This is a genomic window from Streptococcus sp. Z556 (assembly GCF_053010225.1).
The window spans coordinates 1-57,671 of sequence record NZ_JBRKNU010000006.1; the positions used below are offsets into that span (position 1 = coordinate 1).

The following is a 57,671-nucleotide window of genomic DNA, read 5'->3' on the forward strand; positions in this document are numbered from 1 at the left end:
TTGGTAGTAGCGCATGACTGTTAATCATGATGTCGTAGGTTCGAGTCCTACTGGCGGAGTCAGATAAAAAGAACACCTGGTGGTGTTCTTTTTTCTTATGTTACTATTAGTCCGTCTCACCTAACGGAGTGAGATAAATAAACTACCTGCTATGAGAGAGTGTGTTGTTTGTTATGCCAAGAAAAATCCAAATGCTATACAATAAAGGTCTTCAAGCTAATTGTATAGTAAAAGGAGAAACCATGGTACAAAAGGCTCATAATTATCAAAAACAAAGTGGCACTGTAAGTATCACATTGTGTTTAGCTCTAAGTATTTACAAAAAGCTATCTATAATCCATATCGAAGTAGTCTAGGAGTAGTATTTCATGGTTTGTGAAATTATAAGAATATTGAGATTATTTAGGGTCACCTGATCCTTGATTATGTAGAGATTATTTCTTCAAGGATAGCGATAAGTAAAGAGCAATGAGGCTAAAACAACGTGAAAGTCATCGTCTGTAGGTACTGGCTGATAATTTGATCTTATATTCCCTAGCGCAAACTACTCCTTAGACGAGGGGTTATGATTTTATAAATGAAGTAAACTTCTCAAAATTTAAAACTTAATTTTTGCATCTATAAATGTCTTTATATTTTGTTTTTAGTTCGTTTGGCTTTAAATTCTATCTTTATAGGATTTGAAGCTTTTTTAGTTCTTATTTTTGTTAGACTAGTGTTAATAATAAGAAAGGGATTTTTTATATGCTTCAAAATTTTTATGATCGAGCATTTGTTTTTTTGAAATTAGTTGAACAAGAATATGCTTCTTTAGGGCAGAGTCGTGCTGAGTGGGAATCACTTCATCTTCGTTTTTTACTTTATTACTTGATAAGATTTAGAATTACAAGCGTTAAAGACTTTAATTTATATCATTTTCAGACGGCATATCGCTTGTATCTTGATAAATTTCTTCAAGAAGGTGCCGTCCTAAACTAGTAAGGTTCATATATTTCATTTATCACGAACAATAATGAGCATTTAATTTGTAAATTTAAGGATTTTATTTAAAATTTAAGGATTTGATTTTTATAATTTACAGAAATTCCAAATCTTTTCTAGTGTTTCTTCTTGATAAAATAGTGTTTTTTTCTTATAATAAATTGTAAGATATAATTGCGGGTGAAATTCCTGCCATGTATATGAGAAAGGACGAGCTCCTAGTAGCTCAGACGAATTTTATTATGACTTCAGTTGTTGTTGTAGGTACCCAGTGGGGTGATGAAGGTAAAGGGAAAATTACAGATTTTCTTTCAGCTAATGCAGAAGTGATTGCTCGTTATCAAGGTGGTGATAATGCTGGTCACACAATTGTGATTGATGGCAAGAAATTTAAGTTGCACTTGATTCCATCTGGAATTTTCTTCCCTGAAAAAATCTCTGTTATTGGGAATGGGATGGTCGTGAATCCAAAATCCCTTGTGAAAGAGTTAACTTATCTTCATGAAGAAGGTGTGACAACAGATAATTTGCGCATTTCGGACCGTGCGCATGTCATTTTGCCATATCATATTGAATTAGACCGTCTACAAGAAGAAGCTAAGGGCGACAATAAAATCGGGACTACTATCAAGGGTATTGGTCCAGCCTATATGGATAAAGCTGCTCGTGTTGGAATTCGTATTGCAGATCTTTTGGATAAGGATATTTTCCGTGAACGCTTGGAACGCAATCTTGCGGAAAAGAATCGTCTGTTTGAAAAATTGTATGACAGTACTCCTATTTCAATTGATGATATTTTTGAAGAGTATTATGAGTATGGCCAACAAATCAAGCAGTATGTGACAGATACGTCCGTAATCTTGAACGATGCCCTTGATAATGGAAAACGTGTGCTTTTTGAAGGTGCGCAAGGTGTTATGTTAGATATTGACCAAGGTACTTATCCATTTGTTACTTCGTCAAACCCTGTCGCTGGTGGTGTGACAATCGGTTCTGGTGTTGGTCCAAGTAAGATTGACAAGGTTGTCGGTGTATGTAAGGCTTATACAAGTCGTGTAGGGGACGGACCTTTCCCAACTGAATTGTTCGATGAAGTGGGAGATCGCATTCGTGAAGTAGGTCATGAATACGGTACAACAACTGGCCGTCCACGTCGTGTGGGTTGGTTTGACTCAGTTGTGATGCGCCATAGCCGTCGCGTATCTGGTATTACCAATCTTTCATTGAACTCTATTGATGTTTTGAGTGGTTTGGATACAGTGAAAATCTGTGTGGCCTATGATCTTGATGGACAACGTATCGACTACTATCCAGCTAGCCTTGAACAGTTGAAACGTTGCAAGCCTATCTATGAGGAATTGCCAGGTTGGTCAGAAGACATCACTGGAGTCCGTAATTTAGAAGACCTTCCTGAAAATGCGCGTAACTATGTTCGTCGTGTAAGTGAGTTGGTTGGTGTTCGCATCTCAACATTCTCAGTAGGTCCTGGTCGTGAACAAACTAATATTTTAGAAAGTGTTTGGTCATAAGAGATTTTTAAGATTAGTTTAAGACAGGTTGGGTATACTATAGACAGTTACAAGAAGACCTCCTAACTTGTTGTAACAAATATCCTAAACTTTTCTTTTTCATAATAATCTCCCTATTAAGTCACCGCATTCGGTGACTTTTTTTGTGTTGAGAATCATGATATAATAATAAAATCGACAAGTAGGAAAAGGAAGAATTGATGAATTATACAGTTGAAGAAAAAGAAAGATTCATGAGAGAGGCCTTGAAGGAGGCAGAAATTGCTCTAGAACACGATGAAATTCCAATTGGCTGTGTGATTGTCAAGGATAGAGAAATCATTGGCCGTGGGCATAATGCGCGCGAGGAGTTGCAACGGGCGGTTATGCATGCAGAAATCATGGCTATAGAGAATGCGAATGCGAGTGAAGAGAGTTGGCGTCTGCTCGATTGTACGCTTTTTGTGACCATTGAGCCCTGTGTTATGTGTAGTGGGGCAATTGGGCTAGCTCGCATACCAAAGGTGGTCTATGGGGCTAAGAATCAGAAATTTGGTGCAGCTGGAAGTTTGTACGATATTTTGACAGATGAACGTCTCAATCATCGTGTAGAGGTTGAAACGGGAGTTTTGGAGAGTGAGTGTGCAGCGATTATGCAGGACTTTTTCCGAAATCGACGGAAAAAATAATTTCTCTTTAAAAATAGAGGGGAATGTGGTATAATAAACAGTGGAGCAACAGTTCTGCGTGAAGCGGGTCAGGGGAGGAATCCAGCAGCCCTAAGCGATGTGAATTGTGTGCTCTTTTTTCGTGCTTTTTTCGAATAAATAAGATAAAATAGCCTAGAATAAATGATTATAGAAAAGAGAAAAATATGAAAATTCGTGGTTTTGAATTGGTTTCGAGTTTTACAGACGAAAATTTATTGCCGAAACGAGAGACAGCTCATGCGGCTGGCTATGACTTAAAGGTTGCCGTGCGTACGGTGATCGCGCCAGGAGAGATTGTCTTAGTTCCGACAGGGGTTAAGGCTTATATGCAACCAACTGAGGTCCTCTACCTTTATGATCGCTCTTCAAACCCTCGCAAGAAGGGTTTAGTCTTAATCAACTCGGTTGGTGTTATTGATGGGGATTATTATGGCAATCCCGGGAATGAGGGACATATCTTTGCTCAGATGAAAAATATTACGGACCAGGAAGTGGTTCTTGAAGTTGGGGAACGTGTGGTTCAGGCTGTCTTTGCACCATTTTTAATCGCAGATGGAGATGAGGCAGACGGTGTTCGGACAGGTGGATTTGGATCAACAGGGCACTAAGATGAAAATTATATTTGTACGTCATGGAGAGCCAGACTACCGTGAGCTAGAGGAACGTTCTTATACAGGTTTTGGGATGGATTTAGCACCTTTATCTAAGGAAGGACGGCAACAAGTTCAGAAACTTTGTCAAAATCCTTTGCTTGGCTCAGCTGATATACTGGTGTCTTCTGCAGTGACGCGAGCATTAGAAACGGCTTCTTATCTTACTTGTGCTACGGGCCTTCCTTTAAGAGTAGAGCCTTTATTGCATGAATGGCAGGTTTACGAAAGTGGTATAGAGAATTTTGAAAAAGCACGTACTCTGTTTTTAGAAAACAAGGGGGAGTTGCTTCCTAATAGTCCTATTCAGTATGAGCCAGCTGAAGAGATGAAGGCGCGTTTTTTGGAAACTATGATAAAGTACCGAGACTACCAGACAGTGCTAGTGGTAGCTCATCGAATGCTCATGCACCAATTTGTACCAGACGAGAAGATTGATTTTTGCCAAGTGATTGAATGTGAGATAGAAATTTAGAAAGAGGTTTATCATCGCAAAGAAAAAAGCGACATTTGTGTGTCAAAATTGTGAATATAATTCACCTAAGTATCTAGGACGCTGTCCAAACTGTGGAGCTTGGTCTTCTTTTATAGAAGAGATCGAGGTTGTCGAGGTTAAAAATGCGCGTGTGTCTTTGACAGGTGAAAAAACCAAGCCTATGAAACTGGCTGAAGTAACGTCTATCAATGTCAATAGAACCAAGACCGAGATGGAGGAATTTAACCGTGTACTTGGAGGCGGAGTGGTACCAGGGAGTCTCGTACTTATTGGGGGAGATCCTGGAATCGGGAAATCAACGCTTCTTTTACAAGTTTCAACCCAGTTGTCTCAAGTGGGTACGGTTCTCTACGTCAGTGGTGAGGAGTCTGCCCAGCAGATTAAGCTACGAGCAGAGCGATTGGGGGATATTGATAGTGAGTTTTATCTCTACGCCGAGACCAATATGCAGAGTGTTCGAGCTGAGGTAGAGCGCATCCAACCAGATTTTCTCATCATTGACTCTATACAAACTATTATGTCTCCTGAGATTTCAGGTGTGCAAGGGTCTGTGTCTCAGGTGCGAGAGGTGACAGCTGAGCTCATGCAGCTGGCCAAGACTAATAACATTGCCATCTTTATCGTAGGGCATGTGACCAAGGAAGGTACTCTGGCTGGTCCGCGTATGTTGGAGCATATGGTAGATACAGTACTTTACTTTGAAGGGGAACGCCACCATACCTTCCGTATCTTGAGAGCAGTCAAAAATCGTTTTGGGTCCACTAATGAGATTGGCATCTTTGAGATGCAATCAGGTGGCTTGGTTGAGGTGCTCAATCCGAGTCAAGTTTTCCTAGAAGAGCGTTTGGATGGGGCCACTGGTTCATCCATCGTGGTGACTATGGAAGGGACACGTCCGATTTTGGCGGAGGTTCAAGCCTTGGTGACACCGACCATGTTTGGAAATGCCAAGCGTACGACGACAGGGCTTGATTTCAATCGTGCGAGTCTGATTATGGCTGTTTTGGAAAAACGAGCAGGGCTTCTCCTGCAAAATCAGGATGCCTATCTCAAATCAGCTGGTGGTGTCAAATTGGATGAACCTGCCATTGACTTAGCCGTTGCAGTCGCCATTGCTTCGAGCTACAAGGACAAACCAACCAATCCTCAAGAATGCTTTGTAGGAGAGTTAGGTTTGACTGGAGAGATTCGGCGTGTGAATCGTATCGAGCAACGCATCAATGAAGCTGCGAAGCTTGGGTTTACAAAAATTTATGTACCCAAAAATTCCTTGATAGGCATTAAACCACCTCAAGAAATTCAGGCGATAGGAGTGACGACTATCCAGGAAGTTTTGAAAATGGTCTTTGCTTAATCTGTGACAAATCCTCTCAAAAATGATAAGATAGGAGAAATATTTGATTATCAAATTTTTGAGGAGGGAATCGTGTCGTATTTTGAACAGTTTATGCAAGCCAATCAGGCTTATGTTGCTCTACATGGGCAGTTAAATCTGCCACTTAAACCCAAAACCAGAGTAGCGATCGTGACCTGTATGGACTCACGTCTGCACGTTGCGCAAGCTCTAGGTTTGGCCCTTGGGGATGCTCATATCTTGCGGAATGCGGGTGGTCGAGTAACTGAGGACATGATTCGTTCACTGGTGATTTCCCAGCAACAAATGGGGACAAGAGAGATTGTGGTGCTTCACCATACAGATTGTGGAGCTCAAACCTTTCAAAATGAAAGTTTTCATGAACATTTGAAACACGAGCTCGGAGTCGATGTGTCTGATCAAGACTTTTTACCATTTCAGGATGTGGAAGAGAGTGTGAGAGAGGATATGCAATTGCTTCGAGAATCTCCACTGATTCCTGATGATGTGGTTATTTCAGGTGCTGTCTATGATGTGGATACAGGAAGTATGAGAGAAGTATACTAACTTTGTCTCGAAAAAATTTCATCCTAGCATAAAATCGATTGTTAAAATGTAGGATTTTTAGGTTTAATATAGCTAATATAAAATAGTATAAAACAAGGGTATAAATGTTTACTCTTGTTTTATTTTTGATTGAAAAATAAAGGAAAAAGCGCTACAATGGTAGATGGAAAATGTTGTGTAAAAACAAGTGATACATAAATACCGGAGGAAATCATGTCTTTTTCTGATTTAAAGCTGTTTGCCCTTTCTTCAAATAGAGAATTGGCAGAGCGTGTGGCGCAAGAGATTGGGATAGAGTTGGGGAAATCGACTGTTCGCCAATTTTCAGATGGGGAGATTCAGGTCAACATCGAAGAATCAATCCGTGGAAAACACGTCTTTATCCTACAATCAACGAGCTCACCTGTAAATGACAATCTGCTCGAAATTTTGATTATGGTAGATGCCTTGAAGCGGGCTAGTGCAGAATCTGTCAATGTTGTTATGCCTTACTATGGCTATGCACGTCAGGATAGAAAAGCGAGAGCGCGTGAGCCAATCACTGCAAAACTTGTGGCAAATATGCTAGAAGTGGCTGGTGTGGATCGTTTGTTGACGATTGATTTGCACGCTGCACAGATTCAGGGATTTTTTGATATTCCTGTAGATCACTTGATGGGTGCTCCATTGATTGCGGACTATTTTGAACGTCGTGGCATGGTTGGCTCGGACTACGTGGTTGTCAGCCCAGACCATGGTGGGGTAACTCGTGCTCGTAAATTGGCAGAGTTTTTGAAAACTCCGATTGCAATTATTGACAAACGCCGTAGTGTAGACAAGATGAATACCAGTGAAGTGATGAATATCATTGGTAAGGTAGAAGGCAAGACTTGTATCTTGATTGACGATATGATCGATACAGCTGGAACTATTTGTCATGCGGCAGATGCTCTTGCTGAAGCAGGCGCAGTTGCGGTCTATGCAAGCTGTACACACCCAGTTCTTTCGGGACCAGCTATGGACAATATCCAAAAATCAGCTATTAAGAAATTGGTTGTTTTGGATACTATCTACCTACCAGAAGATCGTTTGATTGATAAGATTGAACAAATTTCGATTGCTCATCTTCTGGGCGATGCTATTATCCGTATCCACGAAAAACGTCCTCTTTCTCCATTATTTAGTATCGAGAAAAAAATCTAAACTTTCACTTGAATAAACGAATTTCCTGGCAAGCTTTTTCTCTTGCTAGGAATTTTTTTGTAGTCAAAATCTGCAAGCCTTTTCAAAATATGCTATACTGAGAAAAAAGGAGGATTTCTATGAGCCAAGAATTTATCAATCCAAGTGATGGTGTGGTACGTCAGTATCTTGCAACCAGTAAAACGTTAGCAGTAGTAGGCTTGTCCGATCGTGAAGAAACAACTAGCAACCGAGTGACTAAGGAAATGCAGGCTCGGGGCTATAAAATCATTCCAGTCAATCCCAAGGCTGCAGGTGGCGAAATCTTGGGAGAAAAGGCCTATGCAAGCCTAGCTGAGATTCCTTTTCCTGTCGATATTGTCAATGTTTACCGACGGAGCGAGTTTTTACCAGATGTGGCGCGAGATTTTCTCAAGGCTGATGCCAAGATTTTTTGGGCACAACTGGGACTTGAAAGCCTAGAAGCGGAAGAAATCTTGCGTGCTGGAGGATGCGACGACATCGTGATGAATCGCTGTATCAAGAGAGAACACACACGCTTAATTCTTGAACAATAAAAGGTAGCCATGGGCTACCTTTTGTCTTAGAAAATACCAATCAATGCCTGCATGCCTAGACTGGTAAGGATGATGGCAATCCAGCAAAGGCCTCCAAGAAGAATGGACTTGCCGCTGGATTTGATCAATCCAATGAGATTGGTTTTGAGACCGATAGCGCTCATGGCCATGACGATAAGGAATTTGGAGAGTTGCTTAAGAGGGGTAAAGATACTACCGGACACACCGAGAGAGGTAAGGAGAGTCGTTAAGAGAGAAGCCAAGATAAAGTAAAGGATAAAAAGTGGGAAGACTTTTTTTAGTTGGAAACCCTGGCTATTTTTTTGTTGGCGACTTTGCCAGAAGGAGAGAAAGAGCGTGATAGGAATAATGGCAAGGGTGCGTGTGAGTTTAACAATAGTTGCAGACTCAAGGGTATTGGTCTGATAAAGACTGTCCCATGCGCTGGCTGTGGCCGTTACAGAAGAAGTATCATTGACCGCAGTTCCTGCAAAGAGGGCGAAGCCTTCATTTGATAGATGAAGCCAGGTTCCTAGAGTTGGAAAGATGAGTGCCGCTAAGACATTGAAGAAAAAGATAACGGAAATGGCTTGGGCAACTTCTTTTTCCTTGGCATGGATAACGGGTGCTGTCGCAGCAATGGCAGAACCACCACAGATCGAAGACCCCACTCCAATCAAGGTAGCCAGTTTAGTATCCAAAGCAAAAAAGCGCTGGAAGAGGTAGGCAACAATCAAGGAAATCGAAATGGTGGAAAGGATAACAGGGAGCGAAGATTGCCCGACTGCGAATACTTGCGAGATATTGAGACCGAAACCGAGCAAAATAACGGCATATTGAAGCAATTTTTTTGAACTAAAGGTCAAGCCGGCATCCAGTTGTTTATAGGCTGATAGAAAAGGGTGAAGGAGCATCCCTATAAAGATAGCAAAGACAGGTGCTCCCACGACAGGAAAGAATCCTCCTAGGTACCAGGATATGAAAGAAATGAGAAGGCAGATCAAGATTCCTGCCCCATTTTTTGATAAAAATGACATATAAACCTCCGAAAATAAGCACTTTTTATTATAAGCTTATCCATCAGAAAAGTAAAATAGAAAACAGAAAGGATTAACTCAAAATGTAATTTTGCGGTCAGGGAGCTTTTGTAGTATAATAGTACTATGTTCTGCAAGTAAGGGGGTATCTATGGACTTAACCAAGCGCTTTAATAAACAATTAGATAAGATTCAAGTGTCCTTGATTCGTCAGTTTGATCAGGCCATTTCAGAGATCCCTGGAGTTCTGCGTTTGACCTTGGGAGAACCTGACTTTACGACGCCAGATCATGTCAAGGAGGCAGCCAAGCGAGCGATTGACCAGAACCAGTCCTACTATACAGGGATGAGCGGTTTACTGACCTTGCGCCAGGCAGCTAGTGATTTTGTAAAAGAAAAATACCAGTTGGACTACAATCCTGAAAATGAAATCTTGGTTACTATCGGAGCGACAGAGGCTTTATCTGCTACCTTGACAGCTATCTTAGAAGAAGGGGACAAGGTGCTCTTGCCAGCTCCTGCCTATCCAGGCTATGAACCGATTGTCAATCTAGTTGGGGCAGAGATTGTCGAGATTGATACAACTGAAAATGGTTTTGTCTTGACTCCTGAGATGTTGGAAAAGGCCATTTTGGAGCAAGGGGACAAGCTCAAAGCAGTTATTCTCAACTATCCAGCCAATCCGACAGGAATTACCTATAGTCGGGAGCAGTTGGAAGATTTAGCTGCTGTTTTGCGTAAATACGATATTTTTGTGGTCTGTGATGAGGTCTACTCAGAATTGACCTATACAGGGGAAAATCATGTGTCATTGGGAACTATGCTGAGAGATCAAGCTATTATCATCAATGGCTTGTCTAAATCGCATGCTATGACAGGTTGGCGTTTAGGCTTTATCTTTGCTCCTGCAGCTTTCACAGCTCAGTTAATCAAGAGTCACCAATATTTGGTTACTGCTGCAAATACCATGGCCCAACATGCTGCAGTAGAAGCCTTGACTGCTGGTAAAAACGATGCAGAGCCTATGAAGAAGGAATACATCCAGCGTCGAGATTATATCATCGAAAAGATGACTGCTCTTGGTTTTGAGATTATCAAACCAGACGGTGCCTTCTATATCTTTGCTAAGATTCCAGCAGGTTACAATCAAGACTCCTTTGCTTTCCTCAAGGATTTTGCCCAGAAGAAGGCTGTTGCTTTTATCCCTGGTGCTGCCTTTGGGCGTTACGGAGAAGGCTATGTTCGCCTCTCTTATGCGGCCAGCATGGAAACAATCAGAGAGGCCATGAAACGACTTGAGGAGTACATGAGAGAAGCATGATCCAGTCTATCACGAGTCAAGGTCTCGTACTCTACAATCGTAACTTTCGGGAGGATGATAAGCTAGTCAAAATCTTCACCGAGCAGGCTGGCAAGCGCATGTTTTTCGTCAAACACGCTGGTCAATCCAAACTAGCTCCTGTTATTCAGCCCTTGGTGTTGGCACGATTTCTCTTGCGAATCAATGATGACGGCCTTAGCTACATCGAGGACTACCATGAGGTGATGACCTTTCCCAAGATTAATAGTGATCTCTTTGTCATGGCCTATGCGACTTATGTTGCGGCTCTGGCCGATGCTAGTTTGCAGGATAATCAGCAGGATTCTCCCTTGTTTGCCTTCTTGAGAAAGACTCTGGAGTTGATGGAAGAGGGATTGGATTATCAAGTTTTGACCAATATTTTTGAAATTCAAATCTTGACCCGATTTGGAATCAGCCTCAATTTTAATGAGTGTGTCTTTTGCCATCGGATAGGTCAGGCCTTTGACTTTTCTTTCAAATATGGAGCCTGCCTCTGTCCGGATCATTATCATGAGGACGAGAAACGTTGCCATCTGAATCCCAACATCCCTTATCTGCTCAATCAATTTCAAGCCATTGATTTTGAGACCTTGGAGACCATTTCGCTTAAGGCTGAAATCAAGCAAGAGCTACGCCAATTTATGGATCAACTCTACGAAGAGTACGTTGGGATTCACCTAAAATCAAAGAAATTTATTGATTCCCTAGCCGACTGGGGACAATTACTAAAAGAGGAAGACAAATGAAAAAAATCGCAGTAGATGCTATGGGGGGCGATTACGCACCTCAAGCCATCGTTGAGGGTGTCAATCAAGCCCTTGCTGACTTTTCAGATATTGAGATTCAACTTTACGGAGATGAAAGCAAAATCAAGCAATATCTAACAGCCACAGAGCGCGTTAGCATCGTCCATACGGATGAAAAAATTGATTCCGACGATGAGCCGACAAAAGCTATCCGTAAGAAGAAAAATGCCAGCATGATATTGGCGGCCAAGGCAGTCAAAGAGGGAGAGGCAGATGCTGTTCTTTCCGCAGGAAATACAGGTGCCTTGTTGGCAGCAGGATTCTTCATCGTGGGTCGTATCAAGAATATCGACCGACCTGGACTTATGTCAACATTGCCAACTATAGATGGAAAAGGCTTTGATATGCTTGACCTCGGTGCTAATGCGGAAAACACTGCTCAGCACCTCCATCAATACGCTGTCCTAGGTTCCTTCTATGCCAAGAATGTTCGTGGGATTGCAAAACCACGTATTGGTTTGCTCAACAACGGAACAGAAAGCAGCAAGGGTGATCCTCTTCGTAAGGAAACCTACGCCTTGCTAGCAGCTGATGAAAGTTTGAATTTTATCGGAAATGTGGAAGCGCGTGATCTAATGAATGGCGTTGCGGATGTTGTCGTGACAGATGGTTTCACGGGAAACGCAGTGCTCAAATCTATCGAAGGGACAGCTATGGGAATCATGGGCTTGCTCAAGACAGCTATTGCAGGTGGCGGTCTTCGAGCTAAACTAGGTGCTCTTCTCCTTAAAGATAGTCTCAGAGGTTTGAAAAAACAGCTCAACTATTCAGATGTTGGAGGAGCAGTCTTGTTTGGTGTCAAAGCACCTGTTGTTAAGACCCATGGCTCAAGTGATGCCAAGGCTGTGTACAGTACGATTCGCCAGATTCGTACCATGCTAGAAACAGACGTAGTTGCTCAGACTGCGCGTGAATTTTCAGGAGAATAACAGATGACAAATAAAGAAATTTTTGACCGTATCGTGACCATTATCCAAGAAAGACAGGGAGAAAACTTTGTCGTAACAGAAGCCTTGAGTTTGAAGGACGACCTCGATGCAGACTCAGTGGACTTGATGGAGTTCGTCTTGACGCTAGAAGATGAATTTGGAATCGAAATCAGCGATGAGGAAATTGACCATCTTCAAAGTGTAACAGATGTAATCGAAACCATTAAAGGTAAAATATAGCCGAAAGCAACATGCAAGTCATGTTGTTTTTTTATTTGCAGAAAAAAGAAAAACGTTAAAATTTTTAGTAGAAATTGCGAATAAAGAGACGAGAAAGAAAAAGGAGGAACGTTTATGTATGTGACCGGTTTTTATCCGTGGTTCATTAAGTGGTTTTTAAAATAAAAATGAATAAGTTGCTCATTTTCGAATTGTTTTTCGAATAGATAGGTAAGAAGAAAAGAAAGGAGACTACGCGATGTATTTACCAATCTTATTGCCATGGTTTATCAAATGGTATTTAAAATAAATGAAATTTACCTGTTCATTTTAAATCACTTCTCGAATAGATAAGTGAGAAGAACAGGAAGGAAAAAGATTTCAGTAATTTACCCAATCTGGTTTTTAAAATGGTTTAAAGCCTAGAGACCATAAACTAAAAAATAAAAATAAAGGAGAAAAAAGATGACAAACTTTGACAAAATGGAACAGAACTTTGTAGCTCTTACTGAAGAAGAGTTGATGGATGTGGATGGGGGAGCATGGCCGATTGTAGCTTGGGTGATTGCTAATCCTGTGACAGCAGCTAAAATTGCTGGTGGAATTACTGCAGTAGGAATTGCAGGTTATAATTATGTGACGGGTAGATGGTAATAGAAGGAGGAGATGATATGGAAAAATCTATTTTAGAATTTGAAACAATGACTGATACGGACTTGCAGGAAATTCAAGGGGGAGCCTTTCCCCTTCTTATCCCTGTGGCAGTCGGTTTTGTAAAAGGATTTGTATATACAGGTGGAGCTATTTTAACAACTCGAGCACTCTTTTCAGGTAAATAGGAGTCTGCTATGAAAAAAATCTTATTAGGATTTGCTGAGGGGTATTTTGTCGTATCGATCATTATTTATATCGTAACGTATTTGATTATGAAAAATCCGATTAATACCCTGTTTTATCCAGAAACCTATCCAATTCTGCTTGGTCTGTTTTATCTAGGATACAAGTACAAAACAAAAGAAAGTACGAATGGAAATTGATTGACCGTCAGATCGGAGTTTGAGATGAAAGTTGTTCAATTACTAGGAAAAGCTTGGCTAGAGACCACTGTATTATTTAGCTCGATAGCTTATCTAATTATTAGAATCGTAGCTGATGTAAACAAAATAAATCTACCTACGATTTCCTTGTTTTTAGTGGTTTTTATTTTACTGTGTCGGGGCCAAGGAGAATAGAATGAATAGGATTGTAAAATATTTTCTACTATATTATTTTCCTATTTTTAATGAATATTTTCAACTTTACGATTCTAGCAACTCTTGGCTTTCAGCTAACAATGAGTGAAAGTAGTTATATGGTACCCCCGGTGTTTGCGTTTATCGTTTTATACGCCATTCACAAAAGAAGTGGGAAAGGTAAGAAATCTGTGTAATTGAATATTCTAGGCAGGACTCTTGTTCTGCCTATTTTCTTTGGTAAAAGTGCTGTTCAGGTGAGGATATTGTTTTTTCAGAAATAATTCCCTTATTTCTTCCTTGTTTGGTTAAAATAATCTTACAAAGTTTTTAAGAGATTATTAGAAAAAAGGAGATGGATATGAAATTTGGGAAAAGGCACTATCGTCCCCAGGTGGATCAGATGGATTGTGGCGTGGCTTCCTTGGCTATGGTCTTTGGTTACTACGGTAGTTATTACTCCTTGGCTCATCTAAGAGAGTTAGCCAAGACGACCATGGATGGGACGACGGCTTTGGGGCTTGTAAAGGTGGCAGAGGAGATTGGGTTTGAGACGCGGGCTATCAAGGCAGATATGACGCTATTTGATTTGCCAGATTTGACCTTTCCTTTTGTGGCTCATGTGCTCAAGGAAGGAAAATTGCTCCACTACTATGTGGTGCTAGGTCAGGATAAAAAGCACATTCATATCGCTGATCCGGATCCTGGTGTCAAGCTGATCAAGATTTCCCGTGAGCGTTTTGCGCAAGAGTGGACAGGGGTCAGTATTTTTATGGCGCCATCTCCGGTCTATAAACCTCATAAGGAGAAGAAACAGGGTCTCCTATCCTTCTTGCCGATTTTATTCAAACAGCGTGGCTTAATTACCAATATCGTCCTAGCGACACTCTTGGTAACCTTGATCAATATCGTGGGATCCTACTATCTTCAGTCCATCATTGATAGTTACGTGCCAGACCAGATGCGCTCGACGCTGGGTATTATCTCTATTGGGCTGGTCATCGTCTATATCCTCCAGCAGATTTTGTCCTACGCGCAGGAATATCTCCTACTAATCCTTGGGCAACGTCTCTCAATTGATGTGATTTTGTCCTACATCAAGCATGTTTTTCACCTGCCGATGTCCTTTTTTGCGACACGAAGGACAGGGGAAATCGTGTCTCGTTTTACAGATGCTAACAGTATCATTGACGCGCTAGCTTCGACCATTCTGTCGATTTTCCTAGATGTGTCGACGATTTTGATTATCTCGCTGGTCTTGTTTTCACAAAATATAACGCTCTTTTTCATTAGTCTGCTTGCACTTCCTATCTATACCGTGATTATCTTTGCCTTTATGAAGCCTTTTGAAAAGATGAATCGGGACACTATGGAAGCCAATGCGGTTCTGTCTTCTTCTATCATCGAAGACATCAACGGTATTGAGACCATTAAGTCTTTGACCAGCGAAAGTTCACGCTATCAAAAGATTGATAAGGAATTTGTAGCTTATCTGAAAAAATCCTTTGCCTATAGTCGGGCAGAAAGTCAGCAAAAGGCTCTGAAAAAAGTTGCCCAGCTCCTGCTCAATGTTGCCGTTCTCTGGCTGGGAGCTATTCTTGTCATGGATGGGAAAATGAGTTTGGGTCAGCTGATTACCTATAATACTTTGCTTATTTACTTTACCAATCCTTTGGAAAATATCATCAATCTGCAAACCAAACTTCAAACAGCGCAGGTTGCCAATAATCGTCTGAACGAGGTCTATCTGGTCGCTTCGGAGTTTGAGGAGAAGAAAACAGTTGAGGATTTGAGCATGATGAAGGGAGATATGACCTTTAAGCAGGTTCACTATAAGTATGGCTATGGTCGTGACGTCCTGTCGGACATCAATCTGACGATTCCGCAAGGTGCTAAGGTAGCTTTTGTGGGAATCTCAGGGTCAGGTAAGACCACCTTGGCCAAGATGATGGTTAATTTTTACGACCCAAGTCAGGGAGAGATTAGTCTGGGTGGTGTCAATCTCAATCAGATTGACAAAAAGGCCCTGCGCCAGTATATCAACTATCTACCTCAACAGCCCTATGTCTTTAACGGAACGATTTTGGAGAATCTGCTCCTTGGAGCCAAGGAAGGGACGACGCAGGAAGATATCTTACGAGCAGTTGAATTGGCTGAGATTCGGGAGGATATTGAGCGCATGCCCCTGAATTATCAGACAGAATTGACTTCGGATGGGGCAGGTATTTCTGGAGGGCAACGGCAGAGAATTGCTTTGGCGCGTGCTCTCTTAACGGATGCGCCTGTTCTGATATTGGACGAGGCGACTAGTAGTCTGGATATCTTGACAGAAAAGCGGATTGTCGATAATCTCATGGCTTTAGACAAGACCTTGATTTTCATTGCCCATCGCTTGACCATCGCTGAGCGAACAGAGAAGGTTGTTGTCTTGGATCAAGGCAAGATTGTCGAAGAAGGCAACCATGCAGACTTGCTTGCACAGAATGGCTTTTACGCTCATTTGGTCAATAGCTAGAAAGAGGAGAGGATGAAACCAGAATTTTTAGAAAGTGCGGAGTTTTATAATCGTCGTTACCATAATTTTTCCAGTCGCGTGATTGTACCCATGTCGCTTCTGCTCGTGTTTCTGTTTGGATTTGCAGTCTTTGCAGAGAAGGAGATTAGTTTGTCTACTAGAGCCACTGTCGAACCTAGTCGAATCATTGCCAATATCCAGTCGACTAGTAATCAACGGATTGTGGCCAATTATCTGGAAGAGAACAAGTTGGTCAAGCAGGGGGATCTACTCGTTGAGTACCAGCAAGGGGCGGAAGCTGTTCAAGCTGAAGCATACGCCAATCAGTTGGAGATGTTAAAGGATCAAAAAAAGCAGTTGGGTTATTTGCAATCCAGTTTGAAAGAGGGGAGTGATCAATTTCCAGAGGCGGATAAGTTTGGATATCAGGAGATGTTTCGAGACTATCTCAGCCAAGCTAGTAGTCTTAGGAGCAATGTTTCGCAGCAAAATGCCAGCATCTCCTCGCAGAATGCGGCTGCAAGTCAGAGCCAGGCCGAGATTGGCAAGCTTATCAAACAAACAGAGGATAAAATTCGAGATTACAAAACGGCTAAGTCGGCGATTGAAACAGGAGCTCAACTAGATAGTCAAAATGCAGCCTACTCTTTTTATCAGACCTATAAAAACCAAGCTGGAGAAGATCTGCAAACCAAATCGCAAGTTATTGCACAGGTGGATGCACAAATTACCCAGCTAGAGTCTAGTTTAGCTACTTATCGTGTGCAGTATGCGGGTTCTGGAGCTCAACAAGCCTACGCAACGGGACTGGATAGTCAACTGGAATCCCTCAAATCTCAGCACTTAGTTAAAGTCGGTCAGGAATTAACTCTTCTAGATCAGAAAATTTTGGAGGCGGAATCGGGTAAGAAAGTCCAAGGAGGTCTGCTGGACAAGGGGAAAATTACAGCAAGTGAGGATGGGGTGCTTCACCTTAATCCTGAAACCAGTGATTCTACCATGGTTGCAGAGGGGACATTGCTAGCCCAACTCTATCCATCCTTGGAAAAAGAAGGCAAAACTAAACTCACGGCTTATCTTACTTCAAAAGATGTTGCAAGGCTCAAGGTCGGTGATTCTGTCCGTTTCACTACAAGCAAGGATGGTAATAAAGAGCTCGTTCTTGTTTCTGCGATTACGAATATTGACGCGACAGCTACCAAGACTGAAAAGGGCAATTTCTTTAAAATAGAGGCGGAGACCAGTCTGACTCCTGAGCAGGCAGAAAGTCTTCGCTATGGTTCAGAAGGACGTTTGACACTAATCACAGGGAAGAAAAGCTATTTGCGCTATTATTGGGATCAATTTTTGAACAGAGAATAATGTTCGTCTTTTTTCGAGATAACTGATTGAAAAACTGTAAGACAAAGGTGTTTTGCAGTTTTTTCTTTACGCAACAAGCGCTATTTTGTTAATAGTTCGTAAAAATCTTGAATTTTTGTTTGTTTTGTGGTAGAATGTGCTCAAGTAATACGAAAGGCGAACTTTAAAATGTCAAAAAAATTGATCTATTCGGGAAAAGCCAAGGATATCTATACAACTGAGGATGAAAATCTCATTATTTCAACTTACAAGGACCAGGCAACTGCCTTCAACGGTGTCAAGAAGGAGCAGATTGCGGGCAAAGGAGTCTTGAATAATCAGATTTCATCTTTTATTTTTGAGAAATTAAATGCGGCTGGTGTAGCGACTCACTTTGTGGAAAAAATTTCGGACACGGAACAGCTCAATAAAAAGGTTGAGATTATTCCTTTGGAAGTCGTGCTTCGCAACTACACGGCTGGTTCTTTTTCAAAACGTTTTGGGGTGGAAGAAGGTATCGCATTTGAGACTCCAATTGTAGAATTTTACTATAAAAATGATGATTTGGATGATCCCTTTATCAATGACGAGCATGTGAAATTCCTTAAAATTGCGGATGATCAGCAGATTGCTTACTTGAAAGAAGAAACCCGTCGTATCAATGAGCTCTTGAAAGCCTGGTTTGCTGAGATTGGTCTTAAGTTAATCGATTTTAAACTGGAATTTGGTTTTGATAAGGATGGCAAGATTATCTTGGCAGACGAATTTTCACCAGATAACTGCCGACTTTGGGACGCTGACGGTAACCACATGGATAAGGATGTTTTCCGTCGGGGTCTAGGTGAATTAACCGATGTCTACGAGATTGTCTGGGAAAAGTTGCAAGGTTTAAAATAACATCTTTAAGGTCATTTGGAAAAATTGCAAGAGCTGAAATAAAGGAATAAGGATTGATGGATAAACGTATTTTTGTTGAAAAAAAGGCTGATTTTCAGGTCAAGTCAGAGAGTTTGGTGAGAGAGCTCCAACATAACTTGGGACTGTCAACTTTAAAAAGTATTCGAATCGTGCAGGTTTATGACGTTTTTGGCTTGTCAGAGGATTTGTTTACGCCCGCCGAGAAGCATATCTTCTCTGAGCAGGTGACAGACCATGTATTGGATGAAACGGCTGTGCAGGCGGATCTTGCCAATTATGCTTTCTTTGCCATTGAAAGTTTGCCAGGACAGTTTGACCAGCGTGCAGCTTCTTCACAGGAAGCCTTGCTTTTGCTGGGAAGTTCGAGTGACGTGACGGTCAACACAGCACAATTGTACTTGGTTAATAAAGATATTGATGTGACTGAGTTGGAAGCGGTCAAGAACTACCTGCTCAATCCAGTTGATTCTCGTTTCAAGGATATCACAACAGGAATTGCCAAGCAGGAATTTTCTGAGTCAGACAAGACAATTCCGAAATTGACCTTCTTTGAAAGCTATACGGCAGAAGACTTTGCTCGCTACAAGGCTGAACAAGGAATGGCCATGGAAGTGGATGATTTGCTCTTTATCCAAGACTATTTCAAGTCAATCGGGCGCGTGCCGACTGAGACGGAGCTCAAGGTTTTGGACACTTATTGGTCTGACCACTGCCGTCATACTACTTTTGAGACAGAGTTGAAGCAGATTGATTTCTCAGCCTCTAAATTCCAAAAACAATTACAGGCGACCTACGACAAATATATCGCTATGCGCGAGGAGTTGGGGCGCTCTGAAAAACCGCAAACCTTGATGGATATGGCGACTATTTTTGGTCGTTATGAGCGTGCCAATGGGCGTTTGGATGACATGGAAGTGTCTGACGAAATCAATGCTTGTTCGGTCGAAATCGAAGTGGACGTTGATGGCGTCAAGGAACCTTGGCTCCTCATGTTTAAAAACGAAACCCACAACCACCCAACTGAGATTGAGCCATTTGGTGGAGCGGCTACTTGTATCGGTGGAGCTATTCGTGACCCATTGTCAGGGCGTTCTTATGTCTACCAAGCTATGCGTATCTCAGGTGCAGGTGATATTACAGCACCGATTTCAGAAACTCGTGCTGGGAAATTGCCGCAACAAGTCATTTCTAAAACAGCAGCTCATGGTTATTCTTCTTACGGGAATCAGATTGGGCTTGCGACGACCTACGTTCGTGAATACTTCCACCCAGGCTTTGTAGCCAAACGCATGGAGCTTGGTGCAGTTGTCGGTGCAGCTCCAAAGGAAAATGTGGTTCGTGAAAAACCGGAAGCGGGAGATGTCATTATCCTCCTCGGTGGTAAGACTGGCCGTGATGGTGTCGGTGGTGCGACAGGTTCTTCTAAGGTTCAAACAGTTGAGTCTGTAGAGACTGCTGGAGCAGAGGTTCAAAAAGGGAATGCCATCGAAGAACGCAAGATTCAACGTCTTTTCCGTAATGGCGCTGTCACTCGTCTTATCAAGAAATCCAACGACTTTGGTGCTGGGGGTGTCTGTGTAGCTATCGGTGAATTGGCAGACGGTCTTGAAATTGACCTCAACAAGGTTCCTCTTAAATACCAAGGCTTGAATGGAACCGAAATTGCCATCTCTGAATCACAAGAACGGATGGCTGTGGTGGTTCGTCCTGAGGATGTAGATGCCTTCGTTGCAGAATGTAACAAAGAAAATATTGACGCTGTTGTGGTTGCGACAGTGACTGAAAAACCAAATCTAGTCATGCACTGGAATGGTGAAACGATTGTCGACTTGGAACGCAGTTTCCTTGATACCAATGGTGTGCGTGTCGTTGTAGATGCCAAGGTTGTGGACAAGGATGTCAAACTCCCAGAAGAGCGCAAGACAAGTACTGAAGCCCTTGAAGCTGATACTCTTGCGGTACTATCTGACATCAACCATGCGAGTCAAAAAGGTTTGCAGACCATCTTTGATAGCTCTGTTGGTCGTTCAACAGTCAATCACCCACTTGGCGGTCGTTACCAACTCACACCGACTGAAGCTTCTGTTCAGAAATTGCCAGTTCAACATGGAGTGACTCATACTGCGTCTGTCATGGCGCAAGGCTTCAACCCATACATTGCAGAATGGTCTCCATATCATGGGGCTGCCTATGCGGTTATCGAAGCAACTGCTCGTTTGGTTGCTGCTGGCGCCAACTGGTCTAAGGCTCGATTCTCTTACCAAGAGTATTTTGAGCGGATGGACAAACAAGCAGAGCGTTTTGGTCAGCCAGTAGCAGCTCTTCTAGGCTCTATCGAAGCACAAATCCAACTTGGCTTGCCATCTATCGGTGGTAAAGACTCTATGTCTGGTACCTTTGAAGAATTGACTGTACCACCAACCTTGGTTGCCTTTGGAGTGACAACGGCAGATAGTCGTCAAGTTCTCTCTCCTGAGTTCAAGACTGTTGGTGAAAATATCTACTACATCCCAGGTCAAGCCCTTTCTGCTGATATTGACTTTGACTTGATCAAGTCTAACTTTGCCAAGTTCGAAGCTATTCAAAAGGCTTACAAAGTGACATCTGCATCAGCTGTTAAATATGGTGGTGTTATTGAAAGTTTGGCTCTTGCTACCTTTGGAAATCATATCGGTGCAGAGGTAACCTTGCCTGAACTTGAAACGGCTTTGACAGCTCAATTAGGCGGATTTGTCTTCACATCTCCTGAAGAGATTGCTGGAGTAGAGAAAATCGGTCAAACAAGCGTAGACTTTACACTGACTGTCAACGGTGTGAAGCTAGATGGACAGAAACTTGACAGTGCCTTCCAAGGCAAACTGGAAGAAGTTTACCCAACTGAATTTGCCCAAGCAAAAGAACTGGAAGAAGTTCCAGCTGTTGCTTCTGAAGTAGTTGTAAAAGCCAAAGAAACTATTGAAAAACCTGTCGTTTACATCCCAGTATTCCCAGGAACCAACTCAGAATATGACTCAGCCAAGGCCTTTGAAAAAGAAGGTGCAGAGGTTAACTTGGTGCCATTTGTGACCTTGAATGAAGAAGCTATTGTCAAGTCAGTCGAAACCATGGTTGACAATATTGGCAAGGCTAACATCCTTTTCTTTGCGGGTGGATTCTCCGCTGCAGACGAGCCAGATGGGTCAGCTAAGTTTATTGTCAATATCCTTCTTAATGAAAAAGTGCGTGCAGCGATTGATAGCTTTATCGCTCGTGGTGGCTTGATTATCGGTATCTGTAATGGATTCCAAGCCCTCGTCAAATCAGGTCTTCTTCCATATGGTAACTTTGAAGATGCAAGTAGCACTAGTCCAACCCTCTTCTACAATGATGCCAACCAACACGTGGCCAAGATGGTGGAAACTCGAATTGCCAATACCAACTCACCATGGTTGGCTGGAGTGCAAGTGGGCGATATCCATGCCATCCCAGTATCGCACGGTGAAGGGAAGTTTGTCGTGACGGCTGAGGAATTTGCAGAGCTTCGTGACAATGGTCAAATCTTTAGCCAATACGTTGACTTTGACGGCAAACCAAGTATGGATTCTAAGTACAATCCAAATGGTTCTGTAAATGCCATCGAAGGAATTACTAGCAAGAATGGTCAAATCATCGGTAAGATGGGACACTCAGAACGTTATGAAGACGGTCTCTTCCAAAATATTCCAGGAAATAAAGACCAATATCTCTTTGCATCAGCGGTTCAATACTTTACTGGGAAATAAGACTTACAGATTTTCTAATAGATAGTATCCGTAATGTAAAAGTCATGTAGATTTAGTTCTTGGTGATTGCAAAAGGTTTGTTTTGCGAGTGAAACGAGCTTCTACCGTATCATTCGGCTCTACTAAAGGAATGATACATAAATAAAAATTAGGTATAAAAAATGACATACGAAGTAAAATCTCTTAATGAAGAATGTGGTGTTTTCGGTATCTGGGGGCATCCAGATGCTGCTAAATTGACCTATTTTGGACTCCACAGTCTTCAGCACCGTGGTCAGGAGGGGGCAGGAATCCTCTCCAATGACCAGGGGAACTTGAAGCGTCATCGTGATATGGGGCTTTTATCAGAAGTGTTCAGAAATCCTGCTAATTTGGATAAATTGACAGGAACGAGCGCGATTGGGCATGTGCGTTATGCGACTGCTGGCGAAGCTTCTGTAGATAATATCCAGCCCTTCCTCTTTCGCTTTCACGATATGCAGTTTGGACTTGCTCACAACGGAAACTTGACCAATGCCGAATCGCTCAAGCAAGAATTGGAACAAAGAGGAGCTATTTTCAGTTCAACTTCGGACTCGGAAATCTTGGCACACCTCATTCGTCGGAGTCACAATCCGAACTTGATGGGCAAAATCAAAGAGGCACTTAGCCTTGTCAAAGGTGGATTTGCTTATATCCTGCTGTTTGAGGACAAGTTGATTGCGGCTCTTGATCCTAATGGTTTTCGTCCACTTTCTATTGGGAAAATGGCAAACGGAGCGGTGGTCGTTTCGTCAGAAACCTGTGCTTTTGAAGTCATTGGTGCCGAGTGGATTCGCGATGTAAAACCAGGAGAGATTGTAATCGTAGATGACAGTGGGATTCAGTACGATAGCTATACGAATGATACCCAGTTGGCGATTTGTTCTATGGAGTATATCTACTTTGCCCGCCCTGACTCTAACATCCATGGGATCAATGTCCATACTGCACGGAAACGTATGGGTGCCCAATTAGCGCGTGAATTTAAGCATGAGGCGGATATCGTAGTCGGTGTGCCCAATTCTTCCCTAAGTGCAGCCATGGGCTTTGCGGAAGAATCCGGTCTGCCAAATGAAATGGGCCTCATCAAGAACCAATATACGCAACGCACCTTTATCCAACCGACTCAAGAATTGCGAGAGCAAGGTGTGCGGATGAAGCTATCTGCTGTTTCGGGTGTTGTTAAAGGCAAACGTGTGGTTATGGTAGATGACTCCATTGTCCGTGGTACCACTTCTCGTCGCATCGTCCAACTCTTGAAGGAAGCTGGTGCGACAGAAGTTCACGTTGCTATTGGGAGCCCTGCGCTAGCTTATCCATGTTTCTATGGGATTGATATCCAGACGCGTCAGGAGTTGATTGCGGCCAATCATACGGTGGAAGAAACCTGCCAAATCATTGGTGCAGATAGTCTCACCTATCTTTCGATTGATGGCTTGATTGAATCCATCGGGATTGAAACAGATGCGCCAAATGGTGGGCTTTGCGTCGCTTACTTTGACGGGGACTACCCAACTCCTCTCTACGACTATGAGGAAGAATATCGTAGAAGCTTGGGGGACAAGACCAGTTTTTACAAATAGACGGATAAAGACTCTCCATGAAAGGAAAGGAAGAGAAGACGACAAATAAAAATGCTTATGCTCCACGTCTCGCTACTGACTAAAAGCTAAAGCATTTGTCAGTAGACGCTTTGCCTTATGGGACCAAAGCTAGAGCCCTGACTAGTATTTTTAGATAAAATAATTGTTTATCTAAAAATACGTCGCAATCTTCTCAAAGAAAAGGAAAAATAAAATGGCAAATAAAAATGCGTATGCCCAGTCGGGTGTAGATGTTGAAGCAGGTTATGAAGTTGTTGAGCGGATCAAAAAGCACGTGGCTCGTACGGAGCGTGCAGGTGTTATGGGAGCTCTTGGTGGTTTTGGTGGCATGTTCGACCTTTCAAAAACAGGTGTCAAAGAGCCTGTCTTGATCTCAGGAACTGATGGTGTCGGAACCAAGCTCATGCTGGCTATCAAGTACGACAAGCATGACACGATTGGGCAGGACTGTGTAGCCATGTGTGTCAATGATATCATCGCTGCAGGTGCGGAGCCTCTCTATTTCCTCGACTATGTGGCGACAGGGAAGAATGAACCAGCTAAACTAGAACAAGTCGTCGCTGGTGTGGCAGAAGGTTGTGTGCAGGCTGGTGCTGCCCTCATTGGTGGGGAAACAGCTGAAATGCCTGGTATGTATGGAGAAGATGACTATGACTTGGCTGGATTTGCGGTCGGTGTGGCAGAAAAATCTCAAATCATCGACGGATCAAAAGTAGCAGAAGGTGATGTTCTTCTCGGACTTGCTTCAAGTGGGATTCACTCAAATGGTTACTCACTTGTACGTCGTGTTTTTGCGGATTACACAGGCGAAGAAGTCTTGCCTGAGTTGGAAGGCAAAAAGCTGAAAGATGTCCTTTTGGAACCAACTCGTATCTACGTTAAAGCTGTTTTGCCACTCATCAAGGAAGGTTTGGTTCATGGGATTGCCCACATCACAGGTGGTGGTTTTATTGAAAATGTCCCTCGTATGTTTGCAGATGATCTAGCGGCAGAAATCGAAGAAGACAAAGTTCCAGTCCTTCCGATTTTCAAAGCCCTTGAGAAATACGGTCATATCAAGCACGAAGAAATGTTTGAAATCTTCAATATGGGCGTAGGGCTCATGTTGGCAGTTAGCCCTGAAAATATCGAGCGAATCAAGGAATTGTTGGATGAACCAGTCTATGAAATTGGTCGCATCGTCAAGAAAGAAAACGAAAGTGTCATCATCAAATGAAAAAAATAGCGGTTTTTGCCTCTGGTAATGGCTCAAATTTTCAGGTGATTGCCGAAGAATTTCCGGTGGAGTTTGTCTTTTCAGACCATCGTGATGCCTTTGTGCTCGAGCGTGCAGACAAGCTCGGCGTTCAATCCTACGCTTTTGAACTCAAGGAGTTTGAGAGCAAGGCAGACTACGAAGCAGCCCTCGTCGAACTTTTGGAAGAGCACCAGATTGACTTGGTTTGTCTAGCAGGCTACATGAAAATCGTTGGGCCAACCTTACTGGCAGCTTATGAAGGTCGTATCATCAACATTCATCCAGCCTACCTGCCAGAATTTCCAGGAGCTCATGGGATTGAGGATGCTTGGAATGCTGGTGTTACTGAGAGTGGCGTGACCATTCACTGGGTGGACTCAGGTGTGGATACAGGCAAGGTCATCAAACAAGTCCGTGTGCCACGTCTAGCAGATGATACTATCGAAAGCTTTGAAGCTCGTATTCATGAGGCAGAGTACAAGTTGTATCCAGAGGTGTTGGATAGTTTGGGAGTGGAGAGAAGGTAAGAAGTAAATCAAGTTTTGATTGCGCAATCTTGCTAGGAGAAAAAATGATTGAACTGAAATTGGTAGATGAGAGCAGTTTTCAGGCAGTGCTGGATTTGAAAATATCAGAAGCTGATGAACGAGCACGTTTCGTAGCTCCAAATGTTCGCTCTTTAGCTGATGCATGGCTCTACCGGAAAAACGAAGATGTGTTTCCGATGGCAATCTATTGGGATAAGCAAGTGGTTGGCTTTCTCCTGCTAGAAATAGACAAGGATGAAGCGGAATACTTTATCTGGCGGATAATGATTGGTCAGCAGTACCAAGGAAGAGGTTATGGTCGAAAAGCCTTGGAAGTTCTAATCAAAGAGGCTCAGATGGATAGAGCTTGCAGTCATATTACCGCAGATTATGTAGTTGGAAATGAAAAAATGAAGTACCTGTTGACTAGTCTGGGTTTTCAGGAAACAGGATTTATAGAAGAAAATAACGAAGTCGCTATGCGCTTGGATCTAAAGAAAGAGGAATAGAATGACGAAAAAGGCCTTAATCAGCGTCTCAGACAAAGCGGGCATTGTTGAATTTGCTCAAGAACTCAAAAAACTTGGTTGGGATATCATCTCAACAGGTGGTACCAAGGTTACCCTTGACCATGCCGGGGTGGAGACCATTGCCATTGATGATGTGACTGGCTTCCCAGAAATGATGGACGGTCGTGTCAAGACCCTCCATCCAAATATACACGGCGGGCTTCTCGCTCGTCGTGACTTGGATAGTCACTTGGAAGCAGCTAAGGATAATAATATCGAATTGATCGACCTTGTTGTGGTCAATCTCTATCCTTTCAAGGAAACCATTCTTAAACCAGACGTGACGTACGCTGATGCGGTTGAGAACATTGATATCGGTGGTCCATCAATGCTTCGTTCAGCAGCGAAGAATCACGCCAGCGTAACCGTTGTGGTAGATCCTTCTGACTATGCTGTTGTGCTTGACGAATTGTCAGCAAATGGTGAAACAAGTTACGAAACTCGCCAACGTTTGGCAGCCAAGGTTTTCCGTCACACAGCGGCTTATGATGCCTTGATCGCAGAATACTTCACAGCTCAAGTGGGTGAAGAAAAGCCTGAAAAACTGACCTTGACTTATGACCTCAAACAAGCCATGCGTTACGGTGAAAATCCTCAACAGGATGCGGACTTCTACCAAAAAGCCTTGCCAACGGATTACTCCATTGCATCAGCCAAACAGCTTAACGGCAAGGAATTGTCCTTTAACAACATTCGCGATGCGGATGCTGCCATTCGTATTATCCGCGATTTCAAAGAACGTCCAACGGTTGTAGCTCTCAAACACATGAACCCGTGCGGTATCGGTCAAGCTGATGACATCGAAACTGCTTGGGACTATGCTTATGAGTCTGACCCAGTGTCTATCTTCGGTGGGATTGTCGTTCTTAACCGTGAGGTAGATGCTGCGACAGCTGAGAAGATGCACGACGTTTTCCTTGAAATCATCATTGCACCAAGCTATACGGATGAAGCGCTAGCCATTTTGACCAACAAAAAGAAAAACTTGCGCATTCTTGCCTTGCCATTTGATGCCCAAGACGCTAGTGAAGTGGAAGCAGAATACACAGGTGTTGTCGGTGGACTCCTCGTTCAAAACCAAGACGTGATCAAAGAAAGCCCAGCTGACTGGCAAGTGGTAACCAAACGCCAACCAACTGAGACAGAAGCAACCGCCCTTGAGTTTGCTTGGAAAGCTATCAAGTATGTCAAATCAAATGGAATCATCGTGACGAATGACCATATGACACTCGGTGTTGGCCCAGGGCAAACCAACCGTGTAGCTTCAGTCCGTATTGCCATTGACCAAGCTAAAGACCGTCTTGACGGCGCTGTCCTTGCTTCCGATGCCTTCTTCCCATTTGCGGATAACGTGGAAGAAATCGCTAAAGCAGGTATCAAGGCCATCATCCAGCCTGGTGGATCCGTCCGTGACCAAGAGTCTATCGAAGCTGCTGATAAATACGGCTTGACCATGGTCTTTACAGGCGTGAGACATTTTAGACATTAAGAAAATAAAAGGGAAGAAAACAGTTTCTTTCTTTTTTTGCTTTAAAAGCGAAACGAAACAAGATTAAAACGAACGTTTATGTTATAATATTAGTAAATAATTCGCAAAAGAGGTTGAGAAATGAAACTGCTTGTTGTCGGTTCGGGTGGTCGTGAACATGCCATTGCTAAGAAGTTGCTTGAGTCAAAAGACGTTGAAAAAGTCTTTGTAGCTCCTGGGAATGACGGGATGACTCTGGATGGTCTGGAATTGGTAAATATCTCTATTTCCGAACATTCTAAATTGATTGAGTTTGCAAAAGCCAACGATATTGCTTGGTCTTTTATCGGTCCAGATGATGCCCTTGCTGCTGGGATTGTTGATGAGTTCAATGCAGCTGGTCTCAAAGCCTTTGGTCCGACAAGGTCTGCAGCGGAGCTGGAGTGGTCCAAGGATTTTGCTAAGGAAATCATGGTCAAGTACGGCGTTCCGACAGCAGCCTATGGGACCTTCTCAGATTTCGAGGAAGCCAAGGCCTATATCGAAGAGAAAGGCGCTCCAATCGTTGTCAAGGCAGATGGTTTGGCACTTGGGAAAGGTGTTGTCGTAGCTGAAACGGTTGAGCAAGCGGTCGAAGCCGCTCATGAGATGCTTTTGGACAACAAATTTGGCGATTCAGGTGCGCGTGTGGTCATCGAGGAGTTTCTTGAAGGTGAGGAATTTTCACTCTTTGCCTTTGTCAATGGCAATAAGTTCTACATCATGCCAACAGCTCAGGACCACAAACGTGCCTATGATGGGGACAAGGGGCCTAACACGGGCGGGATGGGTGCCTATGCGCCAGTTCCACACTTGCCAGAGAGTGTAGTTGATACAGCGGTGGAGACTATTGTCAAGCCAGTCCTTGAGGGCATGATCCAAGAAGGTTGTCCGTATCTTGGTGTCCTTTACGCAGGGCTTATCTTGACAGCAGATGGACCCAAAGTCATCGAGTTTAACGCTCGTTTCGGAGATCCAGAAACTCAGATTATCCTGCCTCGCCTGACCTCTGACTTTGCGCAAAATATTACGGATATTCTTGATAGCAAGGAGCCAAACATCACTTGGACGGATAAGGGTGTGACTCTGGGCGTGGTTGTCGCGTCAAACGGCTACCCGCTAGACTATGAAAAAGGTGTTGAATTGCCAGCAAAAACCGAGGGAGATATCATCACCTACTATGCAGGGGCTAAGTTTGCAGAAAATAGCAGAGCACTGCTATCTAACGGTGGACGTGTCTATATGTTAGTCACCACAGCAGACACCGTCAAAGAAGCCCAAGACACCATCTACAAGGAACTTGACAAACAAAACACAGAAGGTCTCTTCTATCGTACGGATATCGGAAGCAAGGCAATTAGATAAAGATATAAGAAAAGGCGACGCAGTCGCCAAACACGACAATGGTCGCCGTGGTGAAAAGACCAGAACAGTATCTGTTCTGGTCAAGGGAAAATTTGAGACCTTAGGCTCAAATTTTAGGAATGAAACCGAAGGTTTGCTTCCGTCCCCACCACCTAAGACCATTATCAAAAAAAGAAAAAAGGAAAAATTATGACTAAACCAATTATTTCCATCATCATGGGCTCCAAATCCGACTGGGCAACCATGCAAAAAACCGCCGAAGTCCTGGACCGTTTCGGTGTAGCCTACGAAAAGAAAGTTGTCTCTGCCCACCGTACTCCAGACCTCATGTTCAGACATGCGGAGGAAGCTCGTAGTCGCGGTATCAAGGTCATTATCGCAGGTGCAGGTGGCGCAGCCCATTTGCCAGGAATGGTCGCAGCCAAAACAACCCTTCCTGTCATCGGTGTACCTGTCAAATCGCGCGCTCTTAGTGGCGTGGACTCACTCTACTCTATCGTACAGATGCCAGGTGGTGTGCCTGTTGCGACTATGGCTATCGGTGAAGCAGGAGCGACCAATGCGGCCCTCTTTGCCCTCCGTCTCCTCTCAGTAGAAGATCAGGCTATCGCGACAGCATTGGCAGATTTTGCAGAAGAACAAGGGAAAATCGCAGAGGAGTCTACCAATGAGCTCATCTAAAACAATCGGAATTATCGGTGGTGGTCAGCTGGGTCAGATGATGGCCATTTCTGCTATCTACATGGGGCACAAGGTTATCGCGCTGGATCCTGCAGCGGATTGCCCAGCCTCTCGCGTGGCGGAGATCATCGTGGCTCCTTATAATGATGTAGACGCTCTTCGTCAGTTAGCGGACCGCTGTGATGTCCTGACCTATGAATTTGAAAATGTCGACGCTGACGGTTTGGATGCGGTTATCAAGGATGGGCAACTCCCTCAAGGGACAGACCTACTTCGCATTTCTCAAAATCGGATCTTTGAAAAGGACTTTCTCTCAAACAAGGCTCAAGTGACAGTAGCTCCATACAAGGTAGTGACCTCAAGTCAAGACTTGACAGATATCGACCTGTCGAAAAACTATGTCCTCAAGACTGCGACTGGTGGTTACGATGGTCACGGTCAAAAGGTCATTCGTTCGGCAGAAGATTTAGAAGAAGCCTATGCGCTAGCTGACTCTGCAGACTGTGTCTTGGAAGAATTTGTCAACTTTGACCTTGAAATTTCTGTCATCGTGTCAGGAAATGGCAAGGACGTGACGGTTTTCCCAGTTCAGGAAAATATCCACCGTAACAACATTCTGTCTAAGACCATCGTCCCAGCTCGCATTTCAGAAAGTCTAGCTGAAAAAGCCAAAGCCATGGCAGTACGAATCGCAGAACAGCTCAAGCTGTCTGGAACCCTTTGTGTGGAAATGTTTGCGACAGCTGATGACATTATTGTCAATGAAATTGCCCCACGTCCACATAACTCAGGGCACTACTCTATTGAAGCCTGTGACTTCTCCCAGTTTGATACCCATATCTTGGGCGTTCTCGGAGCACCATTGCCAGCTATCAAATTGCATGCGCCTGCTGTTATGCTCAATGTTCTTGGTCAGCATGTCGAGGCTGCCGAAAAATATGTCACAGAAAATCCCAGCGCCCACCTCCACATGTATGGTAAAATAGAAGCGAAGCACAACCGCAAAATGGGGCATGTGACTGTGTTTAGTGATGTACCGGATAGTGTAGTTGAGTTTGGTGAGGGGATTGATTTTTGAAATGGCAGAAGAATTTGATGAATTGTTAGATGATGAAATAACGACCGTAACACTGACTTGAGATTGCGGATAGAGAGGGGATTCATATTTTAGAGAGAGCTGGCAATCAGCTAGTCTTAGAATATTCTTGTTCCGTGAAGGAAGTTAAGGATTATCTGAGTAGTTACGGCCTGCCTAGGCATCCTGAGAGAATTTCATTTGAATTTTCTATACATGAAGACTCAGAAAATGATAATCTTTAAAGCTAAATGGAGACCAGTTTATGATTCAAATTATTGTCAACGCTTTTGTGGAGGAAGGAAAAGAAATCGCCGTTGTGGAAGTGCTCTTTGCCAGTGCCGACCATGAAAAAGTAAAATCCAATATCAGGAATTAAAGATTCAATATCCAAACAATTATCTGGCTATCTATGATTCGCCATTGGATAAAAATCTAAGTAGCTTGCCGCACTATCTGTCGGTTGTGATAAGCAAGGAGGAGTTTAATTAGCCTATGAAAACTATTGGTCTGATTGGTGGTATGAGTTGGGAGAGTACCACATCTTACTACCAAATCATCAACGAAACCATCAAAAAAGAGCTGGGTGGCTTGCATTCAGCTAAGATTCTACTTTATAGTGTTGATTTTGCAGAGATTGAGCATTATCAAGCAGTCGGAGACTGGGAGAAAAGCGGTCAACTTTTGGCAGATATTGCTCAGCGCTTGGAGCAAGCAGGTGCGGATTTCATCGTTATTTGTACTAACACCATGCACAAGGTTGCTCCGCAGATACAAGGAAAGATTACGATTCCAATCTTGCATATTGCGCAGGCAACTGCGCAGGCCTTGTTGGCTGACGGTATTCAAAAAGTCGGCCTCTTAGGGACCAAGTACACCATGACCCAAGATTTTTACAAGGAGAAATTAATAGAGTCTGGGTTAGAAGTGCTGATTCCAGACCAAGCTGGCATTACAGAGGTTAATCGAATTATTTATGATGAACTTTGCCTAGGGAACATCAAAGAAAGCTCAAAGCAGACTTATCTTGCCGTTATAGATGATTTGAAAAAAGCAGGAGCTGAAGCTGTTATCTTGGGGTGTACCGAGATTGGTCTCCTCGTCAAGCAACCCGACACCGACCTGCCTCTCTACGACACAACAGTGATCCATGCAGAGAAAGCGGCGGAGTGGGCGGTAAATAAGTGACCATAGAAGACAAGCATAACCGTAGGGTAGGGCATATAACTTTGTTTAGTGATGTGCTAAATAGTGTGGTTAAATTAGGGGAAGGGATTGATTTTTAGGAGAAATCTATGATACAAATCATCGTTAATGCATTTGTTGAAAAAGATAAGACTGGAGCAGTCGTCGAAGTCTTGTATGCTAGTAGTGATCACGAAAAAGTGAAAGCTAAGTATGAAGAGCTAGTTGTTCAATACCCTGAAAACTATTTAGCTATCTATGATGTCCAGCTGGATAAGGATTTGAACACACTCGATCATTATCCATCTGTTTGGATTGGGAAAGAAGAGTTTGAATAAAGTGATTGCTGGTTGCTAACTGATGTGAAACATCAAAAGAAAGGAAAATTAAACATGATTGATAGATATAGTCGCCCCGAAATGGCGAACATTTGGAGTGAAGAAAATAAATACCGTGCTTGGCTTGAGGTGGAAATCTTGGCTGATGAGGCATGGGCTGAGTTGGGGGAAATCCCTAAGGAAGATGTGGCTCTGATTCGCGAGAAAGCGGACTTTGACATCGACCGTATTTTGGAAATTGAGCAAGAGACTCGCCACGATGTGGTTGCCTTCACACGTGCGGTTTCTGAGACGCTTGGTGAAGAGCGCAAGTGGGTCCACTATGGGTTGACTTCTACTGACGTAGTCGATACTGCCTACGGTTACCTCTATAAGCAGGCCAACGACATCATCCGTCGTGACCTTGAAAACTTCACTAACATCATCGCTGACAAGGCCAAGGAGCACAAGTTCACCATCATGATGGGTCGTACCCACGGTGTGCACGCTGAGCCGACAACTTTTGGTCTTAAATTAGCAACTTGGTACAGCGAAATGAAGCGCAATATCGAGCGTTTCGAGCATGCGGCTGCTGGTGTAGAAGCTGGTAAGATTTCTGGTGCGGTTGGGAACTTTGCCAATATCCCGCCATTCGTAGAGCAATACGTCTGCGACAAATTGGGTATCCGTGCTCAAGAAATCTCTACACAGGTCCTTCCTCGTGACCTTCACGCTGAGTACTTTGCAGTTCTTGCTAGCATCGCGACTTCCATCGAGCGTATGGCAACGGAGATCCGTGGTCTTCAAAAGTCTGAGCAACGCGAAGTGGAAGAGTTCTTTGCCAAAGGTCAAAAAGGTTCTTCAGCAATGCCTCACAAACGCAACCCTATCGGTTCTGAAAATATGACAGGTCTTGCGCGTGTTATCCGTGGTCACATGGTGACGGCCTATGAAAACGTCGCTCTCTGGCACGAACGTGATATCTCTCATTCATCAGCTGAGCGTATTATCACCCCAGATACGACCATTTTGATTGACTACATGCTCAACCGTTTTGGAAACATTGTCAAGAACTTGACAGTCTTCCCAGAAAACATGATTCGCAACATGAACTCAACTTTTGGTCTTATCTTTAGCCAACGTGCGATGTTGACCTTGATTGAAAAAGGCATGACCCGTGAGCAAGCTTACGACCTTGTTCAACCAAAAACAGCCTACTCTTGGGATAATCAAGTAGACTTTAAACCGCTTCTCGAAGCAGATCCAGAAGTGACATCACGCCTGACTCAAGAGGAAATCGATGAAATCTTCAACCCTGCATACTACACTAAACGAGTGGATGATATCTTTGGACGTATCGGACTTTGAGGCAAATAGGAGGTAATATTATGATTAAAATTGAAGATTTACAGACAATAAAAGGTGATGCGTATGAATATTATAATTCTAACGAAAGTGAGTTAGATTTATTTAACAAGGTATTTTTAGCAGGCGATGTACTAGAACAAATAAAAGATCCGAGAAAGTATTTTATTATTGGCGAAAAAGGTTCTGGTAAGACAGCATATTCAGTATATTTTTCGAAACAGTCCATAGATAATATTGAAGCTAAAATAAAATTTGTTCAGGATACGGTATATGATAAATTCATTCGGATGAAAAAGAATAAGTCTTTAGATATGTCATCATATAAGGATGTATGGATGAATGTTATTTATCTTGTTCTTAGTGAGGAAATTAAACAATTTTTACCGAGTACGTTACTTAAATCGGGGCCAATAAAAAAATTAGATTCAGTGATAAATGATTTTTATAGTGATGCATTTTCGCCAGAGTTTATTCAAGCAATTGAGTTTGTTGAAAACTCTAACAGTTCTATAAATGCAATGATTAATGGGGGAATCTTTAAACCATCTGCTAAGATTAGTACGGAAAGTTCAGAAAAATACGCTGAGAGTAATTATCAATTGACTTTGATTAAATTATTAGATGGATTTAAAAAAGTATTTAAAGAAATACGATTGGATAAGCAATTCATTTTATTTATTGATGGGATTGATGCAAGGCCAACTGAGATTAAGCATGAAGACTATATGGATTGTTTGAGGGGATTAGTAAATGCAGTAATTGAGTTGAATAATTCGGAGTTGAAAGAAAGAGGGATTAAGGTTTCTTTGTTGATTAGACCAGATATTATATATTCTATGTCTATTCACAATATGAACCAAAAATTGAAAGATAACTCAGTATTAATTAATTGGAATACTACTTATAGTGCTTATAGAGGTTCCAAACTTTTCGAAATTGCGGATAATTATTTCTTAAAACAACAAACTTTGTCAGATAGGCCAAAAGGAGTGACATGGGATGATTATTTCCCTTATAGTGTTTCAGGTCGAGATAGCCAAGATAGTGAAGATTCTTTTATAGAGTTTTTGCGTTATTCTTTATACAAACCAAGGGATATTTTAACAATGTTGAATCAGTTAGTAGAGAAGAATGAAGGTGAAAGGTTTAGAAGAGATGACTTCTTAAATATGATTAAAACAGAATATCCTCATTACTTATTAGGAGAACTAAAAGACTTCATGTTAATTTACATGGATAATGATGAGTATAATATGTTTCAAAAATTTGTCAAAAGTTTCAGAACGAAGCGATTTACCTATAATAAATTTGAAGAAATATATAATAACTTTATAAAAAAACAAAAAAAATATAATTTATCTATACCTAGAAATATGAGAACACCAGAAGATACTCTTCAGTTGTTATATGATACAAATATAATAGGTTATAGGGAACAAGAGCAAGGTAGAGTATTTTGGAGTTTTAAAGAACGTAGTTATAGTAATGTTAGACCGGAAGTTAACTTATATGCTTCAGGATATGCCTTTCATAATGCATATGCGACAGCATTTAAAATAGGTCACTAACAATTATTAGAAGTAACATTACGCTTGACTCAAGAAGAAATCGATGAAATCTTCAACCCAGCATACTACACCAAACGAGTAGAGGATATCTTTGAACGTATCGGACTTGGTGACTAATCATAAAACAAAAAAGCGAGATTGAATCTCGCTTTTTCGTATTCTCTTAGAAGAATCTTAGTCTTCTTTTCTCTTAGTCAGTCCGTAGGCTGCTAGAGTCGCCATGAGTCCTGCTGCGACCAAGCCTGCAGAGTCTTGACTTCCTGTTGCAGGGAGTTGTTTTTCATCTGCTTTGACAGTAGTTGGTGCAGTTTGCTCAGTTTTCTCAAGGGCAGTACCGACTTCAACGACTTGAGTGACCGCTTCCTGTGTTACCACGCTATTGACAAGAGTTCTTTCTTCTTTTCCATCAGCAGTAGTGCTCACAGAGTAGAAGGCAATACGGTGGCCGTTAGCTCCTTTAGTAACAACTTGCGTTTGTCCTTTTGGTAATTGAGGATTTTCACGTGTCACAGTAGTAAATGGAATTTCTTCCTCTTGGATGTCCAGTCTCGGTTTTGTTTCTGCGGTTGGAGCAAGACCGTGTTCGTCCCCTACATGGGTTACAAGAGTTCCGACTTCAATAACTTGGGTCACTGCTTCTTGGGTCACAAGGCTATCTACAAGAGTTTTCACTTCTTTACCGTCAGCACTAGTGCTCACAGAATAGTAATGACTGCGACGACCGTTAGCGCCTTTAGTAACAACTTGAGTCTTCCCTTTGAGTAAGAGTGGATTTTCACGTGTCACAGTAGTGAACGGAATCTCTTCCTCTTGGATATCCAGTCTCGGTTTCGCTTCGGCAGCTGGAGCAAGACCACTTTCATCCCCTTTGTGGGTAATAGGGGCACCGATTTCAACCACTTGGGTCACAGGTTCTTTGGTTACTTGGCTATCTAGAACGGTTTCTGTTTGTTTACCATTTTCAGTAAGGACAGAGATGTAATGAGTGCGTTCACCATCTACACCTGGTGTGACAATCTTTTCTTGCTTAGCTTGGAGGCTCGGATTTTCTTTTTTGATAACTTCAAATGGAATCTTTTCTGCTCTTGTGATGAGTTCCGGTTTGGTTTCAACGTTGGCAGCTAGTTCGTTTTCATCGAGGCTTCCTGAGTGAGTTGCCGCTGGTTTGAGGCCTAGGCGGGCTGCCTTGAGTTTAGCTACGAGAGCGTCTAACTCGGCTTGTTTGCTGCGATTGAGGTTGTAGTTGAGAGCCTCTTTAGCTGCATTTAGAGCATCGAGACTTTCTTTGCTGTATCCTTCCAAGTTAGTAGGGATTTGAGCAAGCTCCTCACGGAGAGCATTGTAGTCAGCGCGGAAGTAGTCTTTGTTGTGATCTGCGAAGGCAGTCATGAGTTCAAAGATTTCTTCTTCCTTGTACTCGGCACTTGGTTTATCTGCCCAGATAGCAAGCATACTACCAATAGTAGGAAGGTCTACCTCTGGATACTTGGTAGAAGCAAGTTGGTTAAATGGCACTTTACCAGAGTTTTCAATCGCCTTTGATAGTGGGTAGGCTTCGTCTGCTTTGTGATTGCCTAAAACATAGTACCAGTCTCCGTTGGTATTAAGAAGTTTGTAGCCTTTACTTGCAAGATACTGAGGAGTTGCAAGGTTATAGCCCCACCACCCTTTAGACCAGTAAGAGATGATGACATCCTTGTCAAACTCAACATCGTCCTTGTCCTCGTAGTAGAAACCATCGTTGAAGGCCATTGGTTGAAGGCCTCGTTCTTTGGCCATGGCAGCAAGAGTGTTGGAGTACTCAGCGAACTTGCCATAGAGATTGTAGTATTTTAGATAATACCAGCCTTGAGCGTTGGTGGCGTCATTAGCGTATTCGTCTGTACCGTAGTTAAAGATCTTAGTCTTGCCTGCAAAGAAGTCCATGTACTTGCCGATAAGGGCTTTTGTAAAGTTCATCGCTTCTTCATTTTCAAGGTCCATGGTTGTTTTAGAGACCTTGTCAAAGTTGGCTTGAGGATTTTGGATACCTAATTTTTCCATAGCGACAAGCATGGCATCCATGTGACCTGGGCTGTTGATCGCTGGGATGAGTCCAATCCCTTTTGATTTTGCGTACTCAATCAATTCAGTGACTTCAGCCTGACTAAGAGTGGTTCCGTTTGGATCATCGTAGTAAGCTTTTGTTCCTTCAATGATGGCATTTTTGACATCGTCACTTGCATAAGTTTTTCCGTTAGCAGTGATAGTCATGTCATCAAGGAGGAAGCGAAGTCCGTCATTTCCTAGGAGTAGATGTACATCAGAATATCCAAGTTCACTAGCTTTATCAATGATACGTTTGAGTTGCTCAGCTGAGAAGTACTTACGTCCAGCGTCGATTGAGATCACCTTGTTCTTGGCAAGTTTTTCAACTTCGCGTTTCGCGTCTTCTTCTTTTTGAGCTTCTGGTGTGAAGGTCAAATTGCTGACAGCTTCTTGGAGTTTCGCGATTGCTTGGTCAATGGTGTCTTGTTGGGCACGGCTGAGGTTGCTATCAAGTGATCGAATGGCTTTTTCAGCTTCTTTGACAGCTGCGACACTTTCTGCAGTATAGCGGTTAAGGTCTGTCGGGACTTCTTTCAGGGCTTGCTCAGCAGACTCATAGTCAGCTGCGAAGTATTCAGCATTGGCATTTGCGAAGCTACGCATGAGTTTGAAGAGGCGTGATGGTGAATAGCGTGCAGATGGGGTATCCGCCCAAGCAGCTACCATACCTCCGATGAACGGGATATCTGCTCCTTCAGATTTTGGTACAGAAGTGATTGGAGTGTTCTTGATACCATTGAGTCCTTGGTCGAGGTTGTACCAGCCTTGGCCATCGGCATTTCGTCCGAGGACGTAGTACCAAGCATCATTGGTATTAAGGATTTGGTGGCCTTTTTCAACTAGAAGTTTAGAAGAAGCGACGTCGTAACCGCCCCATCCACCAGTCCACATAGAAACGATGATGTCTTTGTCAAAGGTTCCAAAGCTTGTATCGCTATTGTAGTAGATGCCGTCGTTAAAGGCCATTGGTTTGAGACCGTGAGATTTAACGATGCGAGCTAGGTCATTAGCATAAGCGATAAATTTGTCATAACCCTTATCTGGGAAGCCATCTTCTGGGTACCACTTGTAGGCTTGAAGAACGCTCCAGCCTTTGGCATCTGTAGCATCATTGGCGTACTCATCTAGCCCGATGTTGAAGATGTCAGTCTTACCAGCGAAGTAAGCAGCATACTTGTCGATCAGGGCTTTGGTAAACTCAACAGCTTCTTTGTTATCCAGGTCAACGGTACGAGCAGATTCCTTACCAAAGTAGTTGAAGTTCGGTTTTTGGATACCTAGCTCCTTCATGGCATGCAAAATGGCATCCATGTGCCCAGGGCTATTAACGGTTGGGATTAGTCCGATACCCTTATCTTTGGCATAGTTGATCAAGTCCGTCATCTGGCTCTCTGTCAAGTGATTGCCGTTTGGATCCTTGTAGTAGGCATTAGTTCCATTTTCGAGCGCACGTTTGACATCATCACTTGCATAGGTTTTGCCATTGGCTTTGATGGTCATGTCGTCCAACATGAAACGCATGCCATCGTTTCCAACTAGTAAATGAAGATCAGTATAACCATAGTGTTTAGCTTTGTCGATGATTTCTTTGAGTTGGTCTGGAGAGAAGTACTTGCGTCCAGCATCAATTGAGATCATTTTTCTTTTAGCCAGTTTTTCATTTACCTGAGCTGCTCGTTCAGTGTTAGGAGTGGTTACTGCAGGTGTGGCTGCTTCATTTTTCTTTTCTGAAGGAGAGTTTTCTGCAGGAACTTCAGTTGGAGCAGGACTTTCTTTCTCAGTAGTCGGAGTAGGACTAGCATTTTCTGTCACAGCTGGTGCAGTTGTTTCTTCCGTTTTTGGAGTAACTGTATGAGGAGCCTCCGTGTCTTCTTTGACCTCCTCTTTTACAGGTTCTTCAGCCTTTTCTTCCAGTTTTTCTGGGGCCTTGGACTCTCCAGCCTCATCGGGTGTTTGCGGACTCTCCTGGACAGTTTGAACTGTTTCCTCAGCTGTTGGAGCCGGAGTAATCCCGTCGGCAGCTACGACTTGTGCGCTAAATGCAAATCCTATAAGTACAGAAGCTGCTCCAACCGCGTATTTACGAATGGAGAAGCGCTGTTTCTTTTCTAGTTTCATGACAAAACCTCCTTGTTGTTATCGTGTATGATAGCGTTTACATAAAACCAATTTTATTTTATTATCTAAGGGGTAAAATGTCAATAGGGTTTATATAAGAACTATAATAAATGGAGGAAAACATAAGATTTAGGAGAAAATTGCCAATAAAAGATAAAGATAGAAGGAAAAATGAAGCAAGTATTTAACTTGTTTTTAGTAAAAACGCTACTAATTAAATAAGAACCCTTCATAGCATTTTCATAGTTTCTTTCTCGTGCTATAATTAAATACAGAAAAAGCCTGAGCTGGGCTCAGGCTTTTTCTTAATGACCTCGGTTACATGAGATGAATTTGATTTTGTAGTAGTCTGCTCGCTTATAAGTTTCACTATAGGCAAGGACTTGGCCAGTGGCCTCAAGTTTTGTAGTCTTGGTTTGGAAGACAGTTGGGAATTGTGTATCGATTCCAAGCACAGAAGCAGCATGCTCTGGTGTTGGAAAGGCAATCTCATTGATTTCCTCAAAATGCTCATCACTCATGTGAATGCGGTAATCCAATTTGAAACGTTTATAGATAGAACTATAATAATCAAGATTTGGATAGTTGGCATTGATATATTGTTCAGGAACATAAGATGTGTGGTAGATGTATGTAACGTCATTTGTTTGACGAATACGTTCAATCTTATAGTAGAATTGATCTCCACGTAGGCCGAGTTTCTCTAAATATTCAAGCTTGTTTCCGCGCTCGATAGAAAGGACAGTAACTTTATCGTCTTTGGTTTCAAAGATTTCAACATCTGAAAACTCAACGAGTTTGTGCTTACGTGCACGTGAAACGAAAGTTCCTTTACCTTGTTGACGGACAATATAGCCGTCTTTTGCAAGGTCATTCAAAGCACGAACAACGGTGATCGAACTAACATCGTACATCGCAATCAATTCTGCTTCTGTATAAAATTTATCTCCACTCGCAAATTGACCTGAGATGATTTTGTTTTTTAATTCATCTTTAATATATTGGTATTTTGGAATAGCCATAATTTCACCTCGATTCTCTTTCTCCAACCTTGATTTTACCATAAATACTGAGAAAATAGTAGTATTTAGGTAAAAAAAATTAAAATAATCGACTAAAGATGTTATGTTACATGTAAAAAATTTCATTTTCTAGCCTTGTGAATTATCATACATAAAAAAACGACTTTCATGCGATTTTTTGATAATTTCGGTAAACGGTAAGTAAAAAAATAGAAAAATTTTAAAGAATTTTCTAAAACCTATTGACAAATGCAAAAGATTTGATTATATTTAATATTATAATAAATGAAAGCGCAAACTTAATTAGTCAGAGGTAGTAACATGACAAGCTTTAAAATTGAGGACGATTTCTATTTAGATGGAAAACCGTTCAAGATTTTGTCCGGCGCCATTCATTATTTTAGAATTCCAGCGGAGGATTGGTATCATTCGCTCTACAACTTAAAAGCGCTTGGCTTTAATACAGTCGAGACTTATGTAGCATGGAATTTACACGAACCTATTGAAGGTGAGTTTAATTTTGAAGGTGCTATGGATTTGGAGAGATTCCTCCAAATCGCACAGGATTTGGGTCTATACGCCATTGTGCGTCCGTCTCCATTTATCTGTGCTGAGTGGGAGTTCGGCGGTTTACCAGCTTGGCTCTTAACTAAGAACATGCGAATCCGTTCATCCGATCCGGCTTATGTTGAGGCAGTTGCTCGCTATTATGACCAATTATTACCAAGGCTTGTGCCTCGCTTGTTGGGTAATGGTGGAAACATTCTCATGATGCAAGTCGAAAATGAATATGGATCTTATGGAGAAGATAAGTCTTATCTGAGAGCGATTCGAAAATTGATGGAAGAACGAGGGATTGATTGCCCACTCTTTACTTCAGACGGCCCTTGGAGGGCTACTTTGAAAGCCGGAACCTTGATCGAAGACGATCTCTTTGTGACAGGGAACTTCGGTTCTAAAGCTCCATACAACTTCTCACAAATGCAAGAATTCTTTGATGAGTATGGCAAAAAATGGCCCCTCATGTGTATGGAATTCTGGGATGGCTGGTTCAACCGTTGGAAAGAGCCAATCATCACACGGGATCCTAAAGAATTGGCAGAAGCTGTTCGAGAGGTGTTAGAGCAAGGCTCCATCAACCTTTATATGTTCCATGGCGGAACAAACTTTGGTTTCATGAATGGTTGCTCGGCTCGAGGAACTCTAGATTTGCCACAAGTTACATCTTACGATTATGATGCCCTTCTCGATGAAGAAGGAAATCCAACTGCTAAATACCTAGCAGTCAAGAAGATGATGGCAACACACTTCCCAGAGTATCCACAGTTAGAACCACTTTACAAGGAAAGTATGGAAATGGAATCCATTCCACTAGTCGAAAAAGTTTCCTTGTTTGAAACCCTGGATAGCCTGGCAAGTCCAACTGAAAGCCTCTATCCAAAAGCGATGGAAGAACTTGGTCAAAGTTATGGCTACCTTCTTTATCGTACCGAAGCAAGTTGGGATGCAGAAGAGGAACGTCTCCGTATCATCGATGGACGTGACCGAGCTCAACTTTATGTAGATGGTCAATGGATTGCCACTCAATACCAGACAGAAATTGGTGAAGATATCTACTGTCAGGGAAATCGAGAAGGTTTTTCAGAGATTGACATCTTGGTCGAAAATATGGGGCGTGTCAACTATGGGCATAAGTTCTTGGCAGATACGCAACGTAAAGGAATTCGTACAGGTGTCTGCAAGGATCTACACTTCATGTTAAATTGGAAACAATATCCACTTCCATTGGATAATCCTGAGAAAATTGATTTTTCAAAAGGATGGACAGAAGGACAACCAGCCTTTTACGCTTATGACTTTACAGTAGAAGAGCCAAAAGATACTTACCTAGACTTGTCTGAGTTTGGTAAGGGAGTTGCCTTTGTCAACGGGCGTCACCTAGGACGTTTCTGGAATGTTGGCCCGACCCTCTCGCTTTATATCCCTCATAGTTATCTCAAGGAAGGTGATAACCGCATTATCATCTTTGAAACTGAAGGCGAATATAAAAAAGAGATTCATTTAACTCGTAAACCTACACTAAAACACATAAAGGGGGAAAACTTATGACAATTGTAGGATGCCGTATCGATGGACGTTTGATCCACGGTCAAGTAGCCAATCTTTGGGCAGGGAAACTAAACGTTTCGCGCATTATGGTTATAGACGATGAAGTCGTTAACAATGATATTGAAAAGAGCGGCTTGAAACTTGCTACACCACCAGGTGTAAAACTTAGTATCTTGCCAATTGAGAAAGCGGCAGCGAATATCCTTGCTGGTAAATACGATAGCCAACGTCTCTTTATCGTTGCACGTAAGCCAGACCGTTTCCTTGGTTTGGTTGAAGCAGGTGTTCCGCTTGAAACACTCAATGTCGGCAATATGTCTCAAACACCAGAAACTCGCCCTATCACGCGTTCTATCAACGTGGTAGATAAGGATGTGGAAGACTTCCACAAACTGGCAGAAAAAGGTGTGAAACTCACTGCTCAAATGGTTCCAAACGATCCCGTATCAGACTTTTTGAGTTTATTAAAATAGGAAAAAATTTTTAGGAGGTCATTGTTATGATACAATGGTGGCAAATTTTACTTCTCACTTTGTACTCAGCTTATCAAATCTGTGATGAGTTGACAATCGTTTCATCTGCAGGTTCCCCTGTATTCGCTGGTTTCATTACCGGTTTGATCATGGGAGATGTGACAACTGGTTTGTTTATCGGTGGTAGCTTGCAGTTGTTCGTTCTCGGGGTTGGTACCTTCGGTGGTGCTTCTCGTATCGACGCAACTTCTGGTGCGGTTCTTGCAACAGCATTCTCTATCTCTCAAGGTATTGATACAGATCTTGCGATCACAACAATCGCTGTACCAGTAGCAGCACTTTTGACATACTTCGACGTTCTTGGACGTATGACTACTACTTTCTTTGCACACCGTATTGATGCTGCAATCGAACGCTTTGACTATAAAGGAATCGAGCGCAACTACCTACTTGGTGCAGTGCCTTGGGCTCTTTCACGTGCCCTTCCAGTATTCTTCGCCCTTGCTTTTGGTGGAGAATTCGTACAAGGTGTTGTAAACCTTGTTAAGGAATACCAATGGGTTGCAGACGGTTTGACACTTGCAGGACGTATGCTTCCAGGTCTCGGATTTGCAATCTTGCTTCGTTACCTTCCAGTTAAACGTAACCTTCACTACCTTGCAATGGGATTCGGTTTGACAGCTATGTTGACTGTTCTTTACTCATATGTAACAGGTCTTGGTGGAGCTGTTGCGGGTATCCTTGGTACTCTTCCTGCTGATGTTGCTGAAAAGATTGGCTTTGCTAACAACTTCAAAGGTTTGTCTATGATCGGTATCTCTATCGTAGGTATCTTCCTTGCAGTTGTTCACTTTAAGAACAGCCAAAAAGTAGCTGTAGCAGCACCTTCTACACCATCAGAAAGTGGGGAAATCGAAGATGACGAATTCTAATTACAAACTTACAAAAGAAGATTTTAATCAAATCAACAAACGTAGCTTGTTTACTTTCCAATTAGGTTGGAACTATGAGCGTATGCAAGCTTCTGGTTACCTTTACATGATCTTGCCTCAATTGCGTAAAATGTATGGGGATGGAACTCCTGAATTGAAAGAAATGATGAAAGTTCATACTCAATTCTTCAATACTTCTCCATTCTTCCACACAATTATCGCTGGTTTTGACCTTGCCATGGAAGAAAAAGATGGTGTAGGTTCAAAAGATGCCGTTAACGGTATCAAGACAGGTTTGATGGGACCATTCGCTCCTCTTGGAGACACAATCTTTGGTTCACTTGTACCTGCTATCATGGGATCTATCGCAGCAACTATGGCTATCGCTGGCCAACCATGGGGTATCTTCCTTTGGATCGCAGTTGCAGTTGCATATGACATCTTCCGTTGGAAACAATTGGAATTTGCTTACAAAGAAGGGGTTAACCTTATCAACAACATGCAAAGTACTTTGACAGCTTTGATTGATGCTGCTTCTGTACTTGGTGTCTTCATGATGGGTGCTCTTGTAGCAACAATGATCAACTTTGAGATTTCTTACAAATTGCCAATCGGTGAAAAATTGATTGACTTCCAAGACATCTTGAACTCAATCTTCCCACGCTTGCTTCCAGCAATCTTTACTGCCTTTATCTTCTGGTTGCTTGGTAAGAAAGGTATGAACTCTACTAAAGCGATCGGTATCATTATCGTTCTTGCAGTAGGTCTTTCATTCATCGGTAAATTCTTGCTTGGAATGGGCGCATAATTTATGGTGAAATCGTTAATTTTGGTGAGTCATGGTCGTTTCTGTGAAGAACTTAAAGGTAGCACGGAAATGATTATGGGTCCACAAGACAACATTCATGCAGTGGCTCTTCTTCCAGAAGATGGTCCAGAAGAATTTACTGCTAAATTTGAAGCTGCTATCGAAGGATTGGATGATTTCCTAGTCTTTGCAGATCTTCTCGGTGGTACACCATGTAACGTGGTGAGCCGCTTGATCATGGAAGGTCGCAACGTGGAACTCTACGCAGGAATGAATCTGCCAATGGTGATTGAATTTATCAATGCTAGCCTTACAGGTGCAGATGCGGACTATAAGAGCCGTGGTGCAGAAAGCATTGTAAAAGTCAATGATCTGTTAGCGGGCTTCGATGATGACGAAGATGAATAAGATGTGACTTAGAGCATCTTATATAGAATATACATGGGAATGGGAGTCACTCCCATTCCCATATTTTCAATAGGAATGAAACAATAATAGATTAGAGGAACTCTATGCTAAATTACACAAAAGAAGAATTACTTGAACTGGGTGCAGAAATCACGACTCGTGAAATCTACCAACAGCCTGATGTATGGAAAGAAGCTTTTGAAGCCTATCAAGCGAAACGTGACGAAATTGCAGCCTTTCTGCAAGATATCGCTGATAGACATGACTATATTAAGGTTATCTTGACAGGTGCTGGGACTTCTGCTTATGTGGGAGATACCTTGGTGCCTTACTTTAAGGAAGTCTATGACGAGCGCAAATGGAATTTCAATTCTATTGCGACAACAGATATTGTTGCCAATCCAGAAACCTATCTGAAAAAAGATGTGGCAACTGTCCTTGTATCCTTTGCTCGTAGCGGAAATTCACCTGAAAGTGTGGCAACAGTTGATTTGGCTAAAGCCTTGGTTGATGACCTCTATCAAGTGACTATTACATGTGCTGCAGATGGTAAATTGGCTCTTCAAGCTCATGGCGATGACCGCAATCTCTTGCTCTTGCAACCGGCTGCTTCTAATGACGCTGGATTTGCTATGACTTCTAGCTTTACATCTATGATGTTGACAGCACTCTTGGTTTTTGATCCTACAGAATTTGCTGTTAAAGCTGAACGTTTTGAAGTTGTTTCTAGTCTTGCCCGTAAAGTTCTAGACAATGCAGCAGATGTCAAAGAGCTGGTTGACCTCGACTTTAACCGTGTTATCTACCTAGGTGCTGGTCCTTTCTTTGGACTTGCTCATGAAGCTCAGCTCAAGATTTTGGAATTAACAGCTGGTCAAGTGGCGACTATGTATGAAAGTCCAGTTGGCTTCCGTCACGGTCCAAAATCACTGATCAACGAAGATACAGTTGTTTTGGTCTTTGGTACAACGACAGACTACACTCGCAAGTATGATTTGGACTTGGTTCGTGAAGTGGCTGGTGATAAGATTGCTCGTCGTGTTGTGCTTTTGAGTGATCAAGCCTTTGGTCTTGAAAATGTCAAAGAAGTGGCTCTTGGCTGTGGTGGAGTCTTGAACGATATTTACCGTGTCTTCCCTTACATCGTATATGCTCAACTCTTTGCCCTTTTGACTTCGCTTAAGGTCGAAAACAAACCAGATACACCGTCTCCTACAGGTACAGTAAACCGTGTGGTACAAGGTGTTATCATTCATGACTATCAAAAATAAGGAAGTATCTATGAGTAAATTACAATTAAGTCCTAATAAAGTAGCTTGCTTGCAAAAACTCTCTGACGAGAACGGCATTATCTCAGCTCTTGCCTTTGACCAACGTGGCGCTTTGAAACGCCTTATGGCTCAATACCAAACAGAAGAGCCAACAGTTGCTCAAATGGAAGAACTTAAAGTATTGGTTGCAGATGAATTGACAAAATACGCATCATCTATGCTCCTTGACCCTGAGTATGGTCTTCCAGCTACAAAAGCGCTTGATACCAATGCTGGTCTTCTCCTTGCTTATGAAAAAACTGGTTACGATACAACAAGTACCAAACGCTTGCCTGACTGCTTGGATGTTTGGTCTGCAAAACGTATCAAGGAAGAAGGTGCAGATGCTGTGAAGTTCTTGCTTTACTATGACGTAGACAGCGATGACGAACTCAACCAAGAAAAACAAGCCTACATCGAACGTATTGGTTCTGAGTGTGTGGCGGAAGACATTCCATTCTTCCTTGAAATCTTGGCTTACGATGAAAAGATTGCGGATGCAGGATCTGCAGAATACGCTAAAGTGAAACCTCACAAGGTTATCGGTGCCATGAAAGTCTTCTCAGACCCACGCTTCAACATCGATGTCTTGAAAGTTGAAGTTCCAGTTAACGTCAAATACGTTGAAGGTTTTGGTGATGGTGAAATCGTTCATACACGCGAAGAAGCAGCAGCCTTCTTCAAAGCTCAAGACGAAGCAACTAACTTGCCATACATCTACTTGAGTGCTGGAGTGTCAGCTAAACTCTTCCAAGAAACACTTGTCTTTGCCCACGAATCAGGCGCAAACTTCAACGGAGTTCTTTGCGGCCGTGCAACATGGGCTGGATCAGTTGAAGCTTATATCAAAGACGGTGAGGCAGCAGCTCGTGAATGGTTGCGTACAACAGGTTTTGAGAACATTGACGAACTCAACAAAGTTCTTCAAACAACAGCGACTTCATGGACTGAACGTGTAGAAGCATAAAACAAGAATAGAAGAATCCCTTTTTGTTAAGAAGATACTTAAGGTTTTCTGACAAAGGATTCTGAAAATAGAAACTACAACCATAGATGGTGAATACACTTTCTATGGTTTGTTTACTTAAGAGAAATGGATCAAAGGAGAGAAGAATGAAAGCATACACAGAGCGTGTATTTGGAAATCATGAGGGCAAGGATGTCTTGGCCTATCGCTTTGAGACTGATGGTGGTTACCAGCTTGAAGTTATGACTTATGGTGCGACCATCTTGCGCTATGTCACACCTGACAAGGCTGGAAATTTTGCCAATGTGATTTTGGGCTTTGATGATTTTGATAGCTATGTAGGCAATAGTCCCAAGCATGGAGCAAGTGTAGGTCCTGTAGCGGGCCGTATTGCAGGTGCGACATTTGAGCTCAATGGCCAGACCTATAATCTTGAAGTCAATAATGCTAGCAACTGTAACCACAGTGGTTCAACAGGTTGGGATGCGAGCTTGTTTGAATTGGTCGAAGTGAGCGACAATGGCTTGACCCTCTACACAGAGCGTACAGATGGGACAGGAGGGTTCCCTGGTAACCTCAAGATCTGGATCAGCTATCACTTGGAAGAAACTGGTGCCTACGAAATCAGCTACAAGGTAACGACTGATCAGGATACGCTGGTCAATCCAACTAATCACAGCTACTTCAACTTGTCTGGTGATTTTACGCAGACAGTTGACCGTCATGTCTTCCAGCTAAATACGGAGGGCATTTACCCAATCGCTCCGGACGGTGTTCCGGCTAAGACTCCAGATGCTAATCGTGATGTAGTCAAACACATCTATAATGGAGCCTTGTTGAAGGACATCTTTGCAGAGGAAGATGAGCAAATCCAGTTGGTATCTGGTTTGGATCACCCATTTGCCCTTCCTGCAGGTCATGACAATGCCGGTTTCCTTTATGACCAACACTCAGGTCGTTTCCTACTTTTCAAGACAGAGGCCCCTTGCTTTGTGGTCTACTCAGCAAACTTTGTAGATGAGAGTGTCATCATAGATGGTCAGCCAATGGTGCAACACAATGGGATTGCCCTTGAAGCGCAAGCTTTACCAGATGCCATTCACAGTGACTTCAAAGACCAAGTCATTCTCAAAGCAGGGGAAACTTTCACCAGCAAAACTCGCTACGAGCTTGTTGTTAAATAAAAAGAAGAGCTGGTTTCCAGCTCTTTTGAGTTGTCTTCGTTGACATTCTATCTCAATAGTGTATAATTGATGTAATCTATAAAGTTACAACTAAAAGGAGACAGCCTATGACTTATGCATACCAAAGCCACATTTACCTAGCCGAGGTGGTTTTAAATGTCAAGGATTTGAAGAGTCAAACGGCTTTTTATCACCAGATTATTGGTTTGGAGATTTTGTCGCAAACGGAGACAGAAGCGATTTTGGGGCTTGGTAGAAAAGCCTTGGTCCACTTGATTGCGACAGAAAAAGCTGGGGAAGTAAGGGAGCATTATGGGCTCTACCATCTGGCGATTTTGTTGCCAACAAGAAAAGCCTTGGCAGATGTTTTGAAGCACCTAAGTGATCTGCGGATTCCTCTGGTCGGGGGTGCGGATCATGGATACAGTGAGGCCATTTATCTAGAGGATTTGGAAGGAAATGGCATTGAACTCTACCGTGATAAGCCAGTGTCTTCATGGGATATTCGAGAAGATGGTCGCATTATCGGTGTGACCGAAGCCCTGGCGGCACAGGACATCTATGAGTTAGGGGAAAAGGTGGATCCCTTTATCCTAGCTGAAGGGACGAGAATGGGGCATATTCATCTATCTGTGAAGGATAGTCGTGCGGCGAGCCAGTTTTATCAAAAGGTGTTAGGACTAGAGGATAAATTTAGCATTCCTAGTGCTAGTTGGATAGCGGCTGGTCGGTACCATCACCACCTAGCTGTCAACGAATGGGCTGGAAAAGGGCTAGCTCCGCGTGAGCAAGGCTTGCCAGGCTTGGCTTACTACGTCCTTGAGGTCGAAAGCAAGGAAGAACTCTTGGATATCGTTCAGCAAGCACAAGAGCTAGAAGCACCGATCAAATGGCTAAATTCGAGTGAGTTGGATCTTGTAGACCCAGACGGGATTGTGACCCGCATTCGCTTGGAACGATGAGATGAGGAAAACGCATCATATACATAGAAAAAGGCGGACAAGCTCGCATCCTGTTTTTAGAATGCGGACTTGTTCGCTTTTTTATGAAATGACGAATCCGTTCTTGTCTTTAGCAATGGTATCTGCCGGGGATATTTTCCCTTTTCTGGGGGTTCATGCTATAATACTAATAAACTTTTCTTTCTCTAGGAAGGCAAATGCCCAAAATCAGCTAGAATGCTGGCAATCGTTGTCACAATGCTTTTTAGAGAAAGTAGGACTCTGTTTGAACATCCGTATTGAGTTTAGGAGACGGGAAATAGATGGACACAAGTGTAAAAAATTTAATCAGTATGGGCCCTCTGGAGGACTCTTTTATCTATTATGATCTGAAGAATCAAGTATTCTACGGTGTAAAACAAGGTATGAATTATTCAGCCATTGCAGCCCCTATTGCAATCTATTCCTTCCAACGGCTGTCAAAGTTGCTCAACCAAACCTTTGGAGATGTCTCATCCCCTTTTAATCTAATCTTCTTTATCTTGATGTCTCTGTTTTTGATTTTCGGGACCATTATCCTTGCCAAATCTGCTCGACGTAACATGAAGACAGATAGATTTAGAAAAGTCCGGCTGACAAAAGCCAATATCAAAACACTTAGGAGAAAATCTAGGGCGTTGACAGTAGTTGGCTACATTTTTGTTTTAATAACGATTTTTTCAGCCTATCGTTATCTGGCTGTTTCTGATTTTCAATTTTTACTTATGTACATGTTAGGGATTGGTATTCTTACATATATGGTCTATGATTTTCAGATGAAAACACGCAAACGACTGTTCAAAGAGCTGATAGAGACATTACAGGACGATAGCCGAGGAAAAGAGGGAGAAATGTAAGATGAGAAAAATCATTTATATAGGCCAAGGAAACCAGCAATCTGTCTACTATAATACAAGGACGAGAGAGGCTTTAGCGACAGAATCTAGCACCTCGTCAGAAACTGATGGTGCTATCAGTTCAAAGAAATCCAAGTGGCCTTGGCTTCTCTTCTTTGCTTTCTTGCTAGTTGCTGTCATCAGTATTTGGATTCGTTCCTTGATAGCGCCCTTTAGATTGAGTGAGTGGATGGCTCCGATCCATTTAGCCGCTATCCTTTTCGTTTTTATCGGAAGTGTTTATGGATTTGAAAAATTGTTCTACAGTGGGGCTAAGTCGCTTGTCCCAGCAAGTGAAGAGCAGTTTAAAGATGCGGTTGAAAGTAGTACTTTTTGGAGGAAGTCACCAGATAAGGAACCAACAGTCGATAAAATCATCTTGTATCTATTTGTTATTCTCGTTCTTCTATTTGTTTTTGTTATTGTTGTGTTCTTTGCCATACCTGGGACCTTCATTCCCTACTATGAACATGAATGGTTTGAGCCGTCCATGTTCATGGTACCAATCGGAGCAACCATCGTCCCAATTAGCGTGGTTCTTCTACTATTTCAAAACAATCCAATACGCTGGCTCTTAGCCGTACGAAAATACAAGCAGGGAAAAGTATTATTTAGGGAAGAGAAATAGAAAAGAGGAGATGATGATGTCACAAGAAAGCTATTTGCAGATCAAAAAAGAGTATCGAGTTCGTCAGTTTTTGGTGATTTTTCTATTTATTATTTTCGCCATACTCGATATTCTACTAGTATCGAGTCGTTCCAGATATGTTCTGCTTTTAACTACGGCTATGGCAACCCTTGTGCCTTTTAATCATTTTTTCTTGTTCCTTTTTGGAGACAGAAAAAAGCTATCGAAGAAGAGCACCCGGAATGGAAAGAACTCAGTACAAAGGGAGTAAAAGTTCCTTCAGCAGAAGCCAATAAAAGAACCTTAGCTGGTATTGGAACCTTGATTTCCTTGCTGTTGTCTTTCGGACTAACCTATAAACCTGCAAAACAGCCGAACATAAAGGTGAACCAAGTAGACAAGCAGCCTAAGATTGATTTTAAAGCGCCTGAAAAGTCTAGGTCTTCGGAGTCTGAGTCATCCAGCTCCTCTGAGATGAAAGAATCCAGTTCCTCAGAGTCGAAAGTCTCGTCTTCGACTGAACAAGGTTCTAAAACTGAAAGTTCAGGAACAAAGCCGTCAAAAAGCGAGTCCAATAATTCTTATTATCAGATTCCAGGGCTTACTGACGAACAGATGAGAGATATCGTATCGAAATCTGTGAAAGATTTGAAAGAACAAGAGTCAAAAGAAAAATCCGAAGAGTAGATTCGATGTCGATTCTGGATGAGTTCCTTCTTTGGGCTTTCACTCTATAGAATAACTGGAGGAGTTCATATGACTAAAGAAATGATTGGTTTGATAGTTGGGACAGTCGTCACTCTCCTATCTTTTGTGTTTGTATGCGGGACCTTCCTCTACCTCTATCTTCGAGATCGGAAGATGGTACGGCTTGCCCAGTCATCTGTAGAGGGAACGGTTGTTGGCTATAGTCGTTTTCGTGAGGGTTATCCACCTATCGTTGAATACACGGTGGATGGGATTACTTATAAGAAAACCTTGCAGTATTTTATGATCAAAACGGTCACAACTCCGTGGGGGCCTACTAAGGTTTCAAATGATTATACAAGAGAAGAAATGCTGGCGCCATCGATCACTCGCTACAGCAACTCCTTTGTTTCCTTCAAACGATTGATGCAGACCCATTTTCCTCTTCATTCGGAGCTGACGGTTTGGTACGATCCAGACAAGCCGAACAGGGCCTATGTCGAACGCTATAGCGGGATGGACAAGTTTTACAAGTGGTTTGGTATCGGATTTGGACTGGCCCTAGTTCCGGTCTATGGGATAGTAATCCTAGCCTTTTTGTCCAAGATATAAGGCATAACTAATCGGAAACTTGATGTCCCGATTATGCTTCAAGGAGAACAGCTTTAGTTCTCCTTTTTCATGTTCAGTAATCTTTTCTAGCCAATACAAAGAAAAGGTTGTCTCCTATAAAGACAGATAGGATGAGAATTTTGACAAAGAACCTTATTCGAGATATAATGAAGAAAAAGTGACCAAGGATAAATCAATGACAAACTCAAAGTATATAACACGCCTGAAACGTTCAGAGGGCCAGTTGCGTGGGATCCAAAAGATGATCGATGAAGATCGTGACTGCGCAGATATCATTACCCAGTTGACCGCGGTGCGCTCCAGTGTTGAGCGCGTGATTGAGATGATGATTACCGAAAATCTCACTGCTTGCATCAACCAACCGCTAGACGACCCTGAGGCTCAAAAGGAACGCTTGGAAAAGGCTGTTCAGTACCTAATCAAACGAAAATAACCCACTTTTGGGGACTATCAAGTTGATAAAGGAGGCTAGAAGATGGAAGCATACGAAAAAGTTGTAGAGGTGCTAAATGGGCTAGATATACCCTTTGATATCGTGGAGCACGAGCCAGCCTTGACAACCGAGCAGGCAGACAGTTTTATCGAGGGAATCGAAGGTGTCCGTACCAAGACCATGTTTCTCACAAACAAAAAGAAAACAGCCTACTATCTGCTAATCATGGATGATCAAAAGCGTCTGGATATGGACCTCTTGAAAGAACTAATAGGAGCTAATAGAGTTCGGATGGCCTCGCCTGAGAGCTTGTTTGAAAAAATGAGCTTGCCCGCAGGAGTTGTTTCGCCTTTTGGCTTGCTCAACAATACCGACAAGGACATTCAAGTTTATTTCGAAAAAGAAATCATGTCGGAAAAACGGATGAGTTTTCACCCCAATACCAACGAGAAAATCCTCTTTTTGGATACCGTAGATTTGCTTCGTTTTTTAGAAGCGATTGGTTACGAGCCCCATATCATTGAGTTGTAAAAACGAAAAAACCGATTAAGGAACTTAATCGGTTTTTTGCTTATTCTACTTGACCGGGCCAAGCATTCATACCACCTTCTACATTGGTAACGATGAGGCCCTGGGCGCTGAGAAATTGACAGGCAGAGGCAGAACGCACTCCTCCTTGGCAGATGACATGGTATTCATGGTCAGGTTTGAGTTCTTTGTAGCCTTGCTCCAAGGTACTTAACGGAAGATTTTTGGCACCCGGTGCATGTCCTGCTTGGAATTCATGTACTTCACGGACATCGATAAGATCTAGATTTTCATGTTGATATTTTTCATAAAAGTCAGCCATGCTGATATTAGTTACCATATTCTACTCCTTCTGGGTTCGCCATTTTGTATAGTGAATAAGCGCCGTCAAGGTTTTGGACGGTAAATCCTGCTTGCTTGAGGATACGCTCTGCGATATAGCTGCGTAAACCACTGTGGCAGCTAACGATGTAGGCTTGGTTCTTGTCTAGTTCATCCAAGCGTTCCCGTAGTTCGTTTAGGGGGATGTGGATGGTGTCAACCTTAAGTCGACCACTTTGGAATTCGCCACTTGTCCGTACATCTAGGAACTTTTTCCCCTTAGCCAGTTCGCCTTCGAGCTGGTACCATTGAATATTGTCGCTGAGACCTTCGATAAGGTTCAAGGCTGCGTAGCCCAGCATATTGACGGGATCCTTGGCAGAACCAAAAGGTGGCGCATAGGTAAACTCTAACTCTGGTAAGTCAAAGACGGTGAGATTTCCCTTGATGGCAGTAGCTAGGATATCGATTCGCTTGTCAACACCTTTCTTTCCAACTCCTTGGGCACCATAGATTTTTCCAGTGGTTGGGTCAAAGAGGAGCTTCAAGGTCATATCAGTAGCGCCTGGATAATAACCGGCGTGGTCTTTTCCGCTGACATGAAGTGCCTTGTAAGGGAGTTGATTCATGCGAAGAATGCGTTCGCTGAGACCAGTCGAAGCAGCTGTCATATCAAAGGCACGAACGATTGCAGTGCCGATACTGCCCTTATTTGTACGACCGAGTCCTGCGATGACGTCCGCCACTTGGCGTCCCTGACGATTGGCAGGAGAAGCGAGAGAGATGAGAGCATCTTGACCCGTAATCTCTTGCTTGACGACGATGGCATCCCCAACTGCAAAAATGTCTTTTTGACTGGTTTCATAATGTTCATCGACCAGAATTCCACCACGAAGTCCCAGTTCAATCCCCGCAGCTTTAGCCAGTCCATTTTCAGGCTCAACACCGACAGAAAGGATGGTGAGGTCAGAAGTGATCTTTTGATCGTTTTCGAGAACGATGACTTTTCCTTGGTCTTCAAATCGAGTCGCAGACTGAGAAGTGATAACGCGAACGCCGTTTGCCAGCAATTCTGCTTGGACAAAGGCTGCCATTTCGTGATCTAATGGTGGCAAGACATGAGGTGCTTTCTCAACGATGGTAACTTGCAATCCCCGTTTCGCCAGATTTTCAGCCATTTCAAGCCCGATAAAGCCTGCACCGATAACGACAGCTTCTTTTGGATGATTGTCCAAGGCCACCATAATTTCATCAAGATCGGGAACATTGCGGAGCGTGTAGGCATTCTTAGCTTCTGCCAAACCTTCAATGGTAGGAACAAATGGTTTAGCTCCTGGGGAGAGGATCAACTTGTCGTAGCTTTCTGTGAATTCCTGTCCATCATGGCGTACGGTCACAGTGTGCTCTGCTGGCGAAATGCTGATGACCTCATGGAAAGGACGAACATCCAGATTAAAGCGTGCTTTGAGACTTTCAGGAGTTTGGACTAATAAACTATCACGGTTTGCAATTTCTCCTGAAACATAGTAAGGAAGTCCGCAGTTTGCAAAGGAAACAAAGGGACCTTTCTCAAAAATAGTGATTTCAGCGTCCTCCATGAGACGTCTGAGGCGGGTTGCTGCTGACATACCGCCTGCAACTCCCCCGACAATGATAATTTTCATTGATTTTCTCCTTTATGCTTCTAGATGACCTTACCTGTCCAAGCGCTCATACCGCCTCGGACATTGATGACATCGTAGCCTTTTTTCTTTAGCTTCTTCGCAGCTAGTTTGCTTCGCACACCAGAATGACAAATGACATAGAGTGTTTCTTTTGTCGCTGGTGTGTAAGATCCGATTTCGGTTAGAGGGACATTCTTGGCATTTTTGATATGACCTCTACGGAATTCCATAGGCGTCCGAACATCCAGTAGCTGAATCGGTTCTCTGAGTTTAGCTTCTAACTCGCTGGTAGAAATACTGTCAATTTTTGTAAATAATAAGTGAAACATAGGCACCTCCAAATATACCCTTATGGGGTATATTAAACCATGAAGTCAAGCTTTTGTCAAGCAAGTTGTTTTGACTTGGGAGGGAATTAGTTTCGAGAGTCTAGAAAGCAGGCTATTCTTGACCTTTCAAAGGCTTTTTGATATGATGGGTCCAAAGTGAGTATGAGGTGATAAGATGACCAGTGAATACCAGAAAATGATAGCAGGGGAGCCTTACCGTCCGTCGGATCCTGAATTACGGACCTTGGCGCAGGCTTCTCGCCAAAAACAGTTTGCCTTCAACCAGGAGTTAGATCCCTTGAAGGGAGCGGAGATTATCAAGACTTGGTTTGGTTCAACTGGGGAAAATCTCTATGTCAATCCACGCCTGGTGGTCGATTATGGAGTCAATATCCATCTAGGGGAAAATTTTTATTCCAATTGGAACTTGACCATGCTGGATGTTTGTCCGATTCGCATCGGTAACAATGCCATGCTTGGCCCCAACTGCCAGTTTTTAACTCCACTTCATCCACTGGATCCGCATGAACGCAATTCAGGGGTCGAATATGGCAAGCCCATCACCATCGGTGACAATTTCTGGGCTGGAGGTGGCGTCATTGTCCTTCCTGGAGTGACACTGGGCAATAACGTAGTGGCAGGAGCGGGAGCTGTGATTACCAAATCCTTTGGAGACAATGTTGTCCTAGGTGGCAATCCTGCGCGAGTTATCAAGGAAATCCCAGTGAAAGAAAATTAAAAAGAACAGCTGGGGCTGTTCTTTTTGTAATCTTTATCTTGGTCTTATAGATTTTTCTTCTTTTTTGCTTTTTTGAATAGAGTGACATCGCACTTGGGGATGTTGCTTTTAAAAACTATTAAATGCATTTTAGTACTCTCAAATTGTTTCTAGTAGCCCTTTCAAAAGAATACTGAGTGAAACTAGATTTAAGGAAACTTTCAGAAAAGTTTTAGTTTTGTTTCAGGAATCTTCTGTAGACTGTCTAGCTATATCATACGAAGGAGAGGAAAAAGGTATGAAATCAAAAAAATGGACCCTACTCGCAACGAGTTTAACGGCAATGGTGCTGATGGCAGCATGTGCCCAGTCAACAACTACATCTAATACCAAGGCAACTACAAATAATGCAACAACTACTGCAACAAAAACAAATCAAACTTCTTATTTTACTGAGAAGGACAATGATACTTCTTATGATGAAAGCACAGCTTCTAAGATTGAGCTATCTGGCTCATCAGCAAACGTCTCTGGAGATGGGGTGACAGTCTCTGGCTCAACAGTGACTATCACAAAATCTGGAACCTATGTGATTTCAGGTCAGTCTGAAGGAGTGCAGATCAAGGTCGAGGCAGATGAGTCGGCAGAAGTTCACCTAGTCTTAAAAGGTGTCACCATGACCAACACCAATGCAGCAATTTCTGCGACATCAGCCGGCCATGTCTACTTGACTCTAGCAGAGGGAACCACCAACAGTCTCTCTGACTCAAACTCTAACAGCGACGAAAAAGCAGACGCAGCTCTCTTTTCTAAGGTTGATTTGACCATCAACGGGAAAGGAACTCTCAATGTAGATGGCAAGAAAAACAATGGTATCAAGGCCAACGACACCCTCCACATCACGGGCGGAACCTATAACATCACAGCAGTTGGCGATGCCTTTAATGTCAATGATGAACTCAACATCACTGGTACGACCATGACTATCGATGCCAAAGAAGATGGCGTAAAGGTGGACAATGACGAGGATACTTCAGTCGGAACCATGTACCTATCCAACAACAACATCACCGTTACAGCAGGAGATGATGGCATCCACGCATCAGGTGATTTGGTTATCGATAGTGGTACCTACACCGTCAAGAATTCGACAGAAGGACTTGAAGGTAAGTCAATCACTATCAACGGTGGGGACATTAGCATCTATTCGACAGATGATGGAGTCAACGCAGCTAATAAAAACGCCCAACAGAGTGAAATCTTCTTCATCATGAACGGTGGGAACCTGACTGTAGAAGTTGGTCAA

General features: G+C 42.7%; 54 protein-coding genes, 1 other RNA gene and 4 pseudogenes (1 of these 59 running past the window's edge). 53 read left to right on the top strand and 6 right to left on the bottom strand.

From position 1 onward, the window contains the following. Positions 1 to 744 precede the first annotated feature (744 nt). The 10 genes from comW (at position 745) to ACVC7S_RS07510 (ending at position 8,005) form a co-directional block, all read left to right on the top strand. A complete protein-coding gene (gene comW / locus ACVC7S_RS07465; RefSeq protein ID WP_061410103.1) occupies positions 745 to 978 on the top strand; it encodes a sigma(X)-activator ComW in 234 nt (77 codons plus the stop codon). A 245-nt stretch (positions 979 to 1,223) separates the two neighbouring features. Further along, complete coding sequence (locus tag ACVC7S_RS07470) at positions 1,224 to 2,510, top strand: adenylosuccinate synthase (protein WP_025171508.1); 1,287 nt, start codon at positions 1,224 to 1,226, stop codon at positions 2,508 to 2,510. Positions 2,511 to 2,710: 200 nt separating this feature from the next. Next, entirely contained in the window at positions 2,711 to 3,178 is a 468-nt protein-coding gene (gene tadA, locus ACVC7S_RS07475; RefSeq protein WP_096405661.1) for a tRNA adenosine(34) deaminase TadA, read from the top strand. 32 nt (positions 3,179 to 3,210) lie between these two features. Beyond that, positions 3,211 to 3,309: signal recognition particle sRNA small type (gene ffs, locus ACVC7S_RS07480), an RNA gene on the top strand. A 54-nt stretch (positions 3,310 to 3,363) separates the two neighbouring features. Beyond that, a complete protein-coding gene (locus ACVC7S_RS07485; protein WP_000701988.1) occupies positions 3,364 to 3,807 on the top strand; it encodes a dUTP diphosphatase in 444 nt (147 codons plus the stop codon). A 1-nt stretch (position 3,808) separates the two neighbouring features. Next, entirely contained in the window at positions 3,809 to 4,324 is a 516-nt protein-coding gene (locus ACVC7S_RS07490; RefSeq protein WP_447266710.1) for a histidine phosphatase family protein, read from the top strand. 13 nt (positions 4,325 to 4,337) lie between these two features. Then, complete coding sequence (gene radA, locus ACVC7S_RS07495; protein ID WP_447266781.1) at positions 4,338 to 5,699, top strand: DNA repair protein RadA; 1,362 nt, start codon at positions 4,338 to 4,340, stop codon at positions 5,697 to 5,699. A gap of 72 nt (positions 5,700 to 5,771) precedes the next feature. Next, positions 5,772 to 6,266 carry a beta-class carbonic anhydrase gene (locus ACVC7S_RS07500; RefSeq protein ID WP_002876632.1) on the top strand — a complete coding sequence of 165 codons (495 nt, stop codon included), beginning with the start codon at positions 5,772 to 5,774 and terminating at the stop codon, positions 6,264 to 6,266. Positions 6,267 to 6,479: 213 nt separating this feature from the next. Further along, positions 6,480 to 7,448, top strand: coding sequence for a ribose-phosphate diphosphokinase (locus ACVC7S_RS07505; protein ID WP_295589898.1), 969 nt, complete (start codon positions 6,480 to 6,482; stop codon positions 7,446 to 7,448). A 119-nt stretch (positions 7,449 to 7,567) separates the two neighbouring features. Continuing rightward, on the top strand, positions 7,568 to 8,005 hold the full coding sequence (locus ACVC7S_RS07510; RefSeq protein ID WP_049538209.1) for a CoA-binding protein: 438 nt from the start codon (positions 7,568 to 7,570) through the stop codon (positions 8,003 to 8,005). Positions 8,006 to 8,031: 26 nt separating this feature from the next. Here ACVC7S_RS07510 and ACVC7S_RS07515 read toward each other — a convergent pair whose 3' ends face one another. Continuing rightward, the gene (locus tag ACVC7S_RS07515) at positions 8,032 to 9,042 is read right to left on the bottom strand and encodes a YeiH family protein (protein WP_447266711.1); all 1,011 of its coding nucleotides are present in this window, start codon (positions 9,040 to 9,042) and stop codon (positions 8,032 to 8,034) included. A gap of 151 nt (positions 9,043 to 9,193) precedes the next feature. Here ACVC7S_RS07515 and ACVC7S_RS07520 point away from each other — a divergent pair, with 151 nt between their 5' ends. From ACVC7S_RS07520 to ACVC7S_RS07645, 26 genes and pseudogenes are all read left to right on the top strand, one after another. After that, positions 9,194 to 10,363 carry a pyridoxal phosphate-dependent aminotransferase gene (locus ACVC7S_RS07520; protein WP_447266712.1) on the top strand — a complete coding sequence of 390 codons (1,170 nt, stop codon included), beginning with the start codon at positions 9,194 to 9,196 and terminating at the stop codon, positions 10,361 to 10,363. Then, positions 10,360 to 11,130, top strand: a complete 771-nt coding sequence (recO, locus tag ACVC7S_RS07525) for a DNA repair protein RecO (protein WP_447266713.1) — start codon at positions 10,360 to 10,362, stop codon at positions 11,128 to 11,130. The genes ACVC7S_RS07520 and recO overlap by 4 nt, the downstream gene beginning before the upstream one ends. After that, positions 11,127 to 12,119 (top strand): phosphate acyltransferase PlsX, encoded by a 993-nt coding sequence (gene plsX, locus ACVC7S_RS07530; RefSeq protein ID WP_447266714.1) that lies wholly within the window; start codon positions 11,127 to 11,129, stop codon positions 12,117 to 12,119. Before recO ends, plsX begins: the two co-directional genes overlap by 4 nt. 3 nt (positions 12,120 to 12,122) lie before the next feature. Continuing rightward, on the top strand, positions 12,123 to 12,359 hold the full coding sequence (locus ACVC7S_RS07535) for an acyl carrier protein (RefSeq protein WP_000182270.1): 237 nt from the start codon (positions 12,123 to 12,125) through the stop codon (positions 12,357 to 12,359). A 444-nt stretch (positions 12,360 to 12,803) separates the two neighbouring features. Further along, entirely contained in the window at positions 12,804 to 12,992 is a 189-nt protein-coding gene (locus ACVC7S_RS07540) for a class IIb bacteriocin, lactobin A/cerein 7B family (RefSeq protein WP_000180817.1), read from the top strand. A 17-nt stretch (positions 12,993 to 13,009) separates the two neighbouring features. After that, a complete protein-coding gene (locus tag ACVC7S_RS07545; protein WP_000415688.1) occupies positions 13,010 to 13,177 on the top strand; it encodes a bacteriocin in 168 nt (55 codons plus the stop codon). 9 nt (positions 13,178 to 13,186) lie between these two features. Continuing rightward, a complete protein-coding gene (locus ACVC7S_RS07550; protein ID WP_268705935.1) occupies positions 13,187 to 13,375 on the top strand; it encodes a hypothetical protein in 189 nt (62 codons plus the stop codon). 196 nt (positions 13,376 to 13,571) lie between these two features. Next, positions 13,572 to 13,767 (top strand): annotated as a pseudogene (locus tag ACVC7S_RS07555) (hypothetical protein). A 164-nt stretch (positions 13,768 to 13,931) separates the two neighbouring features. After that, positions 13,932 to 16,085, top strand: coding sequence for a peptide cleavage/export ABC transporter ComA (gene comA, locus ACVC7S_RS07560; RefSeq protein WP_447266715.1), 2,154 nt, complete (start codon positions 13,932 to 13,934; stop codon positions 16,083 to 16,085). A gap of 12 nt (positions 16,086 to 16,097) precedes the next feature. Beyond that, complete coding sequence (comB, locus tag ACVC7S_RS07565) at positions 16,098 to 17,447, top strand: competence pheromone export protein ComB (RefSeq protein ID WP_447266716.1); 1,350 nt, start codon at positions 16,098 to 16,100, stop codon at positions 17,445 to 17,447. Between the two features lie 168 nt (positions 17,448 to 17,615). After that, positions 17,616 to 18,323: a phosphoribosylaminoimidazolesuccinocarboxamide synthase gene (purC, locus tag ACVC7S_RS07570; RefSeq protein ID WP_268705939.1), complete on the top strand. Its 708-nt coding sequence runs from the start codon at positions 17,616 to 17,618 to the stop codon at positions 18,321 to 18,323. Positions 18,324 to 18,379: 56 nt separating this feature from the next. Continuing rightward, positions 18,380 to 22,105 (top strand): phosphoribosylformylglycinamidine synthase, encoded by a 3,726-nt coding sequence (locus ACVC7S_RS07575; protein ID WP_447266717.1) that lies wholly within the window; start codon positions 18,380 to 18,382, stop codon positions 22,103 to 22,105. Positions 22,106 to 22,266: 161 nt separating this feature from the next. Then, complete coding sequence (gene purF, locus ACVC7S_RS07580; RefSeq protein ID WP_447266718.1) at positions 22,267 to 23,709, top strand: amidophosphoribosyltransferase; 1,443 nt, start codon at positions 22,267 to 22,269, stop codon at positions 23,707 to 23,709. A 214-nt stretch (positions 23,710 to 23,923) separates the two neighbouring features. Beyond that, positions 23,924 to 24,946 (top strand): phosphoribosylformylglycinamidine cyclo-ligase, encoded by a 1,023-nt coding sequence (gene purM, locus ACVC7S_RS07585; RefSeq protein ID WP_268725768.1) that lies wholly within the window; start codon positions 23,924 to 23,926, stop codon positions 24,944 to 24,946. Further along, the gene (gene purN / locus ACVC7S_RS07590; RefSeq protein ID WP_268725769.1) at positions 24,943 to 25,494 is read left to right on the top strand and encodes a phosphoribosylglycinamide formyltransferase; all 552 of its coding nucleotides are present in this window, start codon (positions 24,943 to 24,945) and stop codon (positions 25,492 to 25,494) included. Before purM ends, purN begins: the two co-directional genes overlap by 4 nt. Positions 25,495 to 25,538: 44 nt before the next feature. Then, positions 25,539 to 26,003, top strand: coding sequence for a GNAT family N-acetyltransferase (locus ACVC7S_RS07595; RefSeq protein ID WP_061853010.1), 465 nt, complete (start codon positions 25,539 to 25,541; stop codon positions 26,001 to 26,003). Position 26,004: 1 nt separating this feature from the next. Continuing rightward, entirely contained in the window at positions 26,005 to 27,552 is a 1,548-nt protein-coding gene (gene purH, locus ACVC7S_RS07600; RefSeq protein ID WP_447266719.1) for a bifunctional phosphoribosylaminoimidazolecarboxamide formyltransferase/IMP cyclohydrolase, read from the top strand. A 120-nt stretch (positions 27,553 to 27,672) separates the two neighbouring features. Next, complete coding sequence (purD, locus tag ACVC7S_RS07605; RefSeq protein ID WP_447266720.1) at positions 27,673 to 28,935, top strand: phosphoribosylamine--glycine ligase; 1,263 nt, start codon at positions 27,673 to 27,675, stop codon at positions 28,933 to 28,935. 189 nt (positions 28,936 to 29,124) lie between these two features. Beyond that, positions 29,125 to 29,616, top strand: a complete 492-nt coding sequence (gene purE / locus ACVC7S_RS07610; protein WP_000165491.1) for a 5-(carboxyamino)imidazole ribonucleotide mutase — start codon at positions 29,125 to 29,127, stop codon at positions 29,614 to 29,616. Beyond that, the gene (gene purK, locus ACVC7S_RS07615) at positions 29,603 to 30,694 is read left to right on the top strand and encodes a 5-(carboxyamino)imidazole ribonucleotide synthase (protein ID WP_447266721.1); all 1,092 of its coding nucleotides are present in this window, start codon (positions 29,603 to 29,605) and stop codon (positions 30,692 to 30,694) included. The genes purE and purK overlap by 14 nt, the downstream gene beginning before the upstream one ends. Positions 30,695 to 30,956: 262 nt before the next feature. Continuing rightward, a pseudogene (locus ACVC7S_RS07620) lies at positions 30,957 to 31,183 on the top strand (phosphoribosylaminoimidazole carboxylase). 3 nt (positions 31,184 to 31,186) lie between these two features. Beyond that, entirely contained in the window at positions 31,187 to 31,879 is a 693-nt protein-coding gene (locus tag ACVC7S_RS07625; RefSeq protein WP_447266722.1) for an aspartate/glutamate racemase family protein, read from the top strand. A gap of 2 nt (positions 31,880 to 31,881) precedes the next feature. After that, a pseudogene (locus ACVC7S_RS07630) lies at positions 31,882 to 31,977 on the top strand (phosphoribosylaminoimidazole carboxylase); the annotation flags it as partial. Positions 31,978 to 31,986: 9 nt separating this feature from the next. Continuing rightward, entirely contained in the window at positions 31,987 to 32,214 is a 228-nt protein-coding gene (locus ACVC7S_RS07635) for a phosphoribosylaminoimidazole carboxylase (protein ID WP_447266723.1), read from the top strand. Between the two features lie 54 nt (positions 32,215 to 32,268). Further along, entirely contained in the window at positions 32,269 to 33,561 is a 1,293-nt protein-coding gene (gene purB / locus ACVC7S_RS07640) for an adenylosuccinate lyase (protein ID WP_447266724.1), read from the top strand. A 20-nt stretch (positions 33,562 to 33,581) separates the two neighbouring features. Continuing rightward, positions 33,582 to 35,129, top strand: a complete 1,548-nt coding sequence (locus ACVC7S_RS07645) for a P-loop ATPase, Sll1717 family (RefSeq protein ID WP_447266725.1) — start codon at positions 33,582 to 33,584, stop codon at positions 35,127 to 35,129. Positions 35,130 to 35,303: 174 nt separating this feature from the next. On the opposite strand, the gene strH is transcribed toward ACVC7S_RS07645, so the two are convergent. Together strH and ACVC7S_RS07655 are read right to left on the bottom strand one after the other, a co-directional pair. Then, on the bottom strand, positions 35,304 to 39,335 hold the full coding sequence (gene strH, locus ACVC7S_RS07650) for an LPXTG-anchored beta-N-acetylhexosaminidase StrH (protein ID WP_447266726.1): 4,032 nt from the start codon (positions 39,333 to 39,335) through the stop codon (positions 35,304 to 35,306). A 305-nt stretch (positions 39,336 to 39,640) separates the two neighbouring features. Beyond that, on the bottom strand, positions 39,641 to 40,399 hold the full coding sequence (locus tag ACVC7S_RS07655; RefSeq protein ID WP_193750115.1) for a GntR family transcriptional regulator: 759 nt from the start codon (positions 40,397 to 40,399) through the stop codon (positions 39,641 to 39,643). 279 nt (positions 40,400 to 40,678) lie between these two features. On the opposite strand from ACVC7S_RS07655, the gene ACVC7S_RS07660 reads away from it, so the two are divergent. The 15 genes and pseudogenes from ACVC7S_RS07660 (at position 40,679) to ACVC7S_RS07730 (ending at position 53,336) form a co-directional block, all read left to right on the top strand. Continuing rightward, positions 40,679 to 42,466, top strand: a complete 1,788-nt coding sequence (locus ACVC7S_RS07660; RefSeq protein ID WP_447266727.1) for a glycoside hydrolase family 35 protein — start codon at positions 40,679 to 40,681, stop codon at positions 42,464 to 42,466. Continuing rightward, positions 42,463 to 42,939: a PTS sugar transporter subunit IIB gene (locus tag ACVC7S_RS07665; protein ID WP_447266728.1), complete on the top strand. Its 477-nt coding sequence runs from the start codon at positions 42,463 to 42,465 to the stop codon at positions 42,937 to 42,939. Before ACVC7S_RS07660 ends, ACVC7S_RS07665 begins: the two co-directional genes overlap by 4 nt. Positions 42,940 to 42,965: 26 nt before the next feature. Next, complete coding sequence (locus tag ACVC7S_RS07670; protein WP_000616995.1) at positions 42,966 to 43,871, top strand: PTS mannose/fructose/sorbose/N-acetylgalactosamine transporter subunit IIC; 906 nt, start codon at positions 42,966 to 42,968, stop codon at positions 43,869 to 43,871. Next, the gene (locus ACVC7S_RS07675) at positions 43,858 to 44,679 is read left to right on the top strand and encodes a PTS system mannose/fructose/sorbose family transporter subunit IID (RefSeq protein ID WP_000185285.1); all 822 of its coding nucleotides are present in this window, start codon (positions 43,858 to 43,860) and stop codon (positions 44,677 to 44,679) included. Before ACVC7S_RS07670 ends, ACVC7S_RS07675 begins: the two co-directional genes overlap by 14 nt. Positions 44,680 to 44,682: 3 nt before the next feature. Then, entirely contained in the window at positions 44,683 to 45,087 is a 405-nt protein-coding gene (locus tag ACVC7S_RS07680; protein ID WP_004239567.1) for a PTS sugar transporter subunit IIA, read from the top strand. Positions 45,088 to 45,191: 104 nt separating this feature from the next. Beyond that, a complete protein-coding gene (locus ACVC7S_RS07685) occupies positions 45,192 to 46,358 on the top strand; it encodes an SIS domain-containing protein (RefSeq protein WP_447266729.1) in 1,167 nt (388 codons plus the stop codon). A gap of 10 nt (positions 46,359 to 46,368) precedes the next feature. Beyond that, a complete protein-coding gene (gene lacD, locus ACVC7S_RS07690; RefSeq protein WP_447266730.1) occupies positions 46,369 to 47,364 on the top strand; it encodes a tagatose-bisphosphate aldolase in 996 nt (331 codons plus the stop codon). A gap of 146 nt (positions 47,365 to 47,510) precedes the next feature. Further along, entirely contained in the window at positions 47,511 to 48,548 is a 1,038-nt protein-coding gene (locus ACVC7S_RS07695; protein WP_447266731.1) for an aldose epimerase family protein, read from the top strand. A gap of 107 nt (positions 48,549 to 48,655) precedes the next feature. After that, entirely contained in the window at positions 48,656 to 49,510 is an 855-nt protein-coding gene (locus ACVC7S_RS07700) for a VOC family protein (RefSeq protein ID WP_447266732.1), read from the top strand. A gap of 302 nt (positions 49,511 to 49,812) precedes the next feature. Then, positions 49,813 to 50,385: a hypothetical protein gene (locus tag ACVC7S_RS07705; protein WP_447266733.1), complete on the top strand. Its 573-nt coding sequence runs from the start codon at positions 49,813 to 49,815 to the stop codon at positions 50,383 to 50,385. A gap of 1 nt (position 50,386) precedes the next feature. Then, entirely contained in the window at positions 50,387 to 51,052 is a 666-nt protein-coding gene (locus ACVC7S_RS07710; protein ID WP_447266734.1) for a hypothetical protein, read from the top strand. Positions 51,053 to 51,068: 16 nt separating this feature from the next. Beyond that, positions 51,069 to 51,739 (top strand): annotated as a pseudogene (locus tag ACVC7S_RS07715) (hypothetical protein). Positions 51,740 to 51,808: 69 nt separating this feature from the next. Further along, the gene (locus ACVC7S_RS07720; RefSeq protein WP_447266735.1) at positions 51,809 to 52,351 is read left to right on the top strand and encodes a DUF3592 domain-containing protein; all 543 of its coding nucleotides are present in this window, start codon (positions 51,809 to 51,811) and stop codon (positions 52,349 to 52,351) included. Positions 52,352 to 52,547: 196 nt separating this feature from the next. Next, positions 52,548 to 52,805: a metal-sensitive transcriptional regulator gene (locus ACVC7S_RS07725; protein ID WP_049484505.1), complete on the top strand. Its 258-nt coding sequence runs from the start codon at positions 52,548 to 52,550 to the stop codon at positions 52,803 to 52,805. A 42-nt stretch (positions 52,806 to 52,847) separates the two neighbouring features. Further along, a complete protein-coding gene (locus ACVC7S_RS07730) occupies positions 52,848 to 53,336 on the top strand; it encodes a prolyl-tRNA synthetase associated domain-containing protein (protein ID WP_447266736.1) in 489 nt (162 codons plus the stop codon). A gap of 40 nt (positions 53,337 to 53,376) precedes the next feature. Here the strand turns inward: ACVC7S_RS07730 and ACVC7S_RS07735 are convergent, their stop codons facing one another. From ACVC7S_RS07735 to ACVC7S_RS07745, 3 genes are read right to left on the bottom strand one after another with little or no spacing between them, the layout of a single operon-like run. Further along, positions 53,377 to 53,673 (bottom strand): rhodanese-like domain-containing protein, encoded by a 297-nt coding sequence (locus ACVC7S_RS07735; protein WP_447266737.1) that lies wholly within the window; start codon positions 53,671 to 53,673, stop codon positions 53,377 to 53,379. Continuing rightward, a complete protein-coding gene (locus tag ACVC7S_RS07740) occupies positions 53,663 to 55,318 on the bottom strand; it encodes an FAD-dependent oxidoreductase (protein ID WP_447266738.1) in 1,656 nt (551 codons plus the stop codon). Before ACVC7S_RS07740 ends, ACVC7S_RS07735 begins: the two co-directional genes overlap by 11 nt. 20 nt (positions 55,319 to 55,338) lie before the next feature. Then, on the bottom strand, positions 55,339 to 55,647 hold the full coding sequence (locus ACVC7S_RS07745) for a rhodanese-like domain-containing protein (RefSeq protein ID WP_000468871.1): 309 nt from the start codon (positions 55,645 to 55,647) through the stop codon (positions 55,339 to 55,341). Positions 55,648 to 55,822: 175 nt separating this feature from the next. Here ACVC7S_RS07745 and ACVC7S_RS07750 point away from each other — a divergent pair, with 175 nt between their 5' ends. Together ACVC7S_RS07750 and ACVC7S_RS07755 are read left to right on the top strand one after the other, a co-directional pair. Next, entirely contained in the window at positions 55,823 to 56,386 is a 564-nt protein-coding gene (locus tag ACVC7S_RS07750; RefSeq protein ID WP_447266739.1) for a sugar O-acetyltransferase, read from the top strand. Between the two features lie 277 nt (positions 56,387 to 56,663). Continuing rightward, on the top strand, positions 56,664 to 57,671 hold the 5' portion of the coding sequence (locus tag ACVC7S_RS07755; protein WP_447266740.1) for a carbohydrate-binding domain-containing protein. The gene runs 228 nt beyond the window's last position; only the first 1,008 of its 1,236 coding nucleotides appear in the window; the start codon lies at positions 56,664 to 56,666; its stop codon lies beyond the right edge, outside the window.

What these genes read in the sequence shown, in the direction of transcription:
- comW (WP_061410103.1), top strand. Translation starts at nt 745, where the DNA reads ATGCTTCAAAATTTTTATGATCGAGCATTTGTTTTTTTGAAATTAGTT.
- ACVC7S_RS07470 (WP_025171508.1), top strand. Translation starts at nt 1,224, where the DNA reads ATGACTTCAGTTGTTGTTGTAGGTACCCAGTGGGGTGATGAAGGTAAA.
- tadA (WP_096405661.1), top strand. Translation starts at nt 2,711, where the DNA reads ATGAATTATACAGTTGAAGAAAAAGAAAGATTCATGAGAGAGGCCTTG.
- ACVC7S_RS07485 (WP_000701988.1), top strand. Translation starts at nt 3,364, where the DNA reads ATGAAAATTCGTGGTTTTGAATTGGTTTCGAGTTTTACAGACGAAAAT.
- ACVC7S_RS07490 (WP_447266710.1), top strand. Translation starts at nt 3,809, where the DNA reads ATGAAAATTATATTTGTACGTCATGGAGAGCCAGACTACCGTGAGCTA.
- ACVC7S_RS07505 (WP_295589898.1), top strand. Translation starts at nt 6,480, where the DNA reads ATGTCTTTTTCTGATTTAAAGCTGTTTGCCCTTTCTTCAAATAGAGAA.
- ACVC7S_RS07510 (WP_049538209.1), top strand. Translation starts at nt 7,568, where the DNA reads ATGAGCCAAGAATTTATCAATCCAAGTGATGGTGTGGTACGTCAGTAT.
- ACVC7S_RS07515 (WP_447266711.1), bottom strand. Translation starts at nt 9,042, where the DNA reads ATGTCATTTTTATCAAAAAATGGGGCAGGAATCTTGATCTGCCTTCTC.
- ACVC7S_RS07520 (WP_447266712.1), top strand. Translation starts at nt 9,194, where the DNA reads ATGGACTTAACCAAGCGCTTTAATAAACAATTAGATAAGATTCAAGTG.
- recO (WP_447266713.1), top strand. Translation starts at nt 10,360, where the DNA reads ATGATCCAGTCTATCACGAGTCAAGGTCTCGTACTCTACAATCGTAAC.
- plsX (WP_447266714.1), top strand. Translation starts at nt 11,127, where the DNA reads ATGAAAAAAATCGCAGTAGATGCTATGGGGGGCGATTACGCACCTCAA.
- ACVC7S_RS07535 (WP_000182270.1), top strand. Translation starts at nt 12,123, where the DNA reads ATGACAAATAAAGAAATTTTTGACCGTATCGTGACCATTATCCAAGAA.
- ACVC7S_RS07540 (WP_000180817.1), top strand. Translation starts at nt 12,804, where the DNA reads ATGACAAACTTTGACAAAATGGAACAGAACTTTGTAGCTCTTACTGAA.
- ACVC7S_RS07545 (WP_000415688.1), top strand. Translation starts at nt 13,010, where the DNA reads ATGGAAAAATCTATTTTAGAATTTGAAACAATGACTGATACGGACTTG.
- ACVC7S_RS07550 (WP_268705935.1), top strand. Translation starts at nt 13,187, where the DNA reads ATGAAAAAAATCTTATTAGGATTTGCTGAGGGGTATTTTGTCGTATCG.
- comA (WP_447266715.1), top strand. Translation starts at nt 13,932, where the DNA reads ATGAAATTTGGGAAAAGGCACTATCGTCCCCAGGTGGATCAGATGGAT.
- comB (WP_447266716.1), top strand. Translation starts at nt 16,098, where the DNA reads ATGAAACCAGAATTTTTAGAAAGTGCGGAGTTTTATAATCGTCGTTAC.
- purC (WP_268705939.1), top strand. Translation starts at nt 17,616, where the DNA reads ATGTCAAAAAAATTGATCTATTCGGGAAAAGCCAAGGATATCTATACA.
- ACVC7S_RS07575 (WP_447266717.1), top strand. Translation starts at nt 18,380, where the DNA reads ATGGATAAACGTATTTTTGTTGAAAAAAAGGCTGATTTTCAGGTCAAG.
- purF (WP_447266718.1), top strand. Translation starts at nt 22,267, where the DNA reads ATGACATACGAAGTAAAATCTCTTAATGAAGAATGTGGTGTTTTCGGT.
- purM (WP_268725768.1), top strand. Translation starts at nt 23,924, where the DNA reads ATGGCAAATAAAAATGCGTATGCCCAGTCGGGTGTAGATGTTGAAGCA.
- purN (WP_268725769.1), top strand. Translation starts at nt 24,943, where the DNA reads ATGAAAAAAATAGCGGTTTTTGCCTCTGGTAATGGCTCAAATTTTCAG.
- ACVC7S_RS07595 (WP_061853010.1), top strand. Translation starts at nt 25,539, where the DNA reads ATGATTGAACTGAAATTGGTAGATGAGAGCAGTTTTCAGGCAGTGCTG.
- purH (WP_447266719.1), top strand. Translation starts at nt 26,005, where the DNA reads ATGACGAAAAAGGCCTTAATCAGCGTCTCAGACAAAGCGGGCATTGTT.
- purD (WP_447266720.1), top strand. Translation starts at nt 27,673, where the DNA reads ATGAAACTGCTTGTTGTCGGTTCGGGTGGTCGTGAACATGCCATTGCT.
- purE (WP_000165491.1), top strand. Translation starts at nt 29,125, where the DNA reads ATGACTAAACCAATTATTTCCATCATCATGGGCTCCAAATCCGACTGG.
- purK (WP_447266721.1), top strand. Translation starts at nt 29,603, where the DNA reads ATGAGCTCATCTAAAACAATCGGAATTATCGGTGGTGGTCAGCTGGGT.
- ACVC7S_RS07625 (WP_447266722.1), top strand. Translation starts at nt 31,187, where the DNA reads ATGAAAACTATTGGTCTGATTGGTGGTATGAGTTGGGAGAGTACCACA.
- ACVC7S_RS07635 (WP_447266723.1), top strand. Translation starts at nt 31,987, where the DNA reads ATGATACAAATCATCGTTAATGCATTTGTTGAAAAAGATAAGACTGGA.
- purB (WP_447266724.1), top strand. Translation starts at nt 32,269, where the DNA reads ATGATTGATAGATATAGTCGCCCCGAAATGGCGAACATTTGGAGTGAA.
- ACVC7S_RS07645 (WP_447266725.1), top strand. Translation starts at nt 33,582, where the DNA reads ATGATTAAAATTGAAGATTTACAGACAATAAAAGGTGATGCGTATGAA.
- strH (WP_447266726.1), bottom strand. Translation starts at nt 39,335, where the DNA reads ATGAAACTAGAAAAGAAACAGCGCTTCTCCATTCGTAAATACGCGGTT.
- ACVC7S_RS07655 (WP_193750115.1), bottom strand. Translation starts at nt 40,399, where the DNA reads ATGGTAAAATCAAGGTTGGAGAAAGAGAATCGAGGTGAAATTATGGCT.
- ACVC7S_RS07660 (WP_447266727.1), top strand. Translation starts at nt 40,679, where the DNA reads ATGACAAGCTTTAAAATTGAGGACGATTTCTATTTAGATGGAAAACCG.
- ACVC7S_RS07665 (WP_447266728.1), top strand. Translation starts at nt 42,463, where the DNA reads ATGACAATTGTAGGATGCCGTATCGATGGACGTTTGATCCACGGTCAA.
- ACVC7S_RS07670 (WP_000616995.1), top strand. Translation starts at nt 42,966, where the DNA reads ATGATACAATGGTGGCAAATTTTACTTCTCACTTTGTACTCAGCTTAT.
- ACVC7S_RS07675 (WP_000185285.1), top strand. Translation starts at nt 43,858, where the DNA reads ATGACGAATTCTAATTACAAACTTACAAAAGAAGATTTTAATCAAATC.
- ACVC7S_RS07680 (WP_004239567.1), top strand. Translation starts at nt 44,683, where the DNA reads ATGGTGAAATCGTTAATTTTGGTGAGTCATGGTCGTTTCTGTGAAGAA.
- ACVC7S_RS07685 (WP_447266729.1), top strand. Translation starts at nt 45,192, where the DNA reads ATGCTAAATTACACAAAAGAAGAATTACTTGAACTGGGTGCAGAAATC.
- lacD (WP_447266730.1), top strand. Translation starts at nt 46,369, where the DNA reads ATGAGTAAATTACAATTAAGTCCTAATAAAGTAGCTTGCTTGCAAAAA.
- ACVC7S_RS07695 (WP_447266731.1), top strand. Translation starts at nt 47,511, where the DNA reads ATGAAAGCATACACAGAGCGTGTATTTGGAAATCATGAGGGCAAGGAT.
- ACVC7S_RS07700 (WP_447266732.1), top strand. Translation starts at nt 48,656, where the DNA reads ATGACTTATGCATACCAAAGCCACATTTACCTAGCCGAGGTGGTTTTA.
- ACVC7S_RS07705 (WP_447266733.1), top strand. Translation starts at nt 49,813, where the DNA reads ATGGACACAAGTGTAAAAAATTTAATCAGTATGGGCCCTCTGGAGGAC.
- ACVC7S_RS07710 (WP_447266734.1), top strand. Translation starts at nt 50,387, where the DNA reads ATGAGAAAAATCATTTATATAGGCCAAGGAAACCAGCAATCTGTCTAC.
- ACVC7S_RS07720 (WP_447266735.1), top strand. Translation starts at nt 51,809, where the DNA reads ATGACTAAAGAAATGATTGGTTTGATAGTTGGGACAGTCGTCACTCTC.
- ACVC7S_RS07725 (WP_049484505.1), top strand. Translation starts at nt 52,548, where the DNA reads ATGACAAACTCAAAGTATATAACACGCCTGAAACGTTCAGAGGGCCAG.
- ACVC7S_RS07730 (WP_447266736.1), top strand. Translation starts at nt 52,848, where the DNA reads ATGGAAGCATACGAAAAAGTTGTAGAGGTGCTAAATGGGCTAGATATA.
- ACVC7S_RS07735 (WP_447266737.1), bottom strand. Translation starts at nt 53,673, where the DNA reads ATGGTAACTAATATCAGCATGGCTGACTTTTATGAAAAATATCAACAT.
- ACVC7S_RS07740 (WP_447266738.1), bottom strand. Translation starts at nt 55,318, where the DNA reads ATGAAAATTATCATTGTCGGGGGAGTTGCAGGCGGTATGTCAGCAGCA.
- ACVC7S_RS07745 (WP_000468871.1), bottom strand. Translation starts at nt 55,647, where the DNA reads ATGTTTCACTTATTATTTACAAAAATTGACAGTATTTCTACCAGCGAG.
- ACVC7S_RS07750 (WP_447266739.1), top strand. Translation starts at nt 55,823, where the DNA reads ATGACCAGTGAATACCAGAAAATGATAGCAGGGGAGCCTTACCGTCCG.